This window comes from Streptomyces sp. NPDC085944 (genome assembly GCF_040686295.1).
Classification (GTDB): Bacteria; Actinomycetota; Actinomycetes; order Streptomycetales; family Streptomycetaceae; genus Streptomyces; species Streptomyces salinarius.
Genome location: NZ_JBFBJX010000029.1, coordinates 1 through 57,671 on the forward strand (window position 1 = coordinate 1; position 57,671 = coordinate 57,671).

General features: G+C 71.4%; 22 protein-coding genes and 2 pseudogenes (1 of these 24 running past the window's edge). 17 read left to right on the forward strand and 7 right to left on the reverse strand.

The annotated features are described in order from the left end of the window. Positions 1-628: 628 nt before the first annotated feature. Positions 629-1,495, forward strand: coding sequence for a helix-turn-helix transcriptional regulator (locus tag AB0P07_RS34580; protein ID WP_365557855.1), 867 nt, complete (start codon positions 629-631; stop codon positions 1,493-1,495). 56 nt (positions 1,496-1,551) lie between these two features. On the opposite strand, the gene AB0P07_RS34585 is transcribed toward AB0P07_RS34580, so the two are convergent. Both AB0P07_RS34585 and AB0P07_RS34590 read right to left on the reverse strand, forming a co-directional pair. Further along, positions 1,552-1,989, reverse strand: a complete 438-nt coding sequence (locus AB0P07_RS34585; RefSeq protein WP_365557858.1) for a hypothetical protein — start codon at positions 1,987-1,989, stop codon at positions 1,552-1,554. Then, complete coding sequence (locus AB0P07_RS34590; protein ID WP_365557861.1) at positions 1,986-2,927, reverse strand: SDR family NAD(P)-dependent oxidoreductase; 942 nt, start codon at positions 2,925-2,927, stop codon at positions 1,986-1,988. The genes AB0P07_RS34585 and AB0P07_RS34590 overlap by 4 nt, the downstream gene beginning before the upstream one ends. A gap of 613 nt (positions 2,928-3,540) precedes the next feature. Here AB0P07_RS34590 and AB0P07_RS34595 point away from each other — a divergent pair. Further along, positions 3,541-3,705 (forward strand): annotated as a pseudogene (locus AB0P07_RS34595) (transposase); the annotation flags it as partial. 336 nt (positions 3,706-4,041) lie between these two features. On the opposite strand, the gene AB0P07_RS34600 reads toward AB0P07_RS34595, so the two are convergent. Next, positions 4,042-5,343 (reverse strand): phytase, encoded by a 1,302-nt coding sequence (locus AB0P07_RS34600; protein ID WP_365557864.1) that lies wholly within the window; start codon positions 5,341-5,343, stop codon positions 4,042-4,044. A 463-nt stretch (positions 5,344-5,806) separates the two neighbouring features. On the opposite strand from AB0P07_RS34600, the pseudogene AB0P07_RS34605 reads away from it, so the two are divergent. Then, positions 5,807-6,109 (forward strand): annotated as a pseudogene (locus AB0P07_RS34605) (transposase); the annotation flags it as partial. Positions 6,110-6,437: 328 nt separating this feature from the next. Here AB0P07_RS34605 and AB0P07_RS34610 read toward each other — a convergent pair. The 3 genes from AB0P07_RS34610 to AB0P07_RS34620 all read right to left on the reverse strand — a co-directional run bounded on the left by AB0P07_RS34610 (position 6,438) and on the right by AB0P07_RS34620 (position 8,990). Continuing rightward, positions 6,438-7,208: a thioesterase domain-containing protein gene (locus tag AB0P07_RS34610; protein ID WP_365557867.1), complete on the reverse strand. Its 771-nt coding sequence runs from the start codon at positions 7,206-7,208 to the stop codon at positions 6,438-6,440. Further along, positions 7,205-8,386 (reverse strand): cytochrome P450, encoded by a 1,182-nt coding sequence (locus AB0P07_RS34615; protein ID WP_365557870.1) that lies wholly within the window; start codon positions 8,384-8,386, stop codon positions 7,205-7,207. Before AB0P07_RS34615 ends, AB0P07_RS34610 begins: the two co-directional genes overlap by 4 nt. A 130-nt stretch (positions 8,387-8,516) precedes the next feature. After that, complete coding sequence (locus AB0P07_RS34620; RefSeq protein WP_365557873.1) at positions 8,517-8,990, reverse strand: MarR family transcriptional regulator; 474 nt, start codon at positions 8,988-8,990, stop codon at positions 8,517-8,519. Positions 8,991-9,125: 135 nt separating this feature from the next. On the opposite strand from AB0P07_RS34620, the gene AB0P07_RS34625 reads away from it, so the two are divergent. Both AB0P07_RS34625 and AB0P07_RS34630 read left to right on the forward strand, forming a co-directional pair. Continuing rightward, positions 9,126-10,052, forward strand: coding sequence for an ABC transporter ATP-binding protein (locus AB0P07_RS34625; RefSeq protein WP_365557876.1), 927 nt, complete (start codon positions 9,126-9,128; stop codon positions 10,050-10,052). A 55-nt stretch (positions 10,053-10,107) separates the two neighbouring features. Next, positions 10,108-10,875, forward strand: coding sequence for an ABC transporter permease subunit (locus tag AB0P07_RS34630; protein ID WP_365557878.1), 768 nt, complete (start codon positions 10,108-10,110; stop codon positions 10,873-10,875). A 115-nt stretch (positions 10,876-10,990) separates the two neighbouring features. On the opposite strand, the gene AB0P07_RS34635 is transcribed toward AB0P07_RS34630, so the two are convergent. After that, the gene (locus AB0P07_RS34635) at positions 10,991-11,992 is read right to left on the reverse strand and encodes a winged helix-turn-helix domain-containing protein (protein WP_365557880.1); all 1,002 of its coding nucleotides are present in this window, start codon (positions 11,990-11,992) and stop codon (positions 10,991-10,993) included. 588 nt (positions 11,993-12,580) lie between these two features. Here AB0P07_RS34635 and AB0P07_RS34640 point away from each other — a divergent pair. From AB0P07_RS34640 to AB0P07_RS34695, 12 genes are all read left to right on the forward strand, one after another. Further along, positions 12,581-15,445 carry an AAA family ATPase gene (locus tag AB0P07_RS34640; RefSeq protein WP_365557883.1) on the forward strand — a complete coding sequence of 955 codons (2,865 nt, stop codon included), beginning with the start codon at positions 12,581-12,583 and terminating at the stop codon, positions 15,443-15,445. Further along, complete coding sequence (locus AB0P07_RS34645) at positions 15,442-17,184, forward strand: acyl-CoA dehydrogenase (RefSeq protein WP_365557886.1); 1,743 nt, start codon at positions 15,442-15,444, stop codon at positions 17,182-17,184. The genes AB0P07_RS34640 and AB0P07_RS34645 overlap by 4 nt, the downstream gene beginning before the upstream one ends. 92 nt (positions 17,185-17,276) lie before the next feature. Next, the gene (locus AB0P07_RS34650; protein WP_365557888.1) at positions 17,277-17,933 is read left to right on the forward strand and encodes a 4'-phosphopantetheinyl transferase superfamily protein; all 657 of its coding nucleotides are present in this window, start codon (positions 17,277-17,279) and stop codon (positions 17,931-17,933) included. Between the two features lie 76 nt (positions 17,934-18,009). Next, positions 18,010-18,555, forward strand: a complete 546-nt coding sequence (locus AB0P07_RS34655; protein WP_365557890.1) for a DUF6653 family protein — start codon at positions 18,010-18,012, stop codon at positions 18,553-18,555. Between the two features lie 91 nt (positions 18,556-18,646). Next, the gene (locus AB0P07_RS34660) at positions 18,647-19,150 is read left to right on the forward strand and encodes a hypothetical protein (RefSeq protein WP_365557893.1); all 504 of its coding nucleotides are present in this window, start codon (positions 18,647-18,649) and stop codon (positions 19,148-19,150) included. A 46-nt stretch (positions 19,151-19,196) separates the two neighbouring features. After that, positions 19,197-19,697: a hypothetical protein gene (locus tag AB0P07_RS34665; protein WP_365557896.1), complete on the forward strand. Its 501-nt coding sequence runs from the start codon at positions 19,197-19,199 to the stop codon at positions 19,695-19,697. Positions 19,698-19,748: 51 nt separating this feature from the next. Beyond that, complete coding sequence (locus AB0P07_RS34670) at positions 19,749-21,161, forward strand: PfaD family polyunsaturated fatty acid/polyketide biosynthesis protein (RefSeq protein WP_365557899.1); 1,413 nt, start codon at positions 19,749-19,751, stop codon at positions 21,159-21,161. A gap of 59 nt (positions 21,162-21,220) precedes the next feature. After that, positions 21,221-21,877, forward strand: a complete 657-nt coding sequence (locus AB0P07_RS34675; RefSeq protein WP_365557902.1) for a hypothetical protein — start codon at positions 21,221-21,223, stop codon at positions 21,875-21,877. 26 nt (positions 21,878-21,903) lie between these two features. Beyond that, positions 21,904-22,776, forward strand: coding sequence for an ACP S-malonyltransferase (fabD, locus tag AB0P07_RS34680; protein ID WP_365557905.1), 873 nt, complete (start codon positions 21,904-21,906; stop codon positions 22,774-22,776). 28 nt (positions 22,777-22,804) lie between these two features. Next, positions 22,805-35,413: an SDR family NAD(P)-dependent oxidoreductase gene (locus AB0P07_RS34685; protein WP_365557908.1), complete on the forward strand. Its 12,609-nt coding sequence runs from the start codon at positions 22,805-22,807 to the stop codon at positions 35,411-35,413. Further along, complete coding sequence (locus AB0P07_RS34690) at positions 35,410-47,820, forward strand: SDR family NAD(P)-dependent oxidoreductase (RefSeq protein ID WP_365557910.1); 12,411 nt, start codon at positions 35,410-35,412, stop codon at positions 47,818-47,820. Before AB0P07_RS34685 ends, AB0P07_RS34690 begins: the two co-directional genes overlap by 4 nt. Further along, positions 47,817-57,671 carry the 5' portion of an SDR family NAD(P)-dependent oxidoreductase gene (locus AB0P07_RS34695; protein WP_365557912.1) on the forward strand. It continues 3,798 nt past the right edge of the window, so the window shows 9,855 of its 13,653 coding nt (coding positions 1-9,855); its start codon is at positions 47,817-47,819; its stop codon lies beyond the right edge, outside the window. The genes AB0P07_RS34690 and AB0P07_RS34695 overlap by 4 nt, the downstream gene beginning before the upstream one ends.

Here is a 57,671-nt window from a genome sequence, read left to right on the forward strand (position 1 = left end):
CGTCACCCGCTCCCGCCTGGGACGACTCGTCCGCCAGGGATTCCTCGAGCAACCGGGACGCGGCCGCTACCAGAAACGGACTTAACGCCCTCTCAGATCCTCAGGATCCAGTGTCTCGTGTGTCCAACATCAGGGGTCAAGGCCCGTGCATCTTGGATGCCCGGCCTGCCCCGGTCCACACGGCTCGAACCTGCGTGTTCGCCTCGCCCCTATCTTCAGCCCTGACACGGGCGGTGTCGAAACGGCTCGGCTGACCTCGACCAGGCCGGCGTCGTCGGGCTCGTGGAGCACAGCCGAGTGCAAATGGACACCGGACACCGGCTCTGGACGAGATCGGCAACCGCCGACGGGCCGTCGACTTCGATCTGCCGAAGCACGGTGGCGGTGCCCGCCAGGCGCAGCCGCTGACCAGCACGTGGATGATCGCCGCGAACAGCGTCTCATCCAGCAGGTCGGTGCGGCGAAGCTCGGCCGGCAAGGCAGCGTGCAGGCGTGGCCAGACGCCGGCCTCGGCCCAGTCCTGAGGAAAGGTTGATTGTCGACGGGGCCGGATCGAACATCACAATGCGCCGAGGGGGGTGACGGCGTCCCCTGCCTTGGCGCGGCAAGTCGTTCCAGAATGGTCGGTATGGATCTGGCTGCCTTCGGTGAGTTCTTGAGGTCGCGACGCGATCGCATCCGCCCCGGCGAAGTGGGGCTTCCCGAGTCGGCACGACGTCGGGTGCCTGGGTTGCGCCGCGACGAGGTGGCTCTCTTTGCCGACACCTCGGTTGACTACTACAACCAGTTGGAGCAGGGCCGGGGTGCGCAGCCGTCCGCGCAGATGGTGGCCGCGCTCGCGCGGGCTCTGGGGCTAACGGAGGATGAGCATGCCCATCTGTACCATCTGGCCGGCCGTCCGCTGCCACCTCGGCACGGACCGTCGGTGCACGTCCATCCGGGGATGCTCGATCTGCTCGAACGTCTGCCAACCACCCCGGCGGCAGTGATCACCGACTTGCACGCGACGCTGGTACAGAACCGCCTCGCCGCTGCGCTGCTGGGACCGACCCCCAGGAAGAAGGGTATCGAGGCCAGCTTCGTGTACCGCTGGTTCACCGACCCCGAGGCCCGGCGGCGGTACCACCCGGACGAACACGATCACCAGTCGCGGGTCTTCGTGGCCGACCTGCGAGCGGTCTCGGCTCGCCGTGGCGGCGACAGTGAGGTGCGCGGACTGATTCGGCGACTGGTCTCGGTTAGCTGCGAGTTCGCGGACCTGTGGGCTCATCAGGAGGTCGCCGTACGTCGGGCCGACCGAAAGAGGCTGATGCACCCAGGCCTCGGCGTGATAGAGCTCAACTGCCTCAGCCTGCTGAGTGAGGATGGTTCGCAGCGGCTGTTGTGGTTCACCGCCCCGGTGGGCGGCGACGCGGCGGAGAAGCTGGAACTGCTCGCCGTCCTGGGCAGCCAGGATATCGGGGCCGCGAAGCAGAGCGGGCCCACTCTTCGCTGAGCGCAGCGTTCTGGTTGGCCGGTCTACGGGGCGACCGACTGTCCGTCAACGTGCGCTCAGAATCGGCGACTTCGGTGTGCCGTGAGCGCGGAATCTCTCGATCGGCAGCGGTCCTGGAGCCCCAGGACTGCTGCCGGGCCCGAGGGGCTGGCGCTGTCAGATCGTGGGTCTGCCGGCGGAACCGCCGGTCGAGGAACCGCTGCAGCGTGTTCTTGGCCTTCACCTCGGTCCTCACGCACTGCGCCCCGCACCCCGACGAACCCGTTGCCGTCGGGGCCCCGGCCGTCGACGATCTGGTGGACCACGATGCGGAAGTCGCTGAAGGCCTCACCCACGCCCTCGATCAGCGGAGCGGCGCCGGCTCGGCCGGGTGCCTGGCCCGGACCCAGCGGGATGTCGTCCCAGTCGTCGGCGATGATGTCGTCGAGGAGCTCGGGCTTGCCACTGAACGCCGCGTAGAAGGTTCCGATCAGGTCCTCGATGGTGCGTGTCATCGTCTCTCCTCGAAGGTGGCGGGTACGGCGACCGTGAGGAGGTCCTCGATGCCCAGATGGCGGAAGAACGTGTGTTGCTTGGCTGCACGCACGGCGTCGAGTTCCTCGACCCCCTTGCGCTGCGCGTCGACCACAACCCGGCGCGGACGCTTGCTCTGCGGCTTTTCGAGCACCTCGGCCAGAGCCCGGCCGACGGACTCCACCTGCGCGGGTGAGCCGTCGTTCGCGAGATCGACGGCATGCAGGCGCTCGGAAATCTCGGCGGCCCTGCCCGGCAGGCCGGTGTACTGGGTGACGACGGCCGCGTCAGCAGGCGAGTTGCTGTGCGTGAAGTGTTCGGTACCTTCGGTGAAGGCGCCTGGTACGACGATCACGGTGTCGATACCCAGAGGTGCCACCTCCAGCCCCATCGACTCGGCGAGGAACTCGCCCGCGGCCTTGCTGGCGATGTAGGTCGCCATGAACGGCTCGGCGATGTGGGCGGTCGTGCTGCTGATGTAGGCCAGCGTCCCTGAGCCCTGGCGGCGCATCACCGGGAGAACCGCGCGGTTGACTCGTAGCCAGGACACCGCGTTGGTGTCGAGGATGCGCAGGAACTGATCCGGGGTGAATCCCTCGGCGACGCCCGTCATCAGCATGCCGGCGTTGTTGACCACGACGTCGATCCGCCCGTACTCGCCAAGGACGACATCGACGGCGCTGCGGCAGCCGGGTTCGGACAGCACATCCAGTTCCAGCGCCGTCAGGCGCACGTCCTCGGCTGACGCGAGTTCGCGCAGTTCCTCGGCCCGTCGGCTGTTGCGGCCGTCCAGGTCGCGTATCCCGGCGTACACGATGTGACCTGCGCGAGCGAGCTCCATCGCGACGGCGCGGCCGATCCCACTGCCGGCACCGGTGACGATGACGACGAGGCTGTCGGATTTCTCGGTGGTAGGCATCAGGCGATTCCTCCATTGGTTCTGATGACCTGGGCGATGACCCGTCCGCAGGCGGGAGAGGCCAGGCAGGCGTCGAGGCCTGTGAGATTTACGGTGCCGAGCCACGCCGTCGGCGTCGCGGCGGCCATGCGGGCGATCCACCCCTGGGACGTGCTGGTGGTCAGGCGCTGCCGCTTCGGTCACCACGCGGTGAATGATGGACAGCCTCGCTGCCCCAGTCCGCGACGTTCGCCGACACCGCGAATGCCTTGCCCCCGGCGCTTTCGTCGGCGACGCCGTCGCTGGCAGCCTCGTCGCTGTGGAGGCAGTCGAGCGCGGTGAGCCCCGCGTCCGCCAGCTCTCCGCGGTCGCGCGCCCGATGCTCCCTGATGCTCCGGTAACGCTAGCCATCTGATGGGGTTTCAAGGCCGTTGCATCTCTCTGTAGGTCCCGACTTGCAGAATCAACAGTCGGCTGCAGCGGGCTGTGCGAGAAGGCGGGGCTCACACTAGTGACGGCATCACCACCCTCCAGGCAACGGCGTCAGACCGGATACGATGCTCTCAGTGGGCGGTGCGTAATCCTTTGGGTGGTTCTGCTGTCGCCTGGTGGTGTGGCGGGGCGGAACCTGCCAGTCGTGAACGCGATCCTCTACCAGGGCCGGACCGGCTGCCGGTGCGCCTGTCTCCCGCACGACCTGCCGCAGAAGAGCGCGACGCATTACTACTTCGCCGCCTGGCGGGACGACGGGACCGACCGGGTCATCCATGAACTCCTGCGCTGCCAGGTCCGCGAGCGCGTGATCTCGCCTGCGAGTCCACGAGCGGGGCCTGGGCGTGACCCGTGCCTGCGGCACGGGCCTACGGTGTCTGCATGCCAGGGGACTGGCCCGCCGTGCCAGCCCTTTCCGGCGGTTCCATGGAATTGACAGGGCGGCTGCCATCGTCGCGAGCGGCCACGCGTCTTTCGTAGTCGACTTCAACAGGTCGGCAACAACCGAGGGTCCCGGTCCGCATCCGTGGCGGCCGCCGCGCTCGGTTGCCTGCCGCCGGGCACTCGGGGCTCCGCGCGGGGGTTCGGCTACGTGGCGCGGCGGGCCGCCAGTGCGGGCCGCCGCGCCCTCCTCAACCGGCTGTCAGTCGTCGAGGGCCTCCAGGACGTCGCCGAGGTCGACGAACTTGAAGCCGGTGGCCTCCCGGTCGCCGTCCTCCGGAGAGGTATGACCGTCCTGGACGACGAGCAGGCCGTCCGGGTACCTGCGGCCGAGCGGCTCGGCGAGCACGTCCGCGCCGTCGCACGCCTCGGAGCCGTCCAGCGACCCGGACGCGGCACCCACCCGGAAGCCGCCCTCGTACTCGTAGTCGTCGGAACGTTCACGGTCGTAGGCGACGAAAGTGTCGTCGCCCTGGCTGGAGGCGAGCAGGTAGCCGTCCCCGTCGTCCTGCTTCAGCAGGGTCAGGCCCTCGACGTCCGCCGACATCCGGTCGCCGCCGAAGCCGGGGTCGTCACCCGCCAGGCACTCGTCGGAGGCCTCGTCGTACGTGGCCGGCACGCCGTACTCGCGGACCTTGTCCTGCAGGACGGGAGCGCCCTTGAGGTCGGCCCGCAGGCGCCAGACGCCCACGTCCTCCTGCCCGGCGAAGAGCGTGCCCGTCTCCGGGTCGACGACCATGCCCTCGACCTGCGGGCCCTCGCCGGGGTCGCCGCAGGGGGACCACTTCGTGCCGTCGGGCATCGTGAAGGCGGCGGGCAGGTCCAGGGTGCGGACCTTCCGGTAGGACACCGTGCCCCGGCTCGTCGTGGTCAGTTCCAGCAGCGCTATGCGGGTGGTCGCGTTCTGGCTGACGAGAGCGTATGACATGCCGGTCGCGGAGTCGGTGTAGGTGGCCAGGCCGTAGGCGGTGCTCTCCTCGTTGACCTCCGCCTGCGAGCCGGAGAAGATCCATGGCGCCGAGGGGTCCGTGACGTCGGTGAGCGGGGCGCCGGGGCGGTCTCCGTCGATGCGGTAGACGCGCAGCTTGTCGCTGCCGCGGTCGCTGACGACCGCCAGGTCCGTGGCGCCGGAGCTCAGGGACGTGTCGTGCACCAGGTCGACGTTGTTGAAGCGGCCGGGGGCGTCGTCCGCGCCGGGCGCTGCGGGCGCGGGGACCGACTGCACCTGCCGGGCGTCGAGATCGTAGACCCGCAGGCCGCCCTCCTTGGCCGTGGCGATGACGAGGCTGGCGTCCGGGTCGGCGGAGTTGCGCCAGATCGCCGGGTCGTCGGCGTTCGCGTTGCCGCCCTCGTCGTCGTCGAACAGCGCGGCGGTCTCGGCCCGAGGAACGACTACGGGCGGTGCGGCCGCGCCCGCCGGAGTGCCGGATGCCGCACCAGCGGCGAATGCGAGGGTCGCGGCCACCGCTACGACACCGGAACGGCGTCTTGTGAACGCGCGCAAGAAGTTCTCCTCTGTCAGGGAGTGGACGGGACAACACCGCATGATCACAAGATCACGCGGAGCGCGGGCGACATGGTGGCAACCCCCCATCGACGGACGGGCGTCCGGCGGGTGAATGTCTGAGATCTCCGGTCGGCAGGTGGGGGTGTGGTGCGGGAGCAGGACACCGTCAGGGCCGTTGGAGGATGGCGTCCCGCCGTGTGGTGTAGGGGATGTCCGCGGTTGAGTGCGCGGGTTCCGCTCCCTGGTTTGCGGCCTCTGCTGGTGACTTGCTCCCTGCTCACCGGCAGGCCCCCGTGCAACTGTCCTGAGTGAACGGGCAGCTCGACCCCAGGGGGTGCACGGTCGCGTTGTCCCGGCATGACCTACTTCGCCTGCCTGAGTCACTGCGTTCGGCCGATGGTCTTGAACTCGTCCGCGAGGTCGCCGAACAGCTGCTGCAGGAACTGATCGAGGCCGGGGGGCCCTGTACGCGGTCATCATCGAGGCATACGTCCACGGCGTTTCCACCCGCCCCGTCGACGACCTGGTCAAAGCCCCCGGCTCCGACACCGGGATGTCCAAGAGCGAGGTCTCCCGGATGTACGCGAACCTTGACGAACAGCTGGACGCCTTCCGGACCCGGCCGCTGGATCACATTCGGTTCCCCTGCCTCTTCCTCGACGCCACCCATGTCAAGGCCCGTGTCGACCACCGCAACGTCTCCCAGGCGATCGTCATCGCCACCGGCGTCACCCGGGACGGCGGCCGGGAAGTCGTCGGTGTCATGGCCGGCGACAGCCGCCCCGCAATGGCGAAGCGAGTCGAACCGCACTGGAGCGGCGAGGTGTCCTCGGGCTCTCCGGGCAGGCAGCGGTCGCGGGATACGGCGCGGGGCGGCACCGCCACTCGGCGTTCCCTGCCAAGGCCATGGGACGTGACGGTATGTGATGACGCAGACGGTGAGTCCGAGGTGCTCCGTGCGGGCGTCGTCGTGTATGTGCCAGAGGACGCCCAGGAGTCGGAGGCTGTGAAGCAGGCAACGATGCGTTCGACGACGTGGCGGACGATGCCAGGACCGCGGGGGTAGTGTCGTGGGCGCGCCCCGACGTCGGTCAGGGCACCAAGGAGCGCAACAGGTCGGCTGAGAGGGCCTCGAGCAGCTGTGTCTGGCAGGTGGTGAGGAAGAAGTGCCCGCCAGGCAGCATGAGCAGCTGGAAGCGGCTCGTCGTCATCCGGCCCCAGGCCCGCAGGTCCGCGGGATCGCAGTCCGCGTCCTCGGTGCCCCCGTACGCCGAGATCGGACAGTCGAGCCGGGGGCCCGACCGGTACTGGTACGTCTCCAGGGCCGTCGTGTCGGCGCGCAGCGCCGGCAGGTAGATCGCGCGCATGTCGGCGGATTCCCGGATCATGGGCGGGATCGCCTGGAAGCGATGGTCCAGTATGTCGAGGAAGGCGTCGTCGGGCAGGGTGTGCACCGGGGGGTGCCGCATCGGCGTCTGCGGTGCGGGGCGGGCCGCCACCCCGAGGTGGGCGGCCCTTAGCCCGTACACGTCACGCAGCTCCCGTACCAGCTCGAAGGCGACCCAGGCGCCGAGACTGTAGCCGAACACGGCGAACGGGCCGCGCAGTTCGGGCGCCAGGGCGGCGGCCGCCTGCTGCGCGATCTCCGCCACGCTGTGCAGCGGTGCCTCGCGCAGCCGTGCCTCCCGCCCCGGCAGTCGCAGCAGCCACGGCTCCACCGCGTCCCCCAGCCCGCGGGGCCATGCGTGGTAGGCGGCGGGGCCGCCGCCCGCGTACGGCACACAGATCAGGCGCAGCACGGCCGTGGGGCGTGGCTCCGGCCGCAGGATCCACTGCTCGAAGGGGGAGGCGACGGTCGTCATGCGCGGCGTACGTCGAAGGTGAGCCGCTTCGGGTTGCACAGCGCGTAGGTCGGATACCAGTCGAGCCCGGTCGGGGTGAGCTCGGTGTACCGGTCCAGGACCGTGTTGAGCGCGATCTTCGCCTCGAGCCGGGCCAGATGGGCGCCGAGGCAGTAGTGGATGCCCGTCGTGAAGGCGAGTTGGGGGTTGGGGTCGCGGTGGATGTCGAACCGGTCGGGGTCGGTGTACTTGCGCTCGTCGCGATTGGCGGAGATCAGCGAGCACAGGACCATCTTGTTGGGCGGGATGACCACGCCGCCGAGCTCCACCTCCCGGTTGGTGACCCGGCCGCCTTCGGGTACGGGAGTGCGGTAGCGCAGCACCTCTTCGACGGCGCCGGGCACCAGGGCGCGGTCTGCGCGTACCTGAGCCAGCTGGTCGGGGTGCTCGCTCAGGGTCACCATCATGTTGCCGATCAGCGACATGGTGGTGAGGTGGCCGGCGAGCAGGAGCAGGACGGTGAAGTTGACGACCTCCTCCTCGTCCAGCGAGCGGTCGCCGACGGTGGCGGTGACCAGCCGGCTGACCAGGTCGTCCCGCGGTTCGGCGCGGCGCCGGGCGCTGAGGTCCCTGACGTAGTCCTGCAGTTCCTCCATCGCCTTCTGCACCTGTACGGCGAAGTCGGGGTTGGCCGGGTTCTCGCAGGTCAGTGCCAGCTGCGCGTCCGCCGTGCGCTGGAGCACACCGCGGTCCTCGCGGGGGACGCCGATCAGGGTCGAGATGACGTTCAGCGGCAGCTGGTAGGCCAGGTCCCTGGTGATGTCGATCTCGTCCCGGTCCTCGACCGCGTCCAGCAGTTCCTTGGTCAGGGTCTCGATGCGGGGGGCGAGTTCGGCCAGCGTCCGGGGTGTGAAGCCCTGGGCGATGACGCCCCGGAGCTGCTTGTGCTCGGGCGGATCCATCGTGGACAGGTTGCCCCGAGTGAACGCGTGCTGGGGTATGACCCGGCACATGTCGTTGGAGAACACTTCCCAGTCGGACAGGACGCGGTGGACGTCCTCGTACCGGTATACCTTCCAGGACTGCGATGGTTCGTCGAACATGACCGGGGTGTTGTCCCGGGCGCTGCGCATCCACGCGTGGAGCGCGGGGCCACCGTCGGCGAAGAACGGCGGCGCGGCCACGGAGTGGTCAGCCATGTGTCCCCTATCCTCCTCGGTTCCGCGGCGGGCCCGACAGGAGCGGAGCCCGCACGGCTCGTCACGGCTCAGTCTTCGCCCGCGCACCGAGGAGGCGCCCCGGGGGAGTACCCCAGCACCGACCCCGGCTTTACGAGTGTTCGGCGTCGTACTGCTCGCGCCACTTGTCGAAGAGGGGGGTCAGCTCGCGCTGCATGAAGGCGTGGAAGTCCTGCATCTCGTGGAGCCGGCGGCCCGCGGGGCTGTCGTGGCCCGCCGCCCGCAGACCGTCCGAGGCGGCCTGCTCCAGGACGTCGATCACCGCGTTCTGGTTGCCCATCATCGTGGCCCAGGCGTGGTTGCGGAACCGGTAGTGCTCGCGGCGGCTGCCGGGGGCGGGTACTCGCTCGATGATGCCGATCTGGATGAGTTGCTTCACTGCCCCGGAGACGGCGCCCGAGCTGATCTGGAGCTGCTCACAGAGGTCGCCCGCGGTCATCGTCTCCTGCTGCGTGTAGAGCAGTGCGGTCATCACCCGGGCCATGGTGCGCTGCATGCCGCTGTCCGCGAGGGAGAGCGCCAACTTCTCGGCCGCATCGCGGAGTTCTGTGTCGTTCTGGTCCATCCGGGCTCCTTGGTGCTTCCTCGGCAAGAAGGTCCTGCTCGGGGCGTGGGATCTTGACGCCTTCTTAGCGTAACGAAAACTCGCGAAACTCCGAGTCTTTACAGATCTCTGAAAACTCAGCATAGTCGGAGTGTGATGAACGCAATCGAGCTCGGCGAGCTCACCAAGACGTACGGCACCCGCCGCGGCCTGACCGGACTGACGCTGGAGGTGAGGACCGGGGAGGTCTTCGGCTTCCTGGGGCCGAACGGCGCGGGAAAGACCACCACCATCCGGCTGCTCCTGGACCTGATCCGCCCGACGTCGGGTTCCTGCAAGGTGCTCGGCCTCGACCCGTTGGCCGAGGGTGCCAAGCTGCGCGGCCGCGTGGGTTACCTGCCCGGAGACTTCGTGTGTGACGGGCGGCAGAACGTCCGCGGCTATCTGCGCTTCCTCGCCGCACTTCGCGGGGGCGTGCCGCAGGGACGAATCGACGAACTCGCCGAACGGCTCGGCCTCGACCAGAGCGCCAAGATCAAGAAGCTCTCGAAGGGCAACAGGCAGAAGGTCGGTCTGGTGCAGGCCTTGATGCATACGCCTGAGCTGCTGATCCTCGACGAGCCCACCTCCGGTCTCGACCCTCTGGTCCAGCAGACCTTCCTGGACCTGATCTCCGAGGCCGCCGAGCGGGGGCAGACGGTCTTCATGTCCAGCCACATCATGAGCGAGGTCGAGGCGGTCGCCCACCGCGTCGGCATCATCCGTGACGGTGCCCTCGTCGCGCTCGACAGTGTCGCCAACCTGCGTTCTGCTTCGGTCCGCGACGTGGAGATCACCTTTGCCACGCCCGTTCCGGCCGACGCCTTCACGAGGGTGGCCGGGGGCGAAGGGCTTCGTGTCGATGCCGAGGGGACGGGCCTGAGCGGCCCGTTCTCCGGAAACCCGGACGACCTGATCAAGGCCCTTGCCACGTACGAAGTGGCCGGCCTGCAGGTCACCAAGCCGGCCCTGGAGGACCTCTTCCACTCCTACTACGAAGGGGCGGAAGCCGCCCCGCGCACCGCTCCGGTCTACGAGCGCTGAGCACTCCGCATCGTCAGTGACCTCGCACATCGGACCGGAAAGGACCAACCCCTCCATGAGTTCCGCCGTCTACACCAAGTTCTTCGCCGACAGCCGCCGTGGCCTGCTCGCCTGGGCGATCGGCGCCGCAGTCGTCGGGATGGGATACGCCAGCACCTATCCCGACCAGAAGGACAACACGGAGAGCCTGCCCGCAGGGCTCCGTGACTCCCTGCATGTCGACGCCACGGCCGCCGGCTATCTCCAGGCGGCCGTCTTCGGCCTCATCCTGCCCCTGCTTCTCATGATCTACGGAATCGCCGCCGGGTTGCGTGCCACCGCGAGCGACGAGGAGTCCGGCCAGTTGGACCTCTTGCTCGCGCATCCGGTCACCCGCACCAAAGTCGTGCTGCAGCGCTTCGCCAGTGTGGCCACCGGCGCCTTGGTGATCAGCTTCGTGATCTTCCTCGCGCTGCTCGCCATCCGTACCAGCGCGGAACTCGACAGCATCACAGCGGTGGAGTTTCTGGCCCAGTGCGTGAACCTGTTCCTGTTGTCCGTGACCTTCGCGGCGCTCGCCTTCGGCCTCGGCACCGCCTTCGGCAGCAAGGTCATCACGCTCGCGGGCTCCTCGGCGGTCGGCGTCGTCGCCTACACGGCCAACTCCCTCTACGCGCAGATCGGCGACGGCATCAAGTACCTGTCCCCGATGTACTACTACATCGGAGGCGAGCCGCTGCGGAACGGCTTCCAGTGGGGTGACATCGCCATCCTCGTCATCCTCTCCGCGATCTTCCTGGGCATCGGCACGGTCCGTTTCAACCGGCGCGACGTGAACTGCTGACCCGACCGTCCCGCGGGCAACTCGAAGCCACCCGGCGCCCCCCGATGTCCGGGCCGCCCCCGTGGGGGCGGCCCGGACATATCTCCGGTTCTGCCCCGGTGATCCGCGGGGTGGATCAGTCGGTGGCACGCTGTATGAGGGCGTCGGCCTGAGGGGAGCGGCGATAGTAGACGGCCCGGCCCCGGCGCTGCCGATGCACCAACCCGGCTGTGTGCAGTCGGGTCAGATGGTAGGAGATCGATCCGGCGGTGAGCGCGTGGAGTTTCGCCAGTTCGGCGGTCGTACGGGCCGGGCCCAGAGATTTGAGGAGCGCGAGCCGAGTGCGACCCATGACCTGACCGAGCGGAAACTCGGTGGTCGCGGGCTCGGCATCCGGCCGTCCCACGGGATAGGCCAGCGCGGTGTCGCCCCGCTTGCGGACGTCGGCGAAGAGCACCGGACGATACGCGTGCGTCGACGGCAGAAGGATCAGTGAACGCGACCAGAAGATCCGGCCGTCACGCGGTGTGTCGATGTTGAGGCCCCCGTCGCCCCAGCTGAGTGCGTGGTGAAGGGTGGGGAAGACCGCCGCCCAGCCCTCACGCACGACCGTCTCGGCACTGCGTGCGACCTCGGCCTCCAGCTGCCCCTTGACGAATGGCCATCGGGGCGCCATCAAGTGGGCCCAGAGGCAGGCGAGTTCCTCGGCCATGCGCCGGGCGAGGGTCCGTTCGTCGAACTGGGACAGGCTTCCAGTTCCCTGCACGCGGCGGATGACCTTGTCGCTGACGGGGCTCGGCGGAGTGAAGTCGCTCACGCCGGTGAAGAAGGCGGACATCTCGTCTCTGACCTGCCCGGCAGGAGTGTTGGCCACTGCGTGCAGCTGCTCCTCCACGCCGGGGTCGTAGCTCGACGGCAGCGGGGCTATGAAGTCGGGGAGATAGGAGGAACGGCAGCGGCACAACACGGCCAGGCAATCGAGGCGTTGTTCCTTGATGATGCGCCAGGTCGCGGAACTGAGCCGGCTGCGCAATGGCAGACGGACCGCGGTGATCAGTGCCATCGACAACTCGGCCATCGGTGACAGGGCGAATCTGGCGCGCGTGAGTTGCTCGGAAGACAGGTCGATGTGCAACATGTGGCCCCCGTTACGTTCGGATCGTGCACGCCGTAGAGGCAGTTTCCAGCCAGGGTCACGCTAAGGCCCCGATGGCCTTGCCGGCCAGGAAGGATTCGGCCACCGATTATTGCTTGGCTGAAGTTCTTGGGTCGGACAACGAAACACGAAACGTATGGGTGCGGGAAAGAGGTGCGTTTGGTAAAGGAAGGGAAAAGCTGGGCGGACTGGGCGTCGTTCGCCGCGCGGCGGGCCCATGTGACGGAGTGGCTAAACGGAATCTGCGGTTCCTTAACGCTGATTGCCCCTCTGGGCTGTTGCATCACATGTTGAAGTGTGGTTGTCAAGGGTGCTCGTCCCGCCACGATTTGACGCGCCTCAAATGACTTGCCTCTGGCTGATCTGCCGGGGTTCAATGTTCACACCCGCTCAGCAATTCCACCCACCCGACTGTTGTCCTGTCGTTCGAACCTGCTGATGGCGCTTCGTTCTGCGGTGTTTGTTCTGCATTTTTCACCGGTACTCATTCGGCACTCTCGTGCCTGCTGCTCCGGTCTCGTGGCGGCTGATGAAAACGTCCTGCTTTCATTCGTCTAAGGGGTTCGTTTCGTGCTGCGAGAGGTCCGTTTGCTGGAGCGGGGTCGTGAATTCGATAGTGCTCGAACCGCGCTCCGTCGAGCGCTGAACGGTGATGGCGGAGTGCTGATGGTCGAGGGACCGCGCGGGCTGGGCAAAACCAGTTTGCTGCGCTCCCTGCGGGACGAGGCGGCTGCCCAGGGCTTCAAGGTGCTGCACGCGCGGGGCAATGAGCTGGAACGTTCCTTCCCCTGGGCCGTGGTGCGTCAGCTTTTCGAACGTTCGGTGACGGCGGATTGCGCCGACGCGGATGAAGGGGCGCCGCTCTCGGGCCCCGCGACGCTGATCACCGCATTGTTCGACTACGACCGGTTGAGTCCTCCCAGTACGCTGACCGCGGGCGGGGACGAGCTGTATTCGATCGTGCACGGCTTGTACTGGCTCTGCTGCAACTTCTCGGCGCGCCAGCCGCTGCTGCTCGTCATCGACGATGTGCAGTGGGCCGATTCCTGCTCACTGCACTTCATCAGCTATCTCGCCAACCGGCTCGAAAACGAGTCCATTCTGATAGCCCTGGCCCAGGCGCCCGGCAAGATCCAGGACGACGTCACCCAGGATCTCGTGGTCGCCGCATGCGCCACGCCCCTCGCCACCGCCGTCCGGCTCGCACCGCTGAGCGCGGACGCGGTGCGGGAGATCATCACCACGACGCTCGGCTCCCCTCCGCACGATGCGGTGCTCCGCGTCTGCATGGGGATCACTGAAGGCAACCCGTTGCACCTCACCGAGCTGGTCAAGGAGATGGCGGCACGCGGGGTGCAGCCGGTCGAGTCGTCCGTGCCGCGCATTCGTCTCCTCGCTCCCGCCCTGCTCGCCTGGGACATACGCCGCCACATCAGCCAGCTGCCGGAGGCCGCGGTCGCCCTGGCCGGCGCCGTCGCCGTGCTGGACACCCGCGCGGAACCCCGGCACAGCGCGGCGGTGGCCGGGCTCAGGGAGCGGGAGGTGAGCGAGGCGATCGGATGCTTGAGAGACGCACAGATACTGCGGACCGGAGTGCCGTACTCCTTCTGGAGCCCCATCGCGCGCCATGTCATCTACGCCGACATGGCCGCCCGGGAACGCGGAGTCGCGCACTGCCGGGCGGCGGCGTCCCTGCACGCGGTGGAAGCCGAACCCGCCACCGTCGCGGAGCACTTGTGCCGCACGGACCCCGGCGCCCTCCCCTGGGCGGTGGATGTGCTCTCCACGGCCGCGCACCAAGCGCTGACCGCCGGGCATCCCTACACGGCCGTGCGGTATCTGCGACGCGCGCTGGCGGAGTCGACGCCCGAGCCGCTCGGCGCACGCCTGCTGGCGGCGTTGGGCTTCGCGGAGCTGCGGGCACGGGACCGTTCCGCGGTCGAGCACCTCGACGAGGCGTTGCGTCGTACCCAGGATCCGGACGTCGGACGAGCGGCGCGGTCAGATCTGGCGCTGGCGTTCGCCGCCAGTGGCCGTTACGAGGAAGCGCTGGGCGCCGCGCGTGCGGCGTGCGGTGAGGAAGAGGACGCCGGCGCGGATCGCGCTCCGGGCCAGGCGCGCGCCATCGAGGCGATCCTCCTGCGCAGCATCCGGAGCGGGGGAGCCGGGGGGGAACAGCGCACGGTGGCCCCGGCGGAGGCGGCGGAGCGGGCCCACTCGGCCGTCGAAGCGTGGAGCCGTGGCCGCTGCGTCACCCGCGTGGCCCGCCTCGCGGGCTCGGCCGTCGCGGTCGACATACGTCTTCCCGGCGGTGACGTCGAGCTGCCGCCGCCTTCGATCGCCGCGTGGATGCTCATGCAGTGCGACCGCCTGCCCGCGGCGGAACACGTGCTCACCCAAGTGGTCCGGCAGGCGTCGGGGGCCGGACACCTCCTCGCCGCGGCCACGGCCGAGAGCCTGCGGGCCAGGCTCCTCCTCGACACCGGACGCCTCTCCGAGGCCGAGACCACGGCGCGGTCCCTGCTGCGGGACCATCACGCCACCTCCCTGACCCCGATCAGCACACCCGTCGCGGCCGCGACCCTGGTGCACTGTCTGATCGAGACCGGGCGGCCCGAGGAGGCCGAGGAGTTCCTCGCAGCCGGCGGGTTCGGCCACAAGCTCCCGGACGCGGCCCCGTTCGTGCCGCTGAGGATGGCACGAGGACGGCTTCGGATCCGCCTCGACCGTCCTGACGAAGGTCTGCGGGAGCTGATCGAGTGTCGTGAAATCTCCTTGTCGGAGGGCTGGTTGTACCCGTCCGCCGCCTCCGAGTACCTCGGTGACGCGGTGCGGGCCCTGGCGGTCGGGCGCAGTGCACGCGACGCTCGCGCCCTGGCCTGCGAAGAGGTCGAGCGCAGTCGTGCCTTCGGCGCGGCCCGGCCGCTCGCCGTCGCGCTGCGGGCCCTTGCCGGGCTGTCCGGCGGACCCGGAGGGGTGGCCCGCCTCGAAGAAGCCGACCGCCTGCTGGCAGCCCTGCCCGACACACTGGAACGGGCGCGCACGCTGGTCGAGCTGGGGGCCGCGTTGCGGAGAGCGGGAAACAGGACAGAGGCCAGACAACAGCTCACCGCCGGAATGAAGTTGGCCCAACGGATCGGGGCGTCGCACGTGGAGGGTGTCGCGCGATCCGAGCTGCGGCTCGCCGGGACACGCCTGGCGAAGGTCGGTGTCGGGCCGAGTACCGCGCTGACACCGGCGGAGGAGCGCGTGGCCCGGAAGGCGGCCGATGGGCTGAGCAACAAGGAGATCTCCCAGGCGCTCTACGTCACGGTGAAGACCGTGGAATGGCACCTGGGCCAGGTGTACGCGAAGCTCGGCATCGCCAGGCGGGCGGAGCTGCCGCAGGTCCTCGCGGCAGGCCGCGGCGCGGCAGTGGCGCGGCACGGCTCGTGAGCGCGGTTCCGCACGCTCGGGGGAGACGCCCCGCCGAGGCGGAGACGGCGGCGGCGCGGGCCGCGCGCGTCGACGCGCTCCTCGGTGATCCGTCCGCACCCGGCAATCCGGCCGGGCACCGGGCGTCGCTCGACGCGGACCGGACGGCCACCGTGCCGGCCGGGGCGGAGTCGGTGCTCGAAGACTTCGGGATGAACGCGGAACTCGTGCCGTGGGAGCTGGGCGGCAGGTTCGACTCGGTGGAGGGCCTGTCGCGAGTGCTGCGGCCGGTGTTCCGCAGGGACGTCGCCCTCGGGGCGGGCACAGGCCTGAGCGCCTTCGTGGCCGCGTCCGCGGTGTGGCAAGCGGGCAGCCCCGGACAGCGTGAGTGGCTCGCCCGCCGCCTCCTGTCCGGGGGGAAGGCGGCGACCGTCGCGTACGAGGCCGCCCACACCCGGCCGTACCCGCACGGCGAGGTCACGGCTGTGCCGGCCGGGGACGGTTCCTTGTCGGTCACCGGCCTCAGGCGCTTCGTGATCAACCTGTGGCGGGCCGACGCCCTCATCGTGCTCTGCCGCGACACCGAGCGGCACGGGGACGACGGTGACTGTGTGCTGCTCGTCGACCCGCGGGAGCTGCCCGCCGACCGCTACCGCGCCGTGCGGCACCGGGTTCCCGAACGGGTGGGTCTGCGCTGCTATGTCCGGGCCGGAGCCTGGTTCGACGCCTGTCCCGTGCCCCGGGGAGCCCTGTTGGGTCCGGCGGGCACCGGCTCGGCCACGTCCCTCCTGAGCGTCCGGATCCACCAGGCGCTGATGGCCGCAGCCACGGTCGCGGCCCTCGACACGACCCTGCGCACCGCGGTCGGCGCGCACCGGACAGCCAGGCGCAACCGACACGACCGTCAGCCGGGCGCCACCCTCCTCACCGGTGCCTTCGTGGACCTGTTGACGTACGACAGCCTCGCGACGGCCGCCACCCGTTCCTTGCGCCCGGGACCTGCGGAGGCCGGTGTCCACGCGGCGGCGGCCGCCTCGTTGCAGCCCCAGGTCTGCACGGACACGACATACGACATGGCGGTGGTTCTGGGCACGCGGTTCCACACGGCCGACGGCGCTGTGGGCATGCTCCACAAGAACCTCAAGGACATGCGGGCCATCGGCCTCGGTCAGGCCGGTGCCGCCTGCGGGCGGTCGCTGGTCGTCGCCGAGCTGCCACGGCTCGCGCGCGGCTCCTCGCGCGCACGACGGGAGGCGCCGGCCGTGCTGTTCCGGCCGGATGCCGGACTCCCGCCCTCCGCGTACGGAGAATCGGCCGACGCCGGGGGCCTGAACGGCCTAGGGGGCACGCTGCTGGCCAGGGCCGCATCGCTGTCCGGACAGGGGCCGGTGGGACGGAGTCTGCGCACGGTCGCCGAGCGCCTCCGCGTCGAGTTGCGGGAACTGCGCCTTCGGGCGCTGGCACTGGCGCCGCCGGAACCGAACGGCGCTGCCGGCCCCGCCTGGTGCGCGCTCGCCGACCGGTACGCGTGGGTGCTGGCCGCCGAGGCCGCCCTCGGCGTCTGGTACCACCGTCGCGACGACGCCTTCCTCGCCGACCCGGCGTGGGTGACGATCGCGCTGCACCGGGTCGCGGGACGACTGGGCCTACGGGCGGCCGAGCCGCCTGCGGACTGCGCCCTCCGGGTTCACCAGGAGGTTCTCGGCCGCTTCGGCGAGCGGCGCAGCTACGACCTGTACGGCACTGCGGTCATGGCCTGAAGGAGGCGAGCGTGCGGCTTCGACCGATCTCCGTGGCCCCCGGCAGCCTGGAGGGGGCAGCGCTACGATCCGCCCTGACCGGACGCGGCACCGTGGTCGTCCACGGACAACTGACCGCGTGGCAGCCGGAGCACGACGAGAGCGCGGAGCTGCGGGCCGTGCTCGGCCGTGACTGGCAGTACTTCCACGGCATCGAGCACACCCCCTACCGTCTGCGGTACGCCGCCTCCCGGCTGCTGATCAAGCACGTGGCGGCCGCCGCCCTGCGTGTGGACGCGTCGGACCTGGAACTCGCCCGTGGGCTTGCCGGACGGCCCTCGCTGCGCGGTTGCGACCAGCTCGACATCAGCCTCAGCCACACCGGTGGTCTGCTCCTCGCCGGGCTGACCCGGCGCGGCCGCATCGGCGTGGACGCCGAGAACGCGGACCGACGGGTCCACGGACCGGGTCTGCTCCGCGGCGCCTGCACGCCCGGGGAGCTCACGGCGGTCCAAGAGCTGCCCGAGAGCGAGCGTGACGGCGCGCTCGTGCGCCTGTGGACGCTGAAAGAGGCGTACAGCAAAGCGATCGGGCAGGGTCTGCGCGTGCCCTTCACCACCTTCGGATTCGATCTCCGGGAACGCCCCCTGCGGCTCCGCGCAGCAGACGGGACGCCGGCCGCGGGTTCCGCCTGGTCCTTCCACACGGACGAGCTGAACACCGGAGGATCGGCCTATCGGCTGGGCGTCGCGGTCTGGGACAGCGGCTGAACGGTTCGGGGATCTTCCGGATGAAGTTGGCCGGCCTGCCACGTCACCAGCGCCGGGCACGGATCGTTCACAGGCCATGAGCACAGTGGGCAAGGACGGAACGAGGCGGATCGCCACAGCGTTCCGTATGACCGACGAGGCGTGGCGACGGCACGCCAACCCGTGGAGCGTGTGGACCAGGTTCGCCGCGCTGCCCGCCCTGGTACTCGCGGTGTGGAGCAGGGAATGGATCGGCGTCTGGGCGGTCGTGCCCGTCGCGCTGGTCGGTGTCTGGCTGTGGGCGAACGTCCGGGTCTTCGGTCCGGTCGCGGCACCGCCGGAGCAGTGGAGCGCCCGAGGCATCTACGGCGAGCGGATCTGGCTGCGCGAACGGGCCCGGCTGCCCGAGCACCACCGGCGCGTCCTGCGGCTGCTGGCTTTGCTCGGCCCCGTCGGAGGCGGTTTCCTCGTGTGGGGGCTCGTGGCGCTCGACCCGTGGCCGGCTGTGCTGGGCTGCGCAGTGATCGTGCTCGCACAGCTGTGGCGCATCGACCACTTCGGCTGGATCTACGATCTCACTGCCGAAAGCACCGACGGAGACCGTTCCACCCCAGAGGTCCGACACCGGGGCAGCATGAGGTGATGCTGGGGGAGAACCCCGGTGCCCCGGCCGGCGGCGCGGGCGAGGCTCGACGGTGCGAACAGCGTCCATCTCCAGCGAAGGGGCTGCTCCCATGACAGCGCCGCACACCGAGAAGCCGCCGACTCCGGGTCTCAACGAGGGCGAGCGGGACTATGTGAACCGCGTTGCCGAGCACTACCGGGACACCGACAACATGGCCTGGGAACACGGCTATGTCATCGGCTGGTTGATGATCAGCGACCCGGTCCAGCAGTCGGCCGCCGAGCTCTGCGAGACGCTCGGTGTGACCCGTGAGGCCGTCGACCACATCGACAAGCTCCTCGTCCCCCCGGGAGTGCTGACCCGTCAGGAGCTGCCCGGCGGCGAGTACGCGCTCGCCATGAGCGTCGATGTCTGGCCGAAGACGGTGCAGCACTCGATGCTCTCCCTGCCCTCGTTCCACACCGTGATGCGGCACGGCCTCGACGTCCTCGCGGACGAGCCTGAGGAGCGCTGCCGGCGGATCGCCAACATGGAGCGGTTCTTCCGCTATCTGGGCGAGGAGATTCCCGCCGTCTTCGACCGGTACGAGCCCCCGACCCCCCTCACGTCCTGACCGAGCGCACCGCCCCATCAGCCGCGCACCACACGAGAGGACAGCCATGACCACGGACACGGACCAGCTCCCGGCGGCACCGGGACTGACCGAGGGGGAGCGCAGCTTCGTCCACAAGGTGGCGGAGCACTACCGCAACACCGACAACATGGCCTGGAACTACGGCTATGTGTTCGGCTACATGATGATCTGTGCGCCGGTCGAGCAGCGTGTCAGCCAGATCGTCGATGCGCTCGGGGTGACGCGTGACGACGTCGACCACGTGGCGAAGCTGCTCGTCACACCGGGCGTCTTCGACAGGCGCGAGGAGCCCGGCAGCGACGACTACTGGATGTGGCTGCCGGAGCACAACTGGCCTAAGGCCGTGCGGTACTCGCTCGTCAACATTCCCAAGTTCCACGAGGTCCTCAAGCGCGGTCTCGAAGTACTGGAAGACGCGTCCGAGGAGCGCCGCGAGCGTGTCGTCAGGCTGGAGCACCTCTACCGCCACTTGGCCGCGGAGGTCCCCGCGGTCTTCGACCGGTTCGAGAGCGCGAGCGCCGAGTAGAACACGCGCGGACGGGCCGAACGGGACTCACGAGGGACGGGACGCGATCACATGGATCAGGAGGGCGCCATAGCCCGCCCGCTCACGACGGCGCGACGGCTGCTGCCCGAGCATCTCGGCTCGGCCGCGTTCCTGCGGGACCACGGGGTGCGCTACGCCTACGTGGCGGGCTCGATGTTCAAGGGCACGGCCTCGCAGGGCATGGTCGTGCGGATGGCCCGAGCAGGACTGCTCGCCTACTTCGGCACCGGCGGTCTGCGCACCGAGCGTGTGGAAGAGGTGATCCGGGCGCTCGACGCCACGCTCGGCGCCGGCCGCGCCTACGGCATGAACCTGCTCTGCTCGCCCGGCGCACCGCGCAAGGAGGAGAGGCTGGTCGACCTCCTCCTCGCGCACCGCGTGCCGCGCGTCGAGGCGGCCGCGTTCATCCGGATGACACCCGCCCTGGTCCGCTACAGGGTCACCGGTCTCACCCCCACTCCGAGCGGTGGGGTGGACGTGCCGCACAAGGTGCTGGGCAAGGTGTCACGGCCCGAGACGGCCGAGGCGTTCCTGAGCCCTCCACCGCCCGCTGTCGTGCGGGATCTGCTGCTGGCCGGCAGCATCAGCGCCCAGGAGGCGGAACTGGCTGCTCGTGTGCCCATGGCCGACGACCTCTGCGTCGAGGCCGACTCGGGCGGCCACACCGACCAACGGCCGCTCGTCACACTGCTGCCCGCGATGCTGCGGGTCCGCGAATCGGTCGCGGCGGATCGTCTCCCCGGCGCCGCGGACGTGCGCGTCGGCGTCGCGGGCGGTATCGGCACCCCCGAGGCCGTTGCCGCGGCCTTCATGATGAACGCCGACTTCGTTCTCACCGGAAGCATCAACCAGTGCACCGTCGAGGCCGGCACGAGTGACGCGGCCAAGGACATGCTGCAGCAGGCGGAGGTGCAGGACACCGCCATCGTCCCCGCCGGGGACATGCTGGAGATCGGCGCCAAGGCACAGGTCCTGCGCAAGGGCCTGCTGTTCCCGACCCGTGCCAACAAGCTCTACGAGCTGACGCTGCGGCACAACTCGCTCGAAGAGCTAGACGGGAGAACCGCCCGGCAGATCCAGGACAAGTACTTCCACCGCACGTTCGACGAGGTGTGGCAGGAGACCGCCGGGTACCTGCGCACCACCGACCCGGACCAGCTGGCGGCGGCCGAACGGGACCCGAAGCTCAGGATGATCCTTGTCTTCAAGTGGTACTTCGTGCACTCCGCCCGGCTCGCGATGAGCGGGGCACCCGAGCAACGCGTGGACTACCAGATTCCCTGCGGCCCCGCGCTGGGCGCCCTCAACGGCCTGTTGCGGGGCACCGCCCGTGAGCACTGGCGCGCCCGCCACGTCGATGACCTGGCCGAGCTCCTCATGGCAGGGGCGGCCCGGCTGTGGCAGCAGCGCCTCGACGAGGTGGCCGCACGGCAGCAGGCCTGAACTCTCGCGTTCGCGCGTGTCCTCGCATCCGCTCGCCGACACGTCCTGGAGGACGAGCCATGCCCGTGGCCCTTCGCCGCCGGTATCAAACGTACCTGCTGTATCTGGCCGGATGTCTGGTCTTCTCGAGCGGGGCGTACCTCTTCGTCCACGCCGATCTGGGCACGGACCCGCTCGACGTGTTCGCCTTGGGCCTGAAGGAGCACGTCGCCGTCACCGTGGGCATCGCCCAGGCCGGGGTGGCCGTGGTCTGCCTCGGCACAGTGGCGCTCTGGAACCGAAGACGACCGCTGGTGGCACCCATGTTCACCTTCTTCTTCTGCGGCAGTGTCATCGATCTGCTCCTGTGGGCGGACCCCGGGCGCCTGCTGGAGGTCGGGTCGCCCGCTCTCGTCGCGCTGGCGACCCTCATGTGCGCCTACGGCTCCGCGCTGATCATCATGAGCGGCTTCGGTATCAGGCCGATCGACGTACTCGCGATCGCCATGACGCACCAGTGGCGCTGGCCGTTCTGGTGCTCCAAAGGGCTCATCGAAGTGGTGCTGCTCGCCGTGGGGTTCCTGCTCGGCGGGCCGGTCGGCGTCGGCACGGTGTGCTTCCTCGCCGGCGTCGATCTGCTCATCCAGCCCTTCATCCGGGCGAACGTCCGCTACCTGAGGCTGCCGAACCTCGGGCTGCCCGACCGAGCACGCGTGCGGCCCGCCGCCTCCCTCTAGTCCACCACCCCACAGAAGGGCCTCAAGTGACGGTCATTCATGTGTTTCCCGGCCAGGGCGCACACCGCCTGGGCATGGGCAAGGAGCTCTTCGGGAGGTATCCACACCTCGTGCGGCAGGCCGACGCGGTCCTCGGCTACTCCATCGAACAGCTGTGTCTGCACGGGCCGGAGGAGCGCCTCTCCGACACCCGCTACACCCAGTGCGCCATGTACACGGTGGGCGCCCTGTCGTACGTCGACCGGATCAGGACCACCGGCGAACTTCCGGACTACGTGGCAGGGCACAGCCTCGGCGAGTACGTCGCGCTCTTCGCGGCCGGCGCCTTCGACTTCGTCACGGGTCTGGAACTCGTCGCCAAGCGTGCCGCGCTGATGGCGCAGGCCGGCCCCGGCGCGATGGCCGCGGTGCTCGGCATCACCGCCGAGCGGGTGCGTGAGGTGCTGGCGGGGGACGACGCGCCGCCGGTCGACGTAGCCAACCTCAACGCTCCCGAGCAGACCGTCGTCTCCGGTCCGCCCGATGACATCGCTGCCGCCGTCGAACTGCTGAAGCGGGAGACCCGAGCGGTCGTGCCGCTGAAGGTCAGCGGTGCCTTCCACGCATGGCCGATGGCCCCGGCGGCCCGGGAGTTCGAGCAGTTCCTCGCGGGCTACCGACTCGCACCGCTGCGCATCCCGGTCGTCTCCAACACCACCGCACGGCCCTACGCGGACGACGAGGCCGCCGAGCTCCTGGTGCGACAGCTGACGAGCCCGGTCCGATGGACGGAGTCCATCGGGTTCCTCCTCGACCGGCCCGAGCCGGAGTTCCACGAACTCGGCCCCGGCCAGGTCCTCACCGGTCTGATCAGCCAGATCCGCGTCGGACGGCCGGTCCCCGCCGGCGCGTCGGGCTGACCCCGAAGCACTGAGAGGAGTGAAGGCAATGGCATCCACCTCCGAACGCCGGTTCCGCGTGACGGGCGAGGCCGTCGAGGTGTTCGCGCGGGCCAGCGGTGACCGCAGCCCGCTCCACATGGACGAGGCGTACGCACGGCGTACGTCGTTCGGGCAGCGTGTCGTGCACGGCGCCCTGGGCGTGCTCCACACACTGGCCGCACTGCCCGAGCCGGCGGACGGCCGGGTGCCCGTGGCCCTCCGGGCGCGTTTCCACGCACCGCTCTTCATCGGCCAGGACTACACCGTCGTGACCGGGCCCGGCTCAGAGCACCGTGTGCGGGTCTTCGACGGCGCACGCCCCCTCCTCGACCTCGAACTCACCTACGGCACGCAGCACCGCGGAACCCTGCGGGCGGCCGCCGGGGCACCTCGGCGGCGGGACACGGCCGCCGTTCGCACGTTCGACGACCTCGCCACGGGGCGACTCGACGCCGCGTACGACCCGGACGAGGCCGCGTACACCCGACTTCTCGATCTCATCGGCGCTACCTCGGCCCACGTCACCGCCGAACTCGCCATCCTGCTGGGCTGGGCCAGCTACCTGGTCGGAATGGAGGCCCCAGGGCGCCGGGCACTGGCCGCGCGCTACACCCTCAGCCTCGACGAGAGGGACCCGGCGCAGCCCTGTTCGGCGCGTGCCGACCTGACCGCCGTGGACCGCCGGTTCGGCCGGGTCGAGCTGTCCGCCAGGGTCGGCGGGCCGGAGCTGGCAGGCACCGTGGAGGCGGAGGCGCTGGTGCGCGACGAGCCACCCGCGCCAGAAGTAGGCTTTATGCGCCGCCAGTTGGGAGGATCTGGTGCGGATCTCGACGGGCAGACCGCCCTCGTCGTAGGGGCCAGCCGCGGCCTCGGCGCCGCGCTGGTCCAGGCGCTGGTGCTGCGGGGCGCCACCGTGTACGGCGGCTTCCATCGCAGCCGCGAACAGGCCGAGGCGTTGCGCACCGGTCTCGGTGACGCGGCGTCGCGCCTGCACTTGTTGCAGGGCGACTGGGCCGACCCCCAGTGGTGTGCCGCGGCACGTGAACGCATCCTGGGGGAACAGGGGCGGCTCGACCTCCTGGTGCTCAGCGCTTGCCCACCCGTGAACGCGCTGGGCCTCGACGCGGCCTCCACCGATCGCGCGGCCGCGTACGTGGCCGACAGTCTGGCCCTGACCCAGGGCCCGCTCGCCCGCTTCGCCGAGGACGTGGCCCACGCCCGTGGCTGGGTGCTCGCCGTGTCCTCGCAGTGGGTCACAGAACCGCCCGCCGGCCGCTCCCACTACGTGACGGCCAAGCTGGCCGTCGAGGGCCTGATGCGGGGTGCCGCCGTCGAATACCCCGCCGCGCGCTTCCTCGTCGCGCGCCCACCCCGACTCGCCACGTCCCTGTCCGGCGGCATCGTGGGGCAGAGCGCGGGCGCACCGGTCGAACCGGTCGCCGCCGCGTTGATACGTCGCGTCCTGGACGAGGCCGAACCAGGTCGCGTCCATCTCATGGAGACCTTCGACCTGCCCGCCACCGCCGTGGCGCTCCCACAGGAGAACCCGCCGCAGGAGAACCCGGTCAAGGAGGGCGGTGAGGGATCCGGGCCGGCCCTGGTGGTCGCCGCCACCTTCACCGCCGAGCCCCTGCTGCCGGCCCTGGCGCACTGGAACGAACGGCTCGGCCTCGGCCTCCGGCTGGAGCTCGCCCCGTACGGGCAGGTGTTCCAAGAACTGCTCGACCCGGCGAGTGCGTTCCACCACAACGACCGAGGGTGCAACGCCGTCCTGCTGCGTCCGGACGACTGGCCGGCCGACACGGGCGAACTCGAACGCACCGCGACCGACTTCGTGGCCGCCGTCACCACGTACACCCAGCGTGGCGGTGCCCCGCTGATCGTGCACCTCTGCCCGTCCGAGCCCGGGGCTGCCGTGAATCGCGGGCGGGCCCTCGACGAGGCACGGGATGCGGTCGCCCGCGGTCTCGCGGAGCTGCGCGGCGTCCACCTGACAGGTGACGCGCGATGGGGCGACGGATACGAGACGGCCGACTACCACGACGCCGCTCGGCTCGGCCACGCCCACATCCCTTACACCGATGTCGCCTGCACGGCACTCGGCACCGCGCTGATGCGCACCGTGCACGGTCTGCTCGCACCGCCCTTCAAGGTGCTGGTACTCGACTGCGACAACACCCTCTGGCGAGGCGTGTGCGGCGAGGACGGCCCCGACGGCGTCGCCTTCCAGGAGGCCCACCTGGAGCTGCAGCGCTGGGCGCTCGGGCTGCGGGAACGCGGCGTACTGCTCTGCCTCGCCAGCAAGAACGACGAACACGGAGTGGCCGAGGTCTTCCGGCGCCGAGCCGACGACATGCCGCTCCGCCGCGAGCACCTGACGGCGTGGAAGGTGAACTGGGAGCCGAAGGCGGCCAATCTCGTCGCCCTCGCTCGCGAACTCGACCTCGGCCTGGACAGTTTCGTCCTCCTCGACGACAACCCGGTCGAGATCGCCGCCGTGCGCGCCGCCTGCCCCCAGGTCCTGGCCCTCACCTTCCCCGCCGACCGGCCCGACGGTGTACCGGGAATGCTGGAGCGTGTCTGGGCCTTCGACCGACCCGAGGTCACCGCGGAGGACCGCGGACGCGCCGACGACTACGCGGCCCGGCGTCGACGCGAGGAGGCGCGCGAGGCATCACTCACCTTCGCCGACTTCATCGAGGGCCTCGGTCTTCGTGTCGTCGTCCGTGGAGCCACGGAGGCGGACCTGCCTCGCGTCGCACAGATGACTCAGCGCACCAACCAGTTCAACGTCTCCACGATCCGAAGGACCGAGCCCGAGCTGCGTGCCCTGCTCACCGATGAGCGGGCCGACGTGCGCTGCTGGGTCACCGAGGTCAGCGACAGGTTCGGCGATTACGGCATCGTGGGCGCCGCCCTGACCCGGCGCGCCCACGGGAGTGACACCGTCGTCCTCGACAGCTTCCTGATGAGCTGCCGGGTACTTGGCCGCGGTGTCGAGCACGCCCTGCTGAGTCGCCTCGGGGCCGTCGCCGGCGACGACGGCGCGTCCTTCCTCGAAACGGTGTACCGGCCCACCGCCAAGAACGAACCGGCCCGCGCCTGCCTGGAGTCCGTCGCCGCGCAGCATGCCACGGCGCGGGAGGACGGCAGCGTGGTCTACCGCATGCCGGTCGCTCATGCTGCCGCGATCGCCTTTTGCCCCGAGAGCATGACGTTCCAGGAGGTGGGCGGGGACCGGCACGACCCGCTCGGTGTCCCCGCCGCCCCGGAACGGCTGGCCGCCCTGGCGGAGCTGGCGGAGCGGGAGACGGACGCGGCCGCTCTGCACGACCGGGTGCGCGGTGCCGGTGCCGCACCCGCAGGCACGGCCGACGCGGCCCGATCCGGCGTCGGCGGCTCCGAGCCGTCCGCTTCGACGGTCACCGCCCTGGACTCCGTGCGCATGCTGGTCCAGGAGGTCTTCAGCCGCACGCTCACCCACCCTCATATCCCCGCCGACGCCTCGTTCGAGGCGTTGCGACTGACCTCGCTCGACATCGTGAACCTGACGGTGGCGTTGGAGAAGCGGCTGGGGCGGGAGCTGCCGACGACCTTGTTGTTCGAGCACCGTGACCTCGGCGGTCTGGCCCGAACGCTGGCGGGTGTCCCGCACGAAGCGGAGGCACGGGGCAGCGACACCGCTCACGCCGTCGTGTCCGTGCCGAGCCCACCGCCCGCCGTGCTGCGCGGGCCGTACCGCGCCCCGGTGAACGAGCCGGTCGCGGTGGTGGGCCTGGCCGGGCGCTACCCAGGAGCGCCGACGGTCGACGACCTGTGGGACACCCTCGCCGCGGGCCGCTCCGTCGTGCGGGAACTCGCCGACGAGCGCTGGGACCACAGCCGCCACCTGGACCCGGACGGCGGCCCGGAGACCACGTACTCGGCCTGGGCGGCCCTGCTGGAGGACGTCGACCGGTTCGACGCCCGGTTCTTCGGCATCGCGCCGCGCGAGGCCGAGACGATGGATCCGCAGCAGCGGCTCTTCCTCGAAGTGGCCCACGAAGCCGTCCAGGACGCGGGTCACACCCGTGCCAGCCTCGGGCCGGACGTCGGTGTCTACGTCGGCGTCATGGCCAACGACTACGCATCGCTCAGCCGTTCCGCCGCCATCACCGGCGACAGCCCTTTCCCGTACGCGGAGAACTACCAGATCGCCAATCGAGTCTCGTACTTCTTCGACTTCGCGGGCCCCAGCCTGGCCGTCGACACGGCCTGCTCCGCCTCCGCCGTAGCCCTGCACCTGGCGTGCCGAGCGATCCGGCACGGTGAGGTCGACGCCGCCATCGCGGGCGGAGTCAACCTCGTCCTGCACCCGGCGCGGCACATCCAGTACGCGCAGATGGGCATGCTGTCCCGCACCGGTGCCTGCCGCCCCTTCGGCGAGCACGCCGACGGGTTCGTGATGGGGGAGGGAGTCGGCGCGGTCCTGCTCAAGCCGCTGTCCAAGGCGCTCGCCGACGGTGACCACGTACACGGTGTCATCAAGGGCAGCTGGACCAATTCCGGTGGCCGCACCAGTGGCTTCACCGTGCCCAACCCGCACGCCCAGGCCGCCCTGGTCGGCCGCGCCCTGACCGAGGCCGACGCCGACCCGCGAACCATCAGCTACGTGGAGGCCCACGGCAGCGGCACCGAACTCGGTGATCCCATCGAGATCCGCGGCCTGACCGAGGCGTTCGGGCCGGGCGAGGGCGAGGGCGGCTGGTGCGCCATCGGCAGTATCAAGTCGGTCATCGGCCACCTGGAACCCGCGGCCGGCATCGCCGGGCTCACCAAGGTGCTGCTGCAGATGCGGCACCGCAGGCTCGTGCCCACCCTGCACGCCGAAACCCTCAACCCGCGCATCGGCTTCGACGGCACCCCGTTCCGGGTGCACCGCGAACTGAGTGACTGGCAGCGGCCGGACGGTCCCGAGGGACCCGTGCCGCGGCGGGCCGGGGTCAGCTCCTTCGGCGCGGGCGGTGTCAACGCCCATCTCGTCGTCGAGGAGGCTCCCGAGACGGCCCCCGCTTCCGCTCCCGCCGCGCGGCCCGAGCTCATCGTCGTCAGCGCGTCCGACGCCGACGGGCTGCGGACCTACGCCCGTCGCCTGTACACGCACGTGACAGCGGGAGCAGGGCGCGCCACCCCGGTCGCCGACATCGCGCACACGCTGCGCGTCGGCCGTGAACGCCTCGCGCACCGAGCCGCGTTCGTGGTGAGCGATCGGGCGGAGCTGCGCGAACGGCTGGCGGAGCTCGGCGAGGAGGGCACGGCCCCCGGAATCGTGTACGGCAGGTCCGACGACGGGACCTCGCTGGCCGACGTGTTCACCGACAGCCAGGAAACAGCGCGGTTCATGGAGCAACTCGTCACCCGCGGCGACCTGGTGCGTGTCGGCCGGATGTGGACGCGAGGCGCGAGCGTCGCCTGGGACGCACTGTTCCGCTCCACGGATCGGGTGCGTGTGCCGCTGCCACCCCACCCCTTCCGGGCGACGCGCTACTGGCTCCAGGGCACCGACCGGCCGGCTCGGGCCGCTGAGGTGCCCACGCCGTTGGCCGGGGGAGAGGCGGGCGCGGAGCCCGCATGGTTCCTGCGCGCCGGCTGGCGCGACACCCAAGATCAGGTCGGCGACGACGGCACCCGTCCTGCCGATGTCTCGGTCGTCGTCGCACTGACAGGGGGCACATGGCGCCCCGCAGACCCCGCCGTCACCGTCGCCCAAACCGAGGACGAGGTGCTGCGCCGCGTCGCGGTCGCCGACCCCGCCAGGGGGGTCATCGTGCTGGACGGCCGCCGTCTGGACCCCGACGCGCTCGCCGACGATCCGCTGCGGCTTCCCCTTGCCCTGGCCAGGGCCTGCGCTGCCGGTGGCCCGGCCACCACCTATGCGGGGCTGTACCTTCCGGAGGCCGACGACCCGATGGGGGCCTGCGTGGCGGCCTTCTCACGTTCCGCGGAGCAGGAGATCGCCGGGTTCCGGGGCATACGCATAGAACTCGGCACCGGCGATGAAGTCCCGGGTGCGGCGGACCTGGTGAGGGTCCTGGGCAGGGGAGCGCCGGAAGTGCGTTTCGCGCGAGGACGCTGCCAGGAGCGTTTCCTGGAGCCGCTGTCCATGCCGGACGAGCCCGTCGCCCCCTGGCGTGAACGCGGCGTCTACCTCGTCACCGGCGGTGCCGGGGGAGTGGGGCGGATCATCGCCGAGCGGCTTTCCCGCACTCACCGGGCGAACCTGATCCTGCTCGGCCGCGGCCCTGCCCGCCCGGATGTCGACCAATGCCTGCGAAGGATCGGGGAGGCGGGCGGACAAGCGTGGTACGTGAGCGCCGACGTCTGCGACCGTAGCGCGCTGACGACGGCGATCACCGAGGGCGAGCGGCGGTTCGGTCCCCTCAACGGCGTCATCCACGCCGCGGGGATCGTCGAGGACGCGGCCCTGCGGACCAAGAGCGACGCCTCGATAGCCCGGGTGATGGCGGCCAAGACATCGGGAACCCGGCTGCTCGACGAGGTCACCGCCGACACGCGGCTGGACTTCTTCTGCCTGATGTCGTCCGTGAACGGCACCCTCGGGAACGCGGGACAGGCCGACTACGCTGCGGCCAACCGCCACCTGGACGCGTTCGCGATGTGGCGTGACGCCCAGGTGGCCGCAGGCCGACGGCACGGGCTGAGCGTGTCCGTGGCCTGGCCGCACTGGAGCGGGGGCGGCATGTCCGCGCCGCCCGCGGCGCTCGCGCTGGCCGAGAGCGTGACCGGGCTGCGCGCCATGAGCGCGGCCACCGGACTGCGTGCCCTGGACGCCGTGCTCGCCAAAGGCCCCGGAAGCACGGTCGTGGGTGTGGGCGACCGCCGACGGTTCGTCGCCGCCTTCGCCCGTACACCGAGACACACCCAAATCCCCAGGGGTGAGAACCGGGGCGAGGCCCCGACCGTCGAGTCCCTAGCGGACCAGCTCGTCGAGCTCGCCGCTCACGTACTCAAGACAGTGCCGAGCGAGATCGACGCGGATGCCGAGTTCGGCACGTACGGCTTCAATTCCGTGCTGCTGACGGACCTCTGCCAGCAGATCAACACCACGTTCGGCACAGCGCTGACCCCCGTGGTCTTCTTCGAACAACCCACCCTCACCAAGCTGACGGCAGCACTCGCCAAGGAGGAGTCGGTCAGGCACATGGCGGCCGACGAGTCCGCGTGGGCGAGGCTTGAGGCTTCGCCGCCGACAGCAAGCACGACCGAAGTGCCCCTGACGGCCGTGGCCACGGGGGACGGGGCCGTGTCGCCCGGCGAGCGCTCGGAGCCGATCGCGATCGTGGGCCTGGCCGGCCGCTTCCCCGACGCGCCCGACCTGGACACGTACTGGGCCCATCTGGTGGCGGGGCACGACGCCGTGCGCGAGGTGGACCCCGCACGATGGGACTGGCGGGTCGCGGACGCGGGTGAGCACTGCCGCTACGGAGGATTCCTGGACGACATCGACGCCTTCGATGCCGACTTCTTCGGCGTCTCGCCCCGCGAGGCCCGCACCATGGACCCGCAGCAGCGGCTCTTCCTGGAGGCGAGCTGGTCGGCCATCGAACACGCAGGCTACGACCCGCGTTCCCTGACCGGATCCCGCACCGGCGTCTTCGCCGGAGTGACCTTGCACGACTGGCTCGACGTCCTGCGACGCCACGGGGAACAGCCGGCGGCGCACACCGTCTCCGGCAACGTGCACAGCATCGTACCCAACCGTGTCTCCCACCTCCTCGACCTGCACGGCCCCAGTGAGGCCCTGGACACGGCTTGCTCCAGCTCACTCGCCGCGCTGCACCGGGCCGTGGGAGCGTTGCGCGCGGGCGAGTGCGACCTCGCGCTCGCGGGTGGCGTCAACGTCCTGCTCTCCACCGACGTGTACGACTCGCTGGCCCGCGCCGGGATGCTCTCGCCCACGGGCCGCTGCCACGCCTTCGGTGACGCCGCCGACGGCTTCGTACGCGGCGAAGGAGTCGGCGCGGTGGTGCTCAAGCCGCTTTCCCGGGCGCGGACCGACGGCGACACCGTGCACGCGGTGATCCTCGGTACCGCGGTGGGGCACGGCGGACGCGGACACTCGCTCACCGCGCCCAACCCGTCCGCCCAGGCGGACGTGGTGGCACAGGCAGTACGTGCGGCCGGGGTGCCGGCCGGGAGCATCAGCTTCATCGAGACCCACGGGACCGGCACGGCCCTCGGTGACCCGATCGAAGCCGGCGGCCTCAAGGAGGCGTTCGCGCTCCTCGGGGAGTCGGACGCCGGTCCAGGGACCTGCGCGCTCGGTGCGGTGAAGTCCGCCATCGGCCACCTGGAGTCCGCCGCGGGCATCGCATCCCTGGTGAAAGTGGTGCTCGCGATGCGCCATCGCACGCTGCCGCCCAACCTGCACGGCGATCCACCGAACCGCCATCTCGACCTGAGTACCGGTCCGTTCAGGCTCCTCGAAGCGGCTGAGCCCTGGAAGCCGTCGGCGGGCACGGACGGGAGCGCGCCGCCGCTGCGCGCGGGCGTGAGCTCGTTCGGCTTCGGCGGGTCCAACGCCCACGTGGTCCTGGAGGAAGCGCCCATGACATCAGCTGCCTCGGTCGAGCCGTGCGCCGCGCAGGCCGTCCTCCTGTCCGCCCGTGACGCGCGTGCGCTGCGGGAACAGGCGCGGCGGCTGCGTGCGACCCTCGCCCGCACCGACGGAGCGGAACCCCCGGCTCTGTCGGACCTCGCCTACACCTTGCAGACAGGCAGGCCGCATCTCGACAGCCGGCTCGCCCTCGTGGCCGAGTCCGTCGAAGAACTCCGCGACCGCCTGGACCGCTTCCTGGACACTGGTGACGGCCCGGGTGTGTGGACCAGTCGCACGGGGTCCGGGGTGGCCGTCACCGCCGTGCCGGATCCCACGTCGGCCGACGCGCAGGCGCTCGCCGCGGCCTGGGCCGCGGGCGTTCGCATCGACTGGCACGCCACCCATGCCGGCCCCCGCCGCCGTGTGCCGCTGCCCACCTACCCCTTCGACCACTCCGTGCGGCACGGTCCGACGGCCTCCCCGGCCACGATCACCGGCACCGGCACCAGCACCGGCACCAGCACCGGCACCGGCACCGGTTCCGGGCCGGCCCGCCACCCGGTGCTGATAGGGCGTCGTTGGGTGCCGCTCCAGAACACGCCGCGGCCTTCTGGCAGACGGCGCACCTGTCTGCTGGTGGTCCGGGGACACGAGTGTCTCGGGCTGATCGGCGGGCTCGAACCGGGCGCTTTGGGCATCGACTGGATCGTGCTCCGCGAGCGCTCGCGGCTGCCTCGACTGCTGCCCCAGGAACGCGAGTACGAACTCGACTTCGACGACTACGCCGACGGCGAGAAGGCCGCCGCCGCTCTCCTGGGCCGTCATCCGCAGATCGACGTAGTGCTGGACCTAGCCGACGCCGGGGCCCCTGGCCGCGGGGCGAGTGAGGAGGAGACCGGACTCGGCCGCGAGGCGGGCAGGGTCGCCCTCCTCCAGGCACTGATCCGCCGCGCGAAGGACTCCGATCTGCACGTCGTGCACGTCACCCGCGGCCTGGCCTCGCACCGCAACCCGCTGAGTGGCGTGACCGGAGCCCGGCTGGCCGCCCTGGTGCGCACCTTGGGCAGCGAGTACTCCGCGGTGCGCGCCACCACCCTCGACCTCGACTGGGACACCGCTCTGGCCGATGCGCTGCCACTGGCCGTACGGGAGGCGGACACGGCGGGAGAGGAACCCGAGGTGTGTCTGCGGGGCGGCGTGCGGTACGCACCGCGGCTCGCGGAACTGGACGTGGAAGTGGACACCGGCCGCCGAAGCTCACCGCCACGGGGCACGTTCGGCGGCTTCGCCGTCGACCCGGACCGCGTCTACGTCATCACAGGCGGCACCGGCGGACTCGGCGCCGCCCTCGCCCGCGAGCTGTTCGCGTGCGGTGCCCGGCGGTTCGCCCTCCTGGGCCGTCGCTCGCTGCCCCCGGTCGACACCTGGGCGGCGGGCGGGTTCGGCCCCGATGCGCCGAACGGCATGCGGGACGTGCTCCACCTGCGCGACCGAGGCGCACGCATCGAGCTGTACGGCGGACCGCTCACCGACCGGACGGGCGTCGCGGCCTTCCTCGAGGGGGTCCGCGCCACTCTCGGCCCGGTCGCAGGCGTCGTGCACTGTGCCGGCTCGGTCGATCAGCGCAACCCCGTCTTCATCCGCAAGACATGGGAGGACATCGTCCGGACCTGGGAGCCGAAGGGCGAGGGACTGGTCGTACTCGACCGTCTGCTCGCAGCGGACGAACCCGACTTCGTGGTCCTGTACTCCTCGCTCTCCGGCACGCTGCCGTTCCTGGCCACAGGGCTCGCCGACTACGGCAGCGCCAATGCCTACCTCGACGCCTTCGCGTCCCGGGCGTCCCGACGCGCCTCCCGTACCCGCTATCTGTCCATCGCCTGGGGCGGCTGGGCAGAGATCGGCATGGGCGAAGTGCGCAGCCCCCGTTACACGGAGCAGGGCTTCACCTCCCTCACTCCGGCCGAGGGCATCGGACTGCTGGATGCCGCACTGCGCCACGAGGCGGGACCGACGGTGATCGCCCTTGCCCGTGCCGGCGACACCGCGACCGACTCGGCGCCGCCCCGGCCGCCGGCTCAGAGCGGAGCCGGGCAGGGCACCGACGAGTTGCCCCCCGATCTGCTGACGCTCGTGGTCGACGCGGTGGGCGATCTGATCGCGCGGGAGGTCCTGGTGCCCCGCGAACGTGTCACGCCGGACACCGGCTTCACCGAACTCGGCGTCGACTCCATCCTGTTAGCAGGGGTCGTCACCAAGCTGGAGGCGTTGGCGGGGGGCCCGGTCTCCCCGTCGGCCGTCCTCGAGTACCCCAGCGCCGGCGAGCTCGGTGTCCACCTGGTGCGCGAGTACCCCTCGGGCGTCCGCGCCTGGGCGGCGGAGCAGGCACCGTCGGAGGACACGCCGGACAGCTCGCGGACGTGCGGCCGGGACGTCGCCGTCCCGGAGAAGCCCGCCGGGCTCCGCACGGCCGAGACGGTGGCCGCGCAACCCGTCCCGAGCATCCCGCCCGCGTACGGGCCGCTCGCGGTCATCGGCATGGCGGGCCGCTTCCCCGGGGCTCCCACCACCGAAGCCTACTGGGAGCTCCTGTGCAGCGGACGTGACGCGATCACCGAGGTCCCTGCCGCTCGTTGGGACACCTCCCAGCTGTACGAGGCGCAGACCACGCCCGGACGCTCGACCAGTAAGTGGGGCGGCTTCATCGACGGCATCGAGGAGTTCGACCCCGGATTCTTCGGCATCGCGGACGTCGATGCCGCGCATGTCGACCCCGTGATCCGGCTGGTCCTGGAGTGCGCCGAAGAGACCCTCAGGGATGCAGGATACGAGCGTTCCGAGCTCTCCGGCCGCCGGGTCGGAGTCTTCGCGGGCGCGGGTGCCAGCACCTACGGCGCACGGATCCCTGTCCCGCAGCGCGCCACGGTCACCGGACTCAACCCCAATTTCATCGGCGCCCACATCGCGCACGTCTACAACTTCAGCGGCCCCAACCTGGTGGTGGACACGGCGTGTTCGTCGTCCCTCACCGCGCTCTACCTCGCCCGGCAGGCGCTGGCACTCGGTGAGTGCGAGATGGCCCTGGTCGCCGGGGCGGACCTGCTGCTCGACGAGGTCCCCTATCTCAGGCTCAGTGCCGCCGAAGCGCTCTCGCCCCATGGCCGCTGCCGCGTCTTCGACCAGGACGCGGACGGACTCGTTCCCGGCGAAGGCGCCGGCGCCGTGCTGCTCAAGCCACTCGACGCCGCCGTCGCGGACGGCGACCGCATCCACGCCGTACTCGAAAGCGTGGCCATGAACAACGACGGCCGCACCATGGGCCTCACCACCCCCAACCCGGCGGCCCAGGAGCGCCTCGTTCTCGACGCGCTGCGCGCTGCGGGCGCCGACCCGGCGAGCATCAGCTACGTCGAGGCACACGGCACCGGAACCATGATCGGTGATCCCATGGAGCTACGGGCTCTGACCAAGGCTTTCCGCAGCGGCACCGACGAATCCGGGTTCTGCGCGATCGGCAGCGCGAAGTCCGTCGTGGGCCACCTGCTGATGGCCTCCGGCATGGCCGGGCTGCACAAGGTCGTCCTCGCCCTGCGCCACCGTCAGTTGCCGCCGACCCTGCACTGCCGCACCCCCAACCCCCGCTTCGCCTTCGACACCTCGCCCTTCTACCCGATCAGCGAACCGCGAGCCTGGGAGCCCCGGGCGGGTGTGCGCCGCGCAGGCCTCAGCTCCTTCGGTTTCGGGGGCACCAACTGCCACGCGATCCTGCGCGAACCCCTCGCCGACGAGAGACGTCCCGCGACCCGCTCGCCCCTGCCGTCCGCCCCGTACCGGCGGACGCGGCACTGGGTCGACCCCGTCCCGGTCACGCCCCCTGCCGCACCGCCCGACGGCCGCCGATACCTGGAACTTGTCGCGGACGAGCCCGTAGCCGTCCCCTCTCTGTCCGTCTCGCGCGCGTCGGGCGAGCCCGCCCCCGCGCACCGGCCGTACCTGCAGCTGGAGGAGCTGTCATGACCCCTGCCCCCCGTCCCTCCTCCGTAGAGGCCGACATCGCGCGCATCGAAGGCCGCAGGCTCCGCTCGGTCGTGACGGCGGACGACGAGATCGTCCGAGGACACCTCGTCCACGAAGTGCCGGTGCTGCCCGGTGTCTTCCACTTGGACCTGACACTGCGGCTGCTCCGGCACGCGGGCATCGACCCGGCCACCGTCGAGCTGCGCCGTTGCCTGTTCATCGCACCCGTCGTGGCGACCGCGAAGATGAACAAGGAACTGCGCATCGTCGTCGGCGAACGCTCCGGCCCCGACACGGTGCCCGTCCATGTGGAGAGCCGGCCGCTGATCGACGGCGAGCCGGTCCACGACGTGTGGGAGCGCAACTTCCAGGCCGAGATCAAGGCCGGGATGCCCGCCGAGAGCCCGGTGATCGATCTGAGCAGCATCGCGGGATCCGCCGCGGCCGATGAGGGCGACGCCGAGGAGCTCTACGCCTTCGCCCGCCAACTCGCCATATACCACCGTGACTTCATGAAGGTCAGCGGACGGATCCGGAGCTGGGCCGGAGGCGCGCTCGCCCAGGTGTCGCTCGGTGACGCCGCGGCTGGATACCTCGACCACTTCCACATCCATCCGGTCGTGCTCGACTTCTCCACTCTCGTGCCGTTCCTGCACTTCGGGCGTGACCAACGGGCCGCCCTCACCCGGCCGTTCATCCCCATCTTCATCAGGTCCTTCCGAGCCGCCGGCGTCCTGAGCCGAGAGAGCTGGGTGCACGTCCCGCCGCTGTCCCAGCACATGGCGGACGGCGACACGGTGACCGGAGACATCAGCATCTGTGGTCCAGACGGCCGGGTTCTCGCCGCGATCACCGGGTTCACCTGCAAGCGCGTCCGGTCGGCCGAGCACATAGCCAAATTCGCCGAGCCCGTACCGGTGAACGCGCCCGCGCCGACCGAACCGGCGGAGGAGGAGCCGGCGGCCGCGCTCGTGGAGGCCGAGGCGCCCGTCCCCGCGGGCCCTTCCACCTCCCTGGACCAAGTGATCACGGAGCTGGTGGCGGACGTTCTGGGCGGAGAAGACGGAGTCGAGCAGGACCGTGGCTTCTACGACCTGGGGCTGAACTCGGTGAACCTGCTCGCGATCGCGGGCAAGCTGGAGAAGCGCCTGGGCCAGGAGCTGTACCCGACACTGCTGTTCGAGTACCCGACGGTGCGCAGCCTCGCGGAGTACCTGAGGGAACAAGGTGTGGAACCCGCCACCGCGACAGCGCCTTCGGCTCCGGCTGAACCTGCCTCCGCACTGGCCGAGTCGGTTCCGACCGTCACCGTTCCACGCCTGCCGGACACCCCGTCAGGCGCCGCCACCGCGCCGGTGGCAGCCGCCGGCGACAACGACATCGCCATCGTCGGACTCGCGGGCCGCTACCCGCAGGCCGCCGACGTCCACCAGTTCTGGGACCTGTTGCAGAGCGGCAGGGACTGTGTGACGGAGATTCCCGAGGACCGCTGGGACTACCGCGACTACTTCGAGCCGCGTCGCGGCGCCACCGGACGCTCGTACAGCAAATGGGGTGCCTTCCTCGACGGCGTCGACCAGTTCGACCCGCTGTTCTTCAACATCTCGCCGCGCCAGGCCGAACTGATGGACCCGCACGAACGGCTCTTCCTGGAGACCGCCTGGGAGACCATCGAGGACGCGGGGCACACTCCCGAGACGCTGCGAGCCGCCACCGGCGCCAAGGTCGGGGTGTTCGCGGGCGTGATGTGGAACGACTATCAGCTGTACGGCCTGGAGTCGGTGCAGCAGGGAGCCCCGCAGGTCGTCGCCTCCACCCATTCCCTCATCCCCACCCGCGTCTCCTACACCTTCGACTTCCAGGGCCCGAGCGTGGCCGTGGACACCGCCTGTTCCTCCTCCCTGTTCACCCTCCACATGGCCTGCGAGAGCATCCGCAGCGGGGAGTGCAGGGCCGCTGTCGCGGGCGGAGTGAACCTGTCCCTGCACCCGTACAAATACCTGCGGCTCTCCGACAGCAACCTGCTCTCCACCGATGGCCGCTGCCGGGTGTTCGGGCGGGGCGCGGACGGCTACGTGCCGGGTGAGGGTGTCGGTGCCGTCCTCCTGAGGCCCTTGGCCGACGCCGTCGCCGCGGGCGACCAGATCTACGGTGTGATCCGCGGCTCGGCCGCCCAGCACGGCGGCCGCACCAGCGGCTTCGCCGTGCCCAGCCCCGACGCCCAGCACCGCGTCGTCCTCGACGTGCTGGAGAAGTCCCAGGTCCCGCCGGAGACGATCACCTACGTCGAGGCACACGGCGGCGCCACCACCCTGGGCGACCAGATCGAGATCGCCGCCCTCACCAAGGCGTTCCGCCGCTACACCCAGGAACAGGGCTTCTGCGCCATCGGCTCGCTCAAATCCAACGTCGGACACCTCGAAGGCGCGGCAGGCATCGCGGCGCTCACGAAAGTGCTGCTGTCCATGCGCCACCAGCGCCTTGTGCCGTCACTGCACACGGAAGACCTCAATCCGGAGATCCCCTTCTCCAGTACGCCGTTTCAGGTGTGCCAGAAGACGCAGGCATGGGGCCGGGTGACCGACCCGAGCACCGGCGCTCCCGCACCCCGCCGTGCCGCGATCAGCAGCTTCGGCTTCGGGGGCGCCAATGCCCACGTCCTGGTGGAGGAGCACCTGCCCGAGCCGGTCGCTGTACCGGCCGACGCCGCGGCCGGGCCGTGCGTGATCGACCGGTACGTCGTGCCGCTCTCCGGACGCGACGACAACCGGCTGCGTGACCAGGCCCGCAGGCTCCTGGACCATCTGCGCGCCAACCCCGGGCTCCGGGTCGAGGACATCTCGCTCACCCTGAGCACCGGACGCCGGGCCATGGAGTCGCGGCTGGCCGTCGCGGTGCGCGACACCGACGAACTCGCCCGTGGCATCGAGGACTTCCTGGACGGACGAGAGGGGACCGTGCCCCACTGGACCGGGCGCGCCAAGCACAGTCCCTCCCCGGAGAAGGCGGACGCGAACGCGGAGCTGACCACCGTGCTGCTCGCGGAACGCTGGGTGCGCGGTCACGACGTGCCCTGGCGGGACACGCTGCCCGCCCATGCGCGTCGGATCTCACTGCCCACGTACGCCTTCAAACGACAGCACTGCTGGGTGCCCGGCCTCGGCGGCGGCGCGGCCAGGGCACTTGCCCCGGCGCCGGTCGGCCGGTCCAGCGCCGAGGCGCCCGTGGACGCGGCGATCGCCCCCGTAGCCGTGTCCGGCACGACGACCGCCCTCAGCGACGCGGCGCCTTTCTCGGCAGCGGTGTCCCCCGAGGCGCCGGCCTCTGCTTCCCGCGCCGGGCGCGCCGCACCGATGCCGCCGCCTGCCGCCCTGCCACGCTTGGCGGACCGCACCCTGCTCTACCGCCCGGTGTGGACACCGGTCCCCGGTGGCGGCGAGCCGGTGACCGGCACCCTGCTCGTCTTCGACACGTCCGCCGAGCGCGTCGCCGCCCTGCGCTCCCGGGCCGGCCGCGTGGTGTGGGTGCGCCCGGGGCGTGAGTACACCCGTCTCTCACCGGACGACTACGAACTCACCCCGGACAGCGCCCGCGACCACAAGGCGCTCTTCGCCGCTCTGCGCGCGGACCGGGTCGTCCCCTCGGCCGTCCTGCACCTGTGGCAGCTCGACGGGCAGACCCCGGTGGTCGGGCCGCTCGACGGGCTCGACGCAGCGCTCGTCCCCGTCTTCCTCTTCTGCCAGGCGTGGACGGTCGGTCTCGACCGGACGCTGCCGGTGATCCACGCCTTCGACGGCGACCGAGGGCTGCCCGCGGGCGCGGCTGTCGGCGGCTTCGCCCGCAGCGTCCGTCTCGAACAGCCCAAACTCGCCGTCAAAGCCGTAGACCTGCGCGGCGAGCGCACCGCCGAGCAACTGTGCTCGTTGCTGCTGGCGGAGACGGCCGGCCTGGGCGACATAGAGGTGCGCCACTCGGGCAACGAGCGCACCGTCCTGTCCTTCGCCCGCTGCCCGCATCCGACGTTGGCGCACACACGCCTCGCGCGGGACGGCGGGGTCTATCTGCTCAGCGGTGGGTCCGGGGGGCTCGGCCTGCACACGGCCCGTCACATGGCCGCTCGCGCCAGGGTCTCGATCGTCCTGTTCGGCCGCTCCGAGCCGGGCCCCGCTCAGGAGACCGCACTGGCCGACATCCGACGCGCCGGCAGCGAGGCGGTCTATCTGCGAGCCGACGCGGCCGACCGGGCCGACATGGACCGGGTCGTGACCGAGGCGCGGACCCGCTTCGGACCGGTGACGGGTGTCCTGCACGCGGCGGGTGTGGTCGAGGACGCGCTGCTCATCACCAAGCCGCTCGACTCGATGCGCCGGGTGCTCGCGCCGAAGCTCCTGGGCACCCGCAACCTCGATCTGGCCACGCAGGGCGAGGAACTGGAGTACTTCGTACTCTTCTCCTCCGCCTCGGCCGTGCTCGGCAGCGTCGGCGCCGCCGACTACACCTCGGCCAACCGCTTCATGGACGCCTACGCCGAGTGGCGCGAGCAGCGGCGGGCCCACGGCGACGCACGTGGACGCTCCCTCTCCGTCAACTGGCCGATGTGGCGCGACGGTGGCATGCGCATCCACCCCGACGTCGAGCAGGACGTACTCGCACGGGCGGGCCTGGAGCCGATGAGCACGGCGGACGGGCTCGCCGCCTTCGAGGCGGCGCTGGCCGTGGACGGCTCCCAGCTGGTGGTGCTGCAGGGAGACCCGGTACGCCTGGAAGCCCGGATGACCTCGGTCGTCGAGACCGTCGGGGACGTACAGCCCGGTACGGTGCCCGCATCCGCGCCCGCCCGCGTCTGCCCGTCCGACGCGCCCACGAGCGAGGCGCCCGCGCCCGGTGGGCATGCCGGGGGCGGACCGGACGCCGACGCCCTCGTCCTGGACCTCATCGGCATCCTCGCGGAGGTCCTCAAGGTTCCCCGGGAAGAGCTGGACATCGAGGACGAACTCTCCGACTACGGCATGGACTCCATAGCCGCCACCCGCGCACTCGCCGGTCTGGAGGAGAAGTACGGCGTGCCGGTGCAGCCGTCACTGCTCCTGCGCTACCGGAGCATCCGGGCCCTCGCCCAGCACCTCGCCGACGAGGTGCTGGCGGACGCGACGGTGCCCGGCGCGCCGACTCCGGCGCCCGGCACAGCCGTCGATACCGCGACGGCCACCGGTTCCCCCGAACTCCGCACGCCTCCCGCCCGGCACACGGGCGGGAGGATAGCCGTCGTGGCGGCGGCGTGCCGCTTCCCCGGCGCGGCCGACGTCGAACAGTTCTGGGACAACCTCGTCCACGGCCGCGACTCCGTCGGCGCTGTGCCCGAGGGACGGTGGTCCGCCGACTGGCTCCGGCACGCGACGCCCGAGGTCGTGAACGCCGCGCGGTGGGGCGGGTTCATCGACGGGGTCGACCAGTTCGACGCCGCCTTCTTCGGCCTGGACGAGGAAGAGGCACGCTGGATGGATCCACACCAGCGCATCTGCCTGGAGGTCGCTCAGGAGCTCCTGGACCGCGCCGGGTACCGGCGTGGGGAGGTCGCGGGCAGCGCGACCGGCGTCTTCCTCGGTGTGGCGTCCACCGACTACACACGCCGCGGCTACCTCTCGGGACTGCCCGCCCCCGCACAGCTGTTGGCGGCGTCCCTGCCGAACATGGCGAGTGCCGTCATCTCGCACGCCTTCGACTACCGCGGGCCGAGCCTGACCGTCGACACCGCCTGCTCGTCCGCGCTCGTCGCACTGCACCGGGCCTGCCGGAGCCTGCTCGAGGGTGAGTGCGACACGGCGGTCGTTGGAGGCGCCGAGCTGCTGCTCGATCCCTTCGTCTACGTCGGTCTCGATCGCGCCGGGGCCCTGTCCAAGGACGGGCGGTCCCGGGTCTTCGACCGTGACGCCGCGGGGTTCGTGCCCGGTGAGGGCGTGGGCCTGGTGCTCCTCAAGGAGGAGTCGAAGGCGCTGCGCGACGGCGACACCGTACTCGCCACGATCGTCGGCTCCGCCGTGAACAACGACGGCCGCACGATCGGTCTCACCGCGCCCAGCCACGACGCCCAGGTCGACGTCATCCGCGCGGCACTCCGGTCGGGCGACGTCGACCCGGCGACCGTCGATTACCTGGAGGCACACGGCTCCGCCAGCGGGTTCGGCGACCCGGTCGAGATCGGAGCCGCCGCCGAGGCGTATCGGGGCGCGGGCGCGGAGCACCCGGTGGCAGTCGGATCGGTGAAGACCAACATCGGGGGGCTGCTGCACGCGGGCGGAGCCGCTTCCCTCATCAAAATCGTCCTCGGACTGCACCACGGTCACCTGCCGGAAACCCTGCACTGTGCCGAACCGCACCCGAGGATCCGCTTCGAGAGGACCCCCTTCCGGCCGGCCCTGACCGGTCGCGCCTGGCCGCGCAAGGACTCCGGGCCGCGTCGCGCGGGCGTCTCGTCCTTCGGCTTCGGCGGCACCAACTGCCACGTCGTCGTGGAGGAGGCGCCCGAGGGCCACCGGCCGACGCGTACGCCACTGCCCGTCACCGCATTCGAGCACCGGCGTTCCTGGCTGTGGCCGAGCGGGGCGGCGCCCGCGGCGGAGCCCGCACGGCGCCCTGTCGGCGCGGAGCGGGCCGCGGCGGCGGGCGGAGCCCTGCTCGCCGCGGTCACCGAGCGGGTCACCGCGGCCCTCGGCGCCCTGCTCTCCGGGCCCGCCGCGCAGGACCCGGTCGAGCTGCGCGGCCACAACTTCATGGAGCTCGGTCTCGACTCGGCCGCTCTCATCGGGCTGAACGCCGCTCTCGACGAGGAGTTCGCGGTGGCCGTGCCGCCCACCGCGCTGTTCCGGCACCCCAACGTGCCGGACCTCTCCGGCTACCTCGTGAGCGAGTACGGAGCCGAACTCGGCCACTGGCTCGAGGCACGGCAGCCCGACGGGGCGCATCTCAACGTCACCTCGGCACACCGGCACACCGGCCGCCGGGAGTCGGCCGGCGCCGCCGCACGGCGCCCCGCCACGGGGCCGAGCGGCGGCACAGAGAAGGAGGGCAGAGCCGTGGAGGACATCGCCGTCATCGGGATCGGCGGCCGGTTCCCGGGCGCGGAAGGGCCCGACGAGCTCTGGGCCCGCCTCGCCGCGGGCGACGACCTGGTCACCAAGGTGCCCGGGACCCGGTGGGACCACACTCGTCACTACGACCCCACGGGTGCCGTAGCAGGCACCACCGACTGCGCGCACGGTGCCTTCCTCGACGCGATCGACACCTTCGACGCGGACTTCTTCCGGGTTCTGCCCAGCGAGGCGGAGAGCATGGACCCGCAGCTGCGCCTGCTGCTCGAAGTGCTCTACGCCACCGCGGAGGACGCGGGCGTGGCAAGCACCCTGCGCGGATCCGACACCGGCATGTTCGTCGGCCAGTGCTTCCAGGACTACGACAACGAGATGATCGCGCGCGGCCGTACGGTCGGGGTACACGATCCGATCGGCTCCGCCATGTCGATGACGGCCAACCGCCCGTCGTTCGCCTTCGACCTCAGCGGCCCGAGCCTGACCGTGGACACCGCGTGCTCCTCCTCCCTGACCGCGCTCCACCTGGCCGTCGAGTCCCTGCGCCGGGGCGAGTGCGAGATGGCCTTCGCCGCCGGTACCAACCTCATCGCGAGCCCGCGCCACTACCTGAAACTCTCCGCCATCGGAGCGCTGTCACCCGGCGGCCGCTGCTTCAGCTTCGACTCCCGCGCCGACGGCTACGTACCCGGTGAGGCGGTCGCCGCCGTACTCCTCAAACCGCTGCGTCGGGCGCTTGCCGACGGTGATCCGGTGCACGCCGTCATCAAGTCCGTCGCCGTCAACCACGGCGGGCACGCCAGCTCCGCCACGGCGCCCAACCAGGCGCGCCAGGAGGAACTGCTGCGTCGTGCCTGGCGCGACGCGGGCATCGACCCCGCCACCCTCGGCTACCTGGAGGCGCACGGCACAGGCACCAAGCTCGGCGACCCGGTCGAGGTCGAGGCCGTCAAGGCCGCTCTGCGGGACCACGGAGCGGATGCCGCGAACATCGTGCTCGGCAGCGCCAAGGCACACCTGGGGCACACGGAAGGCGCCGCAGGACTGGTCGGCGTCATCAAGACGGTCCTGTCCATGCGCCACGGCCTGATCCCGGCCATGCCGTCCTTCAAAGAGCCCAACCCGTACTGCCGCCTGGACGAGGGCCCGCTGTACGTCAACACCGAGCCGGTGCCGTGGAACCCGCTGCCCGGTGTGCCGCGCCGAGCGGGCGTCAGTTCCTTCGGCTTCGGCGGCGCCTACGCCCATGTCGTCCTGGAGGAGCCGCCGGTGCGGCAGCCTGCGGGACAGGCCGAGGAGCCTCTGGTCTTCCCGTACTCCGCGCGGAACCCGCGGCGGCTTCGCGCGCTCGCGAAGCGGCACCTGGACTTCCTGAACGCGGCCTGCGGCCTGCCGGTGTCCTCCATCGCGGCCACCTTGCAGAACGGTCGCGAGGAGGCCGACGCGCGCTTCGCGGTGATTGCCGACAGCCGGAGCGGACTGGCCCGCGGCCTGGAGGCGTTTCTCGCGAGCGACGCGGCGACGTGCGCGGGAAGTGTCCACGACACGGTGGACGCGGCAGGCGTAGTGCGGAGCGGACGCCCGGCCGAACTCGCCCGCCGCTGGACACGGGGCGAGCCGGTCGACTGGCCGACCGGCCCGGAAGGCCGCCCCGCGCCCCGTGTCCCGCTGCCCACCTACCCGTTCGAACGGGAACGGTTCTGGCTGCGCGAGCCCCCCGCGCCGGCGAGGGCCACACGGCTGCGGAGTACGAGCCAGGCCACGGCCCCAGACGCCGCCACGGCCGAGCGCGGCACCACGGACAGCCCCGCCGCTCTCGATGCCCTCGTCGCGGGCAGCGGCTACCCGGGTGCCCGGATCCTCGACGCGCTCATCGAGTTCGGCACGCTGGGACGTCGGCTCGCCGCCTCCGTCCTGCGTGGGCACACCGGCGGTGCCAGGCTCGGGGCGCACGAGCGGCTCGCCGACCGCATGGCCGTCGTGCCCGGGCACGAGCGCTTCACCGAGTTCCTGGAGAGCGCGCTGCGCGACTGCGATCCGCCGGCCGACAGCGAAGCGGCCGAACAGGACAGACTGCGCGAGCGATTGGAACAATTGGCGCGTACGAACCAGGAGATCGACCCGCACATCGACCTGCTCCTCACCTGGACGCCGCAACTGCCCGAGGTACTGGCGGGCGAGGTGAGCGCGGTCGCCCTGTTCTTCCCCGGCGGTGACGAAGGCATCCCGCGCATCTACGGCAACACCGGTATCGCCGACTACTTCAACGACCTCATCGCCCACGCCGTCGCCGGCCATCTGCGTGACCAGTACGCACGCCGCCCCGGCGACCCCCTGCGGGTCCTGGAGATCGGCGCCGGGTCCGGTGCCACCACGGAACGCGTGCTGCGCCTCCTCGACGGGCTCGGCCTGCCCGAGGGCGCCGTCACGTACTGGTTCACCGACATCTCGCCCGCCTTCTTCCCGGCTGCCCGCGAACGCCTCAGCGGGTGGCGGACACCGGTGCGCTACGAAGCATTCGACCTGGAGCAGGACCCCGGACGGCAGGGCTTCGACCACGCCTCCTTCGATGTCGTCGTCGCGACCAACGTCGTCCACGCCACCCGGGTGATCGCGGATTCGACCGCGCGTATCCACGCGCTCCTGGCACCGGGCGGCATCCTCGCCCTGAACGAACTGACCCGAGCGCTCGACTACTTGACGCTGATGTTCGGCATGGCCCCGGGCTGGCAGGCCGCCCAGGACTGGCGGCTGCCCGGCTCCCCGCTGCTCGACGCGGCCCACTGGCGAGCGGCGCTGGCGGAAGCCGGATTCGACCCGGTGTGGGTGTTCGGCTCCACCGAGGTCGAAGAGGCCGAAGCGGACCAGTCGGTACTCGTGGCACGGGCGGTGGCACCGGTGGCGGGGGCGAGACCGGCGGTGGCGCCGGCTGCCGCGTCCCGCCCGGTTCCGGCCGAACCCACGGTCTTTGCAGCCCCGACGGCTGCCGAGGTGACCGCTCCGGACCGGCTGAAGCACCGACTGCGGCGGCAGATCGCGAACTTCCTGCGCATCGACCCCCAGACGATCGACGACGAGTCCCCCTTCGTGCGCTACGGTCTGGACTCGCTCGCCTCGATTCAGTTGGTCCGGACCCTCGAGGGCACGTACGGCGCGCTGCCCAAGGTCCTGCTGTACGAGTGCAGGACGCTTACGGAACTCGCCGCGTACCTGCTGGAGAACGCGCCGGAGGCGTGCAACACGGCACCGGCCTCGGCCGCTTCGCCCGCAGCGGCCGCTGAGTCCGGACGGGCCGCCCCGGCGGGTGAGAACTCGCCCGGCCCCGGGACCGCACCCGTGTCCGAGCCCGTCGCCACGGACGATCCGGTCGCGGTCGTCGGCATGGCCGGGATCTTCCCGGGCTCCCCGGACTACCACGCCCTGTGGCGGCGTCTGCGGGAAGGCGCCGACTTGGTCGGCGAGATCCCGACGGAGCGCTTCGACTGGCGGCCCGTGTACGGCGATCCCCGGCGCGAACCAGGCAAGACGAATTCCCGCTGGGGCGCCTTCATCGAGGGCGTCGACGAGTTCGACGCCGACTTCTTCTCCATCTCACCGCTGGAGGCCGGGCTCATGGACCCACAGCAGCGGCTGCTGCTGACCTGCGCCTGGCACGCCGTCGAGGACTCCGGGCACCGACCGGGAGAGCTGAAGGGGACCCACACGGGTGTCTTCGTCGGAGCCACGTCCCATGACTACGACGGGCATCTGATCCGGATCGGCCGGGACCGCGAGTCCCACGCCAGCCTCGGCGTGGGCCACTGCATCCTGTCCAACCGCATCTCGCACCAACTGGGCCTGTACGGTCCGAGCGAGACGGTGGACACCGCGTGCTCCAGCTCGCTCACCGCGCTGCACCGGGCGGTCCGCGCCATCAGCGACGGCGAGTGCGGTGCCGCGATCGTCGGCGGTGTCCATCTCAACCTGGGCCCCCGTCTCTTCGTGGCCCTCGGCCAGCTCGGCGTCCTCTCGCCCGACGGGGTGTGCCGTCCCTTCGACGAGAAGGCCGACGGCATGGTGCGCGGCGAGGGCGTCGGCGCCCTCTACCTCAAGCCGCTGTCCCGGGCCCTGGCCGACGGCGACACCGTACACGGCCTGATCCGCGGCAGCGGAGTGGGGCACAGCGGACACGTCCCGTCGATGACCGTGCCCAATCCGGCAGCCCAGGCCGAGCTCATCGCGTCGGTCTACCGGCGGGCCGGTGTCGACCCGCGCACCGTGACCTACATCGAGGCGCACGGCACGGCGACCAACGTCGGGGACCCCATCGAGGTCCGCGGACTGCGCAAGGCGTTCGCCGACCTCATGGGCGAACCGGAGAACGCGGCGGCGGAACCCTGGTGCGGGCTCGGCAGCGTGAAGTCCAACGTCGGCCACCTGGAGGCCGCCGCCGGTCTGATCGGCACGGTCAAGACACTCCTCGCCATGCGCCACGGCGAACTGCCCGCAAGTCTCCACTTCGACACCGCGAACCCGCTGCTGGAACTGGAGGACAGCCCCTTCACCGTGGTCGCCGAACACCGGCCGTGGCCCCGGCTCACCGGTGCCGACGGTCGCGAGATCCCGCGCAGGGCCGGCGTCACCTCGCTGGGCTTCGGCGGTACCAACGCGCATGTGCTGCTGGAGGAGCACATCGCTGGGGACCGGCCCTCGCCGCCGGCCGACGGCGCTCCCCTGCTGTTCGTGCTCTCGGCGCGCTCCGAGGAGGCCCTGCGCGCCGCAGCGGGACGCCTCGCCGACCACCTGGCGGCGCGGCACGCCGACGGCGAACCCGAACTTCCGCTGGGCCACGTGGCGTTCACCCTGCGGGTGGGCCGGGACCCGATGCCCTGGCGGCTCGCGCTCCTGGCCGGTGACACCACCGAACTCCTGGAGCGGCTGGGCGCGTGCCGGGACGGCTCCTTTGACGGTCCGGGGATCCATCTGGGCAAGGCGGCGGAACCATTCGTGTCCACAGCACCGCCCACCGCGGGGCCCGACGAGCTGGCCCGGCACTGGATCAGGGGCGGCGAGTTGCCCGCCACGTCCGCGACCGCTCCGGCCGCCGGGCCACGCCGCGTCCCGCTTCCGGGCTATCCCTTCACACCCACCCGGCACTGGGCGGACACACCGCACAGCAGGTCCGGCGTGGCGGACACGGCAGTGGGTGCCGACGCCGGGCGGGACATCGGTCGGGGCGCCGACGAGGAATGGCTCCACCTGCTCAACGACCTGCGCGACGGCGCCAGGTCTCTCGAAGAGGTCGATGACATGCTCGTTCTTGGGGATGAGGGCAACCGATGACGACCAGCCCACACACGGCCAAGCGGGAGATCCTGGCACGCGTGCGCCGAGGGGAACTGGACCCGCGCGAAGCGGCCGCACTACTGCGTCGCGCAGCCGGCGAAGCGCGAAACTCCGGCCCCGGCGCCGCAGGCCCGCACACCACCGTCTGGTACGACGCCGTCTGGACGGCGGCGCCGCTCGCGCAGGGGGGCAGGCCCGAGCCCGGTGCGTCCCTGCTCGTACTGCGCCCCGACGCGGCCGAAGGACCGGACGAGTCCGGTCGGCACGTGGTTCCGACGGGCACCTCCGTCGACTGGTCCCGTGTCTGGAGGGCTCTGAACCGCACACGGTCCGCCGGTGTCCGGGTCGTCCTGGACGCGCGGGAAGCTCCCGGAGCCGCTGTGCTCGACGCGGCGTTCGCCTTGTTGAAGGCCGTCGTCGAGGACCGTTCCCAGGAGTCGGTCGCCCTCGCCGTGCTGACCGAGGGCAGCACGCACTCCGGGACGGCTGATGCCGTGGGAGCCCTGTGCCGAACGGCGGCACAGGAGGACCGGCGCGTCCGGGCCGTCTGCGTGCACGTCACGGATACCGCCTCCGGCGACGCCCAGGCGCTGGCCCGGGCCGAGCTCTCCGCGGCCGTACCCGGATCCGCCCAGGTCCGCCACGACCGCGCCGGGCGTGCCGTACGGACGCTCATCCCGCTCCCGGCCGCCGACCGGGCCGGTGCGCGGCCCTGGCGTGCGCGTGGCATCTACCTCATCACCGGCGGTGCGGGCGGCATCGGTGCCCACCTGGCCGAAGGCCTGGCCGAGAAGTACCAGGCCCGCCTGGTACTTCTCGGCCGCTCCGCGCCCACGCGCGCCGTCCACCAGCTCCTGGCCCGCGTGGGCGAGAGAGGAGGGAAGGCGGTCTACGTCCAGGCCGATGTCAACGACAGCGACGACATGGCTCGGGCCGTGGCCCGGGCACGCGACGAGTTCGGCCCACTGACGGGGGTCCTGCACGCGGCGGGGGTCAATGAGGACTCGTATCTGGTGAACAAGGACCTGCGAGAGGTCCACCGCGTCCTGGCTCCGAAGCTGACCGGTACCGACGTGCTCGACGAGGTCACCGCGGCCGAGCCCCTTGAGCTGTTCGTGCTGCTGTCATCCGTTGCCGCGTACATCGGCGGCCCGGGACAGAGCGACTACGCGGCGGCGAACCGGGCCCTGGGCGCTCTCGCGGCCGTCCGATCCGAGGCGGTGGCCAGGGGCACCCGAAGCGGGGCCACCGTCTCCGTCGCGCTGCCGCTGATCGCCGGAGGCGGGATGGACCTCGACGAGCGCGACAAGCGGGCCGTCCGGGACCTGCACGGCATGGCCGCTCTCCCGGTGGGGTCACTCCTGGACGTCCTCGGCACGGCGGTCGCCTCGGGCCGGCCCGAGGTATTCGTGATGCACGGCGACATGGAGCGCATCCGCGAATCCGTGGAACAGCGCCTGGCCCTCACGCCGCCGACGGAGACGAAGGCCCTCCCGCCCCACGACACGCAGCCCGGCGAAGGGCCGGGGGGTGTGGCCGGCCAGGACATCGGAGCCGTCGTGCAGGAGTATCTGCTCGCCCTGGTCAGCGACGTGATCCGGCTCCCCGCCGGGAAACTCCGTCCGGACCAGGAGCTGTCCACGGTCGGCGTGGACTCCGTCCTCATCAAGAAGATCACGGTTCGCCTCGAAGACCGCCTCGGGCCGTTGCCCGCCACCCTCATGTTCGAGTACCGCACGGTCGCCGAACTGAGCCGCTACCTGGCGACGGAGCACACAGAGGCGCTGCGGCCGCTCCTCACGGCCCCGGCGGTGCCTCGGCAGCCCAGGCACAGGGAGGAGCCGGACCAGCGAGCGACCTCGGTCCCGGGGCACACGGCCGGTGACACCCCCGGCCGTCTCGACGAGCCGATCGCCGTCATCGGCGTCGCCGGACGGTACCCGGGGGGCCGGGACCTCGACGAGTACTGGCAGACGCTGCGAGGCGGCAGGGACACCATCACCGAAGTACCGGCCGGCCGCTGGGACCACTCGCGCTACTACGCGCCCGGTGAGCGCACCGGTGGCAGGACGTACGGCAAGTGGGGCGGGTTCATCGAGGACGCCGACCGATTCGACGCGCTGTTCTTCAACATGTCACCCCGTGACGCCGAGCGCGCCGACCCCACCGAGCGGGTCTTCCTCGAAGTGGCCTGGTCGGCTGTGGAGAACGCGGGCTACTCGCGGCGCCTGCTGCACGAGCGGACCCGGCGCGGCGACGAACACGCCCTGGGAGTGTTCGTCGGCGTCACCGCCACCTCCTACAAGCTCATCGGCGCCGAGGAGTGGGGCAAGAACAACCCCGTCACCGCGCTCTCGATGGACTTCTCCGTCGCCAACCGGCTGTCCTACCTGCTGGACGCACACGGCCCCAGCCTCGTCGTGGACACCGCCTGCTCCTCCTCGCTGACCGCGCTCCACCTGGCCGTCGAGTCCCTGCGCCGCGGCGAGTGCGCGATGGCGATCACCGGAGGCGCCCACATCCAGACCCACCCCATCAAGTACGGCGTACTCGCGGACATGCGGCTGCTGTCCACCGACGGACGCTGCCGCGCCTTCGGGGCGGGCGGTGACGGCTTCGTGCCCAGCGAGGGCGCGGGCGCGCTCGTCCTCAAGCCCCTGTCGGCGGCCCTGGCCGACGGGGACCACGTGCACGGCGTCATCCGCGCGACCCACGTCAACCACGGCGGCCGCACCAACGGCTACACCGTGCCCTCGCCGCGAGCCCACGCCAACGTCGTCTCGACCGCCCTGGACCGTGCCGGGGTCGGAGCCGACACCATCGGCTACGTCGAGGCGCACGGCACCGGCACCGCGCTCGGCGACCCCATCGAGGTCGAGGGGCTGCGCCGCGCCTTCGCCCGGCACACCGACCGCACCGGGTACTGCGCGATCGGCTCCGCCAAGTCCAACATCGGCCACGCCGAGTCGGCGGCGGGCGTCGCCGGAGTCACCAAGGTGCTGCTCCAGTTCGCCCACGGCGAGCTGGTGCCGTCGCTGCACGCCACCGAGATCAACCCGAAGATCGACTTCGCACGCTCACCGTTCGTGCTCCGGCGTGAACTCGGGCCGTGGCAGCGGATCGACCCGGACACACCGCGCCGTGCGGCCGTCAGCTCCTTCGGCGCGGGCGGTTCCAACGGCCATGTGATCCTCGAGGAACCGCCCCAGACCCCGTCGGCCGGGCCGGCGGCGGAAAACGGCACGGAGCAGTTGATCGTGCTGTCCGCGAAGACCGACGAGCGGCTGCGCCAAGTCGCCCGAAGACTGCGCGACCATCTCGGCGCCCGCCCCGGCACGCTGCTCGCCGACGTGGCCCACACCCTGGCCACCGGCCGTGAGGAACTGGAGTGCAGGCTCGCCGTCACGGCCCACACCGTGCCCGAACTCCGCGACCGCCTGGCTGCGTTCGTCGACACGGGCGGCGCCGACGACCTGTGCACCGGGCACGCGGACCTGACGGCCTCCGAATCGGTGAGCCACGAGCGGATACGTGAACTGTGCGATGCCCGCGACTGGCGCGCACTCGCCGTCCTGTGGAGCGAAGGCGCCGTCGTCGACTGGACCGGGGCCTTCCCGGGAGCCAGACGCCTCCCACTGCCCACCTACCCGTTCGCCGGTGACCGCCACTGGGTCGCCACGACTCCGCCCCTCGGCGCCGAGAGCGCTGCACCGCACGCAGACGGGCCGCTCGGTCGTGTCGTGCCCTCCCTCGACCAACTCGTGTACGAAACCGGGTTCACCCCCGACACCCCGGTCGTCGCCGACCACGTGGTCATCGGCCGGCCCCTGCTCGCCGGGGTGGTCCAGCTGCAGATGGCCGTCGCCGCCGCCGAAGGGCTCGACCGCGGCCGAGTCCGGGAAATCACCGACGTGCGCTGGCGCACACCGGTGGAGATCACCGGGACCGGCACCACGGTCCGCGTGGCCCTCACCGCCGGAGACAGTGGACTCGACTACACGATCGGCACCGGAGCCGGCGCCGCCGCCCACTCCACCGGCACCGCACACCTCACCACCGACCCGGCCGTCCCCCCGGCCGCTCTCGACCTGAACGCACTGCGCGCCCGCTGCGCGCACCACCACGACGGCGGCGACTTCTACAAGACCGCCGAACGCGGCGGCCTCGCCTACGGCCCCCTCTTCCGGCGCCTGTCCCGCGTACGCTCGGCGGCCGACGGGCAAGAGGCCGTGGGCGAGCTGACCCCGCCACCCGCGACGAGCGCTCCCGACTGGGCCGTCGACGCCGGCGCCCTGGACGGCGCCCTGCACGCCCTGCACGGTGTGCTCCCTCCCGCGAGTTCCGGCGAACAGCCGATGCTGCCCGCGTCCGTGGCACGCGTGGAGCTGCACGGACGCATCGGCGCTGCCCGCCACGTCCAGGTGCGGCTGCGCGAACACGCTCCCGACCGTGGCACCGCTCGCGCCGACGTGACGCTCGCTGACGCGAACGGCGTACCCGTGGCGTCCTTCCACGACCTGCGCGTCGCACGCCCCGCGTCCGGTGCGGGCGCGCAGGAGGTGCGCCACCTGCGCACGGCGTGGCAGGTCCTGGACGCACCCGCCGCAGCGGCCCGGCACAGCGGAGACACCTTGATCCTCTCCACCCGCCGGGACTTCGGGCTCGGTCAGGCGCTGACCACGAGGTACGACGGAGCGCGGCTGCTGCGCCTGGACGTACCCGAGGCGGAGCGGCGTATGGCGGAGGCCATCCGTGACCTGCCCGCCAACAGCGTGATCCACTTCCTCGGCGGCGTCGACGACCGGCTCTACAGCGCGCACGACCTCGCCCACCTCGACACCGCGCTGGACCAGGGCTGCCTGGCACTCTTCCGTCTCGCCAAACTGCTCGCCGACAAGCGCCCCGCCGGGCTGCGCCTCTGCGTCGTCACCAGCGACAGCCAACAGGTCGACGAAGGGGTGGCCGCCCGCAACCCCTACGCCGCCGCCCTCATCGGCCTCGCCAAGTCCCTGGCCCGCGAGCTGCCCTTCGCCGCGGTCAGCTGCCTCGACCTGGACCGCGCCGCCCTGGCCCGGGGCGGCGCGGAACTGCCGCGTCTGGCGGCCGCCGTACACGCGGAACCTCCCGCCTTCCCGGTCCGGGAAGTCGCCCTGCGCGGCACCGTCCGCCTGGGCAAGACGCTGCGCACCTACACCCCGGCCGAACCCGGCGAGGACCGACTGCCGTTCACCCGTGGTGGCACCTACCTCCTGGTCGGCGGCGCCGGTGGTCTGGGACGTGCCGTCGCCCGCCACCTTGCCCGTCAGTACGCGCCACGCCTCGTGCTGGTCGGACGCCGCCCGCTCGACGAACTTCCCGAAACACTCCTGCCCGAACTGTGCGCCTCGGGCGGCGAAGCGGTCTACGAGCAGACCGACATCACGGACCGGGCTGCCACCGACGCGCTGATCGCCCGGGTCCGCGAGCGCTTCGGTCCGGTCAACGGCGCGGTCCACGCGGCCTTCACACTCGCCGACGGTCTCCTGGCCGGCATGGACGAGGCGACGTTCCGCAGGGCCCTGCACGCCAAGACGCACGGCACCGTCGTCCTGGCCGACGCGCTCGCGGGCGAACCGCTCGACTTCCTCGCCCTGTTCTCGTCCGCCGTCTCCCACCGCGCCAACGCGGGACAGGCCAACTACAGCGCCGCCTCCACCTTCCAGGACGCCTACGCGCGGTATCTGTCCACCCGGACCCGCCTGCCCGTCAAGCTCTTCAACTGGGGCTTGTGGGGAGACAGCGGCTCCGTCGCCACCGAGGACTACCGGCGCCGCGTGGCACGCCTCGGCGTGGCCGGGCTCACCGACGACGAAGGCATCCTGGCCTTCCGCCGCGTCATGGGCGCCCCACTCGTCCAGGCCACCGTCGTCAAGACCACCGTCGGCCAGGAACTCGAAGGCGTCACGGACACCGAGCCGGACATCCTGGACCTGCCCGGCGACGGCAGGGCCGTCCGGGCGGCCGCCGACGGGGCCGCAGAGACGCGGGACGCGTCGTCCGTTCCACCCGGCTACCTCGGCCGGCTCGACGATCTCGCACGCCGTGAAGTCCTCGCGGCCCTGCGCGGCATGGGCCTCCCCGGGAGGGTTGCCGACGCCCGTACCCCGGACGAGCTCGCCGCCGGTCTGGGCGTCGTTCCCCAGCAGCGGCGGCTTCTCGACGCGCTGCTCGACATGGTGCGCGGCGCGGGTCTCGCGCACGAGGCCGACGGCCGCCTGGCCTTCCCCGTCGACCCCTACGAAGGGACGGACCCCGCGAGGACACGCGCCCGGCTGATCGACGACCACCCCTTCTGCGCCGCGACCGTCGAACTGATCACCGACTGCGCGGCGGCTCTGCCCGACGTGCTGACCGGGCGCCGCAAGGGGCTCGAGGTGCTGTTCCCCGGCGGCTCGCAGGACCGGCTCGCTCCCCTGTACCACGGTGACCCGCGCGCCCAGCACTTCAACGCCATGTGCACGGCCGCCGTCGTCCGGCGCGTGCACGACCTGCGGCGCGACGACCCCGGCCGGGAGATCACGATCCTGGAGATCGGCGCGGGCACCGGCGGCACCACGCACCCTCTCCTGACTGCGCTCAAGGAGTGCGACGGCCCGCCCCCCGGCTACGTGTGCACCGACATCTCTCCCACCCTCGTACGCCAGGCCGCCGAACGCTTCGGCTCCGACCACCCCGAGGCGGACTTCCGGACGCTGGACATCGCGGCGGACCCGGCCTCCCAGGGCTTTACGGACCGGCGGTACGACGTCGTGGTCGCCGCCAACGTCCTGCATGCCACCGGCGACCTGCGCGCCACGCTGCACAACGTCGCGGGCCTGATGCACCCCGGCGCCCTGCTCGCCGTCAACGAGTCGACCGCCGTCCTGGACGCGGTCACCCTCGTCTTCGGTCTCACCGAGGGCTGGTGGCTGTACGGCGACGGCCATCTGCGCCTTCCCCACTCGCCGCTGCTCGGGGCCGAGGACTGGGGCGCCGTGCTGGCCGCGGCGGGCCTGCGGGACGTGACGGCCCTCGCGGCCACCGAGGGGGACGACGCGTCCGCCGACCAGAGCCTCCTGCTCGCCGAACGCGGCAACGTGCGCGCCCACGGCGTCGGGCCGGCCCCCGGCATGGACACCGCAGCCGAGCCGGGCACACGTCCCGAGCCTGTTTTGGCGGCTGCGGACGCGGGCGGGCAGACCTCCGGGGGCGTGGACGGCAGGTCATGGCTGGTCGGGCGCCTGCGTGCGTTCTTCGCCGCGAGCCTCAAACTGGCCGAGACCGAACTCGACGACTCCGCACCGCTGCTGACGTACGGCGTGGACTCGCTCGTCGTCATGGACGTGACGGACTGCCTGGAACGCGACCTCGGGTGGCGGCCCTCCTTCGGCGAGGCCCTCGACGGGAAGACGATGGCCGAGGTGGCGGACCTGCTACTGCGCATGGGCGTACCGCTGCCCGAAGAGGCGAAGGGCGGGACCGGCGTGCCCGGTCCCGCGGAGGGACCGACGGCTCCCGCACGCGTGCCTGTCGACGCCCCTGTTGTCACGCCCGGGACACCGACGGCCGGCGGGTCCGGCCCGTCCCGCACGTCGTCCGACGTCCCGATCGCCGTCATCGGCGCCGCCGGCCGCTATCCGGGCGCCGATGACCTGACGGCCTTCTGGGACAACCTGAGCGCCGGGCGGTGCGCCGTCGGAGAGGTCCCTGTCGACCGTTGGCCCGCGACAGAGCAGGACGACCGTCTGGGGGAGAGGCGTGGCGCCTTCCTCCAGGACGTCGACCGCTTCGACTCGCTGCTGTTCCGCATCTCGCCCCGCGAGGCCGAAGCCATGGACCCCCAGGAGAGGCTGCTCCTCGAAACGGCATGGACCGCGCTGGAGGACGCGGGAGTGACCTGTGCCCGACTGGAACGCGATGCCGTACGCGTCACCGGGGCCGGCGTCGGCGTCTTCGCGGGCGCCATGCACACTCCCTACCGGTCCTTGGTGGCCGACCGCTGGGGACGCGGACAACGGCCGCGCGGCGGCTCCGGCGGGTGGGCGCTGGCCAACCGCGTCTCGCACTGCTTCGGCTTCTCCGGCCCCAGCATCGCCGTGGACAGCGCCTGCTCGTCCTCGCTCACCGCGCTCCACCTGGCCTGCGAGTCACTCCGCAGGGACGAGTGCGGCGCCGCGGTGGTGGGCGGCGTCAACCTCATCCTCCACCCGAGCCACCACGCGGACCTCGCCGCCGCCAGGATGCTGTCCGCGCAGGGCCGCGCCCGCGCCTTCGACCTGGAGGGCGACGGAATGGTCACCGGTGAGGGCGTCGGCGCGGTCGTCCTCAAGCCGCTGCCGGAGGCTCTGCGCGCGGGCGACCGCGTCCACGCCGTGATCACCGGCTCGGCGGTCAACCACAACGCCGGCGACTCCACCTACACCACGCCCGACGCGGACGCGCAGGCCGCACTCCTGCTGGCGGTGCTGCGGCGTGCCGGTGTCGGACCCGAAGACGTCCAGTATGTCGAGGCCGCGGCGACGGGTTCCCCGCTCGGTGATCCCGTCGAGGCGGAGGCGCTGCGGCGCGTCTTCGCCGGGCGCCCGGCCGCAGACGGCCCCGTTCGTGTCGGCTCCCTCAAGCCCAACGTCGGTCACCTCGAAGCGGCCTCGGGCATGGCGCAGCTCGCCAAGGTGCTGCTTCAGCTCAAGGCGGGACAGATCGCTCCCACCATCGGCGTCACCACATCGCTGCCCGCGTTCTCCGAGGACGGCTCCCCGCTGGAACTGGTGACCACACCGACGCCCTGGCCGGGCGGCGACGACGACCGCGCGGGGCGATGCGCCGTCGTCAGCTCTTTCGGCGCGGGCGGCGCGAACGCCCAGCTGGTCGTGGCCGTCCCGCCCGAGCAGCCGGAGCAGACGGCCGTCGAAGGGCCGCAGTTGGTCCCGCTCAGCGCCCGCAGACCGCAAGAGCTGCGTCAACTCGCCGGCCGCCTGGGGGACTTCCTGCGAGGCCCCGGGAGCGATGCGGCGCTCGCCGACGTCGCCCACACCCTGAGGGTGGGGCGGGCGCCGCTGCGCGAGCGTGCCGCATTCGTCGTCCACGACCTGACCGGCCTCGTCGCCCGTCTCGACGAGCTGGCCGACGGCGCCCCGCTGCCGGAGCCCGACCTGGGGACTCTGCCGCGCCCCTGGGCAAAGGCGGCCGCACGGTGGGTCGCGGGCGGCGACGTGGACTGGCGCGAGCACGGCAGCACGGGCCGGGTGACCTCCCTGCCGGGGTACCCCTTCGCCCGCGAACGGCACTGGCTCCCCGAACCGGCCGCGGCCGGTGTCCAGGAGACGACCCCGGTCACCGTCTCCGGGGCTCCCACCGCTGCGTCCGGGTCCGCACCGCAGGACCGTGAGGCGGTCCACGAGGCCGTGGTCTCCGCCATCGGCGCGGTCCTCGGCCTGCCCGCCGAAGAGGTCGGTTCCGACGATCACCTCAGCGACTTCGGCTTCGACTCCATCACCCTGACCGAGCTGGCCGCCGTGCTCAGCGACGAGCTCGCCATCGGGATCCTGCCGCCGGAGCTGTACGCGCACACCGACGTCGCCTCACTCGTGGCCGCTCTGGCCGCACGTCGGCCCGTGCCCGCAGAAGCCGCCGTCACTGCGCGGGTGAAAGGCCCGTGTGCGGCCGCCGAGGAGCCCGTCGCCGTCGTCGGTATGGCGGGCCGCTTCCCCGGCTCCCCGGACCTCGACGCGTACTGGGAAAACCTGGTGGCGGGCCGGGATCTGGTGGCGGAGATCCCGGGTGAACGTTTCGACTGGCGGGAAATCTACGGGGACCCGCGCCAGGACCCG

Coding starts and splice junctions, on each gene's coding strand:
- AB0P07_RS34580 (WP_365557855.1), top strand. CDS start 629: ATGGATCTGGCTGCCTTCGGTGAGTTCTTGAGGTCGCGACGCGATCGC.
- AB0P07_RS34585 (WP_365557858.1), bottom strand. CDS start 1,989: ATGACACGCACCATCGAGGACCTGATCGGAACCTTCTACGCGGCGTTC.
- AB0P07_RS34590 (WP_365557861.1), bottom strand. CDS start 2,927: ATGCCTACCACCGAGAAATCCGACAGCCTCGTCGTCATCGTCACCGGT.
- AB0P07_RS34610 (WP_365557867.1), bottom strand. CDS start 7,208: ATGACGACCGTCGCCTCCCCCTTCGAGCAGTGGATCCTGCGGCCGGAG.
- AB0P07_RS34615 (WP_365557870.1), bottom strand. CDS start 8,386: ATGGCTGACCACTCCGTGGCCGCGCCGCCGTTCTTCGCCGACGGTGGC.
- AB0P07_RS34620 (WP_365557873.1), bottom strand. CDS start 8,990: ATGGACCAGAACGACACAGAACTCCGCGATGCGGCCGAGAAGTTGGCG.
- AB0P07_RS34625 (WP_365557876.1), top strand. CDS start 9,126: ATGAACGCAATCGAGCTCGGCGAGCTCACCAAGACGTACGGCACCCGC.
- AB0P07_RS34630 (WP_365557878.1), top strand. CDS start 10,108: ATGAGTTCCGCCGTCTACACCAAGTTCTTCGCCGACAGCCGCCGTGGC.
- AB0P07_RS34635 (WP_365557880.1), bottom strand. CDS start 11,992: ATGTTGCACATCGACCTGTCTTCCGAGCAACTCACGCGCGCCAGATTC.
- AB0P07_RS34655 (WP_365557890.1), top strand. CDS start 18,010: ATGAGCACAGTGGGCAAGGACGGAACGAGGCGGATCGCCACAGCGTTC.
- AB0P07_RS34660 (WP_365557893.1), top strand. CDS start 18,647: ATGACAGCGCCGCACACCGAGAAGCCGCCGACTCCGGGTCTCAACGAG.
- AB0P07_RS34665 (WP_365557896.1), top strand. CDS start 19,197: ATGACCACGGACACGGACCAGCTCCCGGCGGCACCGGGACTGACCGAG.
- AB0P07_RS34670 (WP_365557899.1), top strand. CDS start 19,749: ATGGATCAGGAGGGCGCCATAGCCCGCCCGCTCACGACGGCGCGACGG.
- AB0P07_RS34675 (WP_365557902.1), top strand. CDS start 21,221: ATGCCCGTGGCCCTTCGCCGCCGGTATCAAACGTACCTGCTGTATCTG.
- AB0P07_RS34685 (WP_365557908.1), top strand. CDS start 22,805: ATGGCATCCACCTCCGAACGCCGGTTCCGCGTGACGGGCGAGGCCGTC.
- AB0P07_RS34690 (WP_365557910.1), top strand. CDS start 35,410: ATGACCCCTGCCCCCCGTCCCTCCTCCGTAGAGGCCGACATCGCGCGC.